Genomic DNA, 56,797 nt, shown 5'->3' on the forward strand with positions numbered 1-56,797 from the left:
GCTGATCGCGCACGTCTGCGTCCAGACCTTCCCACCAGTCGACATTGGTCACGACCAGATAGTCGATGATGCCGTGGTTGGTTTCGGTGATGCCGTCCTGAACTTCGAAGAACTTCTTGCCGAAGATGTTGGACCAGGTGTTTTCCTGACCGTCAACAACGCCGGTCTGCAGAGCGCCATACACTTCCGAGAAGGCCATTGGCTGCGGGCTGCCACCCAGAGCGGCCATCTGCGCCTTGAGCACTTCGGAGTTCTGAACGCGGAACTTCAGGCCGTTTGCGTCTGCCGGGCTTTCCAGCGGAACGTTTGCAGACATCTGCTTCATGCCATTGTGCCAGAACGCCAGGCCCAGCAGACCGCGACGCACCATGGATTCCTTCATCGCCTGACCTGTTTCAGAGGCCTGGAATGCATCAACAGCGTTGATGTCCTTGAACATGAACGGAAGGTCAAAGATGCGGAACTGCTTGGTGAACTGCTCGAACTTGGACAGCGAAGGTGCCGCCATCTGCACGTCGCCCTGCAGCATCGCTTCGAGCACCTGGTCATCGTTGTAGAGCGTGGAGTTCGGGAAAACTTCCATGCAGGCTTTGCCGTTCATTTCTTCGTTCACGCGCTCCATCAACAGCGTGGCCGCGATACCCTTGGGGTGGCGGTCAGTGTTGGTCACGTGGCTGAACTTGATAACGATCTCGCCGTCATCACATGCGGCGTCGGCGGCAGTTGCGCCGGTCATCAGGGCGGCAGCTGCAACTGCGCTCATCAGAATCTTTTTCATGGTTTCCTCCCAAGATTCGGTTTCAGGAACGGGCTGCACCGGGCAAACCCGCCTGCCCGATACAAAAGAGCCTGATTCGGTATGGATCAAGAAAATGGCGGTGTTCGAATGGAATCGATGAAATATTGCGCGTTTTCAGAATTTTAGCAGCATGACCGTAGATATATCTTGAGTTCGCCAGAACAAACTGTGCGGATTTCCGCACAACTGTTAGCGCCTATAGTGCGAATTTCCGCACAAAACCGCCTGGGCGATTCTCTGACAGATCGCGATCAGCGATAATCTTCCGGTTTAAGCCCGAACTTGGTCAGCTTGTCATAGAAGGTCTTGCGCGGCAGCTTCAGCGCCTCAGCGGCTGAGCGGGCGTTGCCCTCTGCGCGGCGCAACGCAGACTCGAGCAAAGACCGCTCCACCTGCGCCATGCGTTCAGCCAATCCCAACTCCGTGTCGCGCGGCCCACCCGCACCAACGCCCAGAACAAATCGCATGGCCTCGGACATCAGCGCACGGGCATTGCCCGGCCAATCACGCGAAACCAGCTCGGCCAGCATGTCCTCTTCAAGTTCCGGCGCTTCCAGCCCGGCCTGCTCAGCGGCCTGCGCGACGTAGTGGCGAAAGAGCACCGGAATGTCCTCAGGCCGTTCCGACAGCGTCGGGATACGCAGGCTCAGCGCGTCCAGCCGGTAATACAACTCAGCGGAAAACCCGCCTTGCTCGACAGCCTGAGACAAATCGCGGCTGCTGCCGGCAATCAGCCGCGGACCGCCACGTTCGAGGGCGTCGAGCAAGGCAACCTGCGTGTCGTCCGGCAATGCACCGATTTCGTCCAGAAAAAGAGTGCCTCCGGCGCAATCGGCCCAAAGCTTAGCAAGCGCTTCTCGGCTCAGACCTGCCGCTGCGCGCTTTTCAAACGGCGCAGACGGGGCGTTACCAGACAGGTGGATGACCTCGGCCACCTTCGGGATGCCCGCACCGGGCGCTCCGACAACCAGAACTTCGGCGCCAACACGGGCCGCGGCCCTCACCTGCCCGCGCAGCGCTTCGGCCTGCCGGGAGACGCCGAAAATCAACCGCGCCGCCGGATCCCCGGCCTCGAGTTGCGCCTTCAACGCGCGATTTTCCAGAACCAGAGCACGGGTCTTGAGCCCGCGCTCGATCACACGCAGCAACTCATCCCGGCCACAGGGCTTTTCGAGAAAATCAAACGCGCCTTGCGACATGGCCCGGACGGCCATGGGGATGTCCCCCTCACCGGTCAGCAAAATGACCGGCAGCGCATCGTCAATGTCCTGCACATAGGACAACAAATGGAACCCGTCCCGGCCGGGCATGCGGATGTCCGAAACGATCACCCCGTCGAAATCCGGTTTGATGCGGTCTTTTGCTTCGACAAAGGAGCCCGCCGTGACCGCGTCTAAATCCGCAAGCGCCAGCGTTTGCCCTAACGCTTCGCGCACGGCTGCATCATCGTCCACCAACAAAACCTGACCGTTCATCCCTGCGCCTCATTCCTGTGTTCAATACCGTCAAACAATGGCGCAACACGCCACGCCGCCGCGCCTGCGGGACGGCGGGCGGGGCGATGGGCGCTCGCCCGAGCGCCGAATGACGGACCGGCGCTCATGCCGCAGCCTCGGCGCGCCAGGCTTCCAGCATTACGGTGAAAATCGCGCCTCCATCGGGCGCATTGGCACCTCGGATCTGACCACCAAAACTCTGAACCAGACCATAGGAAATCGACAGTCCCAATCCCATACCCTCGCTTTCCCCAACTTCCTTGGTCGAATAAAACGGCTCGAATATCCTTTCAGGATCGGCAATGCCCGGGCCGGTGTCCCGTACCTCGACGCGGGGCGAAGCCCCGCCGGTCGCGATAATCTCGATGCGGCCCTGCCCGGCGCCGCCTTTCTGGCCCGACATTGCATCGGCGGCGTTGTTGATCAGGTTGACGAAAACCTGCGCGAGGCGCACTTCACCGCCCAGCACATGGATGGCCTGCCCCGGTCTTTGCCATTCAAGGGCAATGCCGTCTGCTGCCAGTCGCGCATGGGTCAGCTCTACCGCCTGATCCACCACATCCCCAAGGTTCACCTTGCCCATTGGCTCGCTTTCGTTGCGCGCAAAGGCTCTGAGGTTCTTGATGATCCGGGCCGCGCGGGCGGCCATCTGCGACACCCGTGTCAGGTTTTCTCCGGCCACCTCGGGCTGGCCCCGATCCAAAAAGGCCAGACCGTTGTCGGCAAATTGGCGGATCGCCATCAGCGGCTGATTCAGTTCGTGGCTGATCCCGGCGGACATCTGTCCAAGAGCCGACAGTTTCCCTGCCTGAACCAAATCCGACTGCGCCCGCTTCAACGCGGCCTCTGCCTCTTCGCGTTCGGTCACTTCGCGGCGCAGGGCAGTGTTGGCGTCTTCAAGATCCCGCGTTCTGTCTCGCACGCGGCTTTCCAGCACCACATTGGCGCTGGCCAGTGCCCGGCGACGTGCCATGACCACCAACAGCACCGAGCCAAAGAACATGCACAGCGCACCTACGGCCGCCGCCTGCAATCCCGCCAAGCGCAAGGCGGGTCCTACATCAACCAGCGACTCGCCCACCAGTCCGATCACCGGCAGTGGCTGCACCAGGCGCAAAGCGCGATCCGGGATATAGGGGCTTAGATCCTGCCGCCATATTTCGAGCCCGCCAGCCTTCACCGCATCAATGCTGGCCAAACCCGCAACGCCGCGATCCATGCCACCGGGAATTTGCTGCCAGCCCAGCATCTCGGATCGGTTGGTGATAAAGACCCGGCCATCTGGGTCATTGAAATAGACCGTCGGCCAGGCACCGCGCCAGTCCTGCTCAAGGTTTTCGATGTCGACGACGACAATCAGAACCCCCTGCACGCGGCCGCTGTGATCGAAGCTTGGCGCTGCAAAGGAATAAGCGCGCTGCCCGGTTGCAGCCGAACTGCCATGCGTCGCGCCCAGAGCGCCGTTCAGGGCACGGCGAAAGTAGGCGGCCTGTTGCAGATCGGCTCCGGCCTCGCCCCCGGCCGCGGCCAACACCCGGCCTGTTCGATCTGCATAGTGCACCATCAAGGCAGACGTCTTGTCGCGCACCTCCAGCAACAGCGCATCCGCCGCGACCCGATCGCCATCGGCATTGTGCAAGGCCGCAAGAACCGGGTGATCCGCCATCAGAACGGCGGTTTCACGATATCGGCTAAGCTGTGTCACCAAACGGTCTGATGCCAAGGCAAGGTCGGCCTTGCCCCGCGCGGCCACCTGCTCCAGCGCTTGTACGTACCCATACCGCCAGATACCGGCCGCCAGCGTGCTCGCCGCCAGCAAACCGACGAGAACCAACCCGAATGTAAAACCACTTGCCGTTTTCATAGGGTCCTCTTAGCAAGCTCACTCTTGCCAGCAAAGCATACAGCAGCCACGGTGCGCAGATGCAACGATTTGACCAGTCTCCAACAGATCCTGCCTTTGTGCAGAACCCCTACCCGTTCTACGACGAAATGCGATCCGCTGGCGATCTCGTTTGGTGGACAGACTATGACATGCCCTGCGCCGTCAGCCACAAGGCCGTGCATACCCTGCTGCGTGACAGACGTTTTGGCCGCGAAGTCCCGGCCGAACAGGCCCGTCCGGTGCCCGACCACCTGCGTGATTTCTATGCCGTTGAAGCCCACAGCATGCTGGAACTGGAGCCGCCGCGCCACACGCGCCTGCGCGGGCTGGTTCTTCGCGCTTTCACCTCACGCAGGATCAAGGCGCTGGGACCGGAAATCGAAAATCTTTCCAATGACTTGATCGATGCGTTCCCGAGTGGTGATTTTGATCTTCTGCCTGCCTTCTGTCAGCCGATCCCGGTGATCGTGATCTGCCGTTTGCTGGGGGTTCCAGAGACCATGGCCACACAGTTGTTGCAGTGGTCTGCCGACATGGTGTCCATGTATCAGGCGCGTCGGGATCGGGCCATCGAAGACCGGGCCGCCGGTGCGGCACGCGCGTTTTCCGATTTTCTGCGCGGATACATCGACGAGCGACGCAGCAAACCGGCTGACGATCTCATTACGCATCTTATTGCCGCCGAAGAGGATGGCAGCAAGCTCAGCACTGATGAGCTGATCACAACCTGCATTTTACTGCTGAACGCCGGGCACGAAGCAACCGTTCACACCATGGGAAACGGCATCAAGGCGATGCTCGAGGCGCAGCACCATATCCACGCCGACAACGCAGAGGCCACCGTCGAGGAAATCCTGCGCTTTGACGCGCCGCTGCATATGTTCACGCGCTATGCCTATGAAGATATCGATGTTTTTGGCCACAGATTCCGGCGCGGTGATCAGGTTGCTTTGATGTTGGGCGCGGCCAATCGTGACCCGACCTCATGGCCCAACCCACATGTCTTTGACACGACCCGTCCGCATGTCGCCTCGACCAGTTTCGGCGGCGGTTTGCATTTCTGTGTCGGTGCGCCCCTTGCGCGGCTTGAAATGCAGGTCGCCCTGCCGATCCTGTTCGAACGTTGCCCCAGCCTAAGACTGGCCCAGCCCCCGCGTTATGCGAACCTGTACCATTTTCACGGGCTTGGCGCGCTTCAGGTCGGGATCTGACCCGGCTCTGCGCGCCCCCCGCGCCCTCAAAGAGGCAATGCCGTGGTCATTTTGATTTCTTCCATCGACAGCAGCGCCGTGACGTTATGCACTTTCACTTCTGAAATGAGCGCTTGGTAGAATTCATCGTAGGCCCGCGCGTTCCGGACCCGAACCTTTAGGATGTAATCGACGTCCCCCGCCAACCGGTGCGCTTCTTGCACTTCGGGCCGATCTCTGAGCGCCTTGAGGAACTTGCGCTGCCAGTCCGCTTCGTGTTCCGAGGTGCGGATCAGCACGAAAAAACACGCCTCAAACCCAAGTGCTTCGGCATTCAGTACGGCCACCTGAGGCCCAATCACCCCAGCTTCACGCATTTTGCGAATCCGGTTCCAGACCGGTGTCTTGGACGAGCCAACCGACTTGGCGATGTCATCAAGAGACTGTGAGGCATCGGTTTGAAGCTGGGACAGGATTTTCAGGTCTGTGTCATCGATCTTCATGGTTTTTCCTTTTTCGCCGGCTACGCAGAACACCACATCCCACTCACCGTCAATTTGGAACATATGTTCTTATATTTTCTGAGCTATGGCAACATATCAGAACAAATTTCTATATTGGGCGCAGAAAAAGGAGCTGCGCGATGCAACATTTTCCTATCTTCCTCGCTCTGGCCGGTCGGCGCATTGTCGTTTCCGGCGGTGGCGAAGCTGCGCTGGCCAAACTTCGGCTTTTGCTGAAAACCGAGGCGCATATCACGGTGCATGCGCCGCAGCCCGACCCTCAAATCCAACAATGGGCTACTGAAGGAAAGTTGCGGCTGGTCCAGCGCAGATTGGAGCCGGGCGATACCACCTGCGCCGTTCTTTTCTACGCGGCCGACGAAGATGAAACCGAAGATGCTCGCACTTCTGCACTGGCACGCGCGGATGGTGCTTTGACCAACATCGTCGACAATCTGCAAGCCAGCCAATTCATCACCCCGGCCATCGTGGATCGTGATCCGGTGACTGTTGCGATTGGCACAGAAGGCGCAGCGCCCGTGCTGGCCCGCAAGATCAAGGCTGATCTGGAAGAACGCCTGCCCACGACGCTTGGCCCTCTGGCGCGGATCGGCAAAGCCTTTCGAAAAATGGCAGAGGCCCTGCCGATGGGCCGGGCGCGCCGTGATTTCTGGGCTGACTACTATTTCAAGCAAGGCCCCCGCGCGATTGTTGAGGGCAAAGAGGCGGCAGAAACAACGCTCGAGACGCTCTTGCAGGATCATCTTTCACGTCAGGCCAAACTGGGCCATGTGGCTTTTGTCGGTGCTGGGCCCGGCGATCCCGAACTTTTGACCCTCAAGGCCAGGCGCGCCCTAGACGAAGCAGACGTGGTGATCCACGACCGGCTGGTTTCACCGGCAATCCTTGAACTTGCGCGCCGCGAGGCGATTTTGGTGAACGCAGGCAAAGAGGGGTTCGGCCCTTCCATGCGCCAGGAGCAGATCAATGATCTGATCGTTGAGCATGCCCAAACGGGCGCACAGGTGGTCCGCCTGAAGGGCGGTGATCCCGCTGTCTTTGGCAGGCTTGATGAAGAAGTCGAAGCAGTGCGCAACGCCGGTATCGGCTGGCATGTCGTGCCCGGCATCACCGCCGCCTCGGCCAGTGCTGCGGCGATCGGACAAAGCCTGACGTCGCGGGGTCGAAACGATGACGTCCGATTTCTGACCGGTCATGACATGGCTGGCTTTGCCGATCATGATTGGCGCGCCCTTGCACGGCCCGGCGAAGTGGCCGCGATCTACATGGGTAAAAAGGCGGCGCGGTATATTCAGGGCCGTCTGACCATGCATGGCGCCGCGCCGGACACACCGGTCACCGTCGTTGCCAACGCATCTCTGCCCACCCAGCACGTCATTGCCACCACTCTGGCCCGCCTGCCTGCCGATCTGCGCGCAGCCGCGCCCACCGGCCCTGCCCTGACACTGCTTGGCCTAGAGCCACGCGCCAAAGATGCGCTGCCCGCAGACACCGTGACGGCCCTTTCTCAGCAAGAGGTATCCCTATGACCATCCAGTTCAAACCGCATGTGATCACCGCAAATGCGTTGGTCGAAGGTGACGTGATCTATTTGACGGATACGGATGGCTGGACGCGGGCCTTGTCCGAAGCCGAAGTGCTGACGGACGAAGCGCACGCCCAGCTGCGACTGCTCGAAGCGCAGGCGCGCAGCGGCGAAGCTGTCGGTGTCTATCTGGCCCAGGTCGCGTTGCGCGACGGTGCTCCGGAACCTGTGCACTTTCGCGAAGATTTCCGGCGCACGGGCCCGTCCAACTATCCCCATGGCAAACAAGCAGAGGCGCTGTGATGTATCGCTATTCCGAATTTGACACCGCCTTTGTGGCAGAACGCAATCGCCAGTTCCGCGCACAGGTAGAACGCCGTCTGTCAGGCGCACTGACCGAGGATGAATTCAAACCGCTACGCCTGATGAACGGGCTGTACCTGCAGCTGCACGCTTATATGCTGCGCGTTGCCATTCCCTACGGGACACTCAGCAGCCGCCAAATGCGCAAGCTGGCCGAGATCGCCGAGCGGTGGGACAAGGGATATGGGCATTTCACAACCCGGCAGAATATTCAGTTCAATTGGCCCAAACTGAACGATGTCCCCGACATGCTGGACGCTTTGGCCGATGTGGGCATGCACGCGATCCAGACTTCGGGCAATACCATTCGAAACGTCACGGCTGACCATTTCGCCGGCGCCGCCGCAGATGAGGTTGCCGATCCGCGCCCTGTGGCTGAACTGATCCGCCAATGGTCGACAGACCATCCGGAATTTCAGTTTCTGCCGCGCAAATTCAAAATCGCTGTTTCCGGCAGTGAGGAAGACCGCGCTGTTTTGCGCGCGCATGATCTGGCCGTACAAATTGTCGAACAGGGCGGCGAGATCGGGTATCGCATCTTTGTGGGCGGTGGTCTGGGCCGCACGCCCATGATCGGCAAAGTGCTGCGTGATTTCCTGCCTGCAGATGATCTGCTGCCCTATATCGAAGCCACCGTTTCTGTCTGGAACCTTCTGGGCCGCCGGGACAACAAATATAAGGCGCGGATCAAGATAACCGTGCATGAACACGGGATCGATACTATTCGCCAACTGGTCGAAGACCGGTTTGGTGACCTTCAGCCCGCCTTTACCGGTGTCGATCGGACGTGGCTGAGCGGGATCGAAGCCGACTTCAGACCGCCAGCGTTTTCGCAGCGTGACACCGGGTCTTTTGATGCGGCCTACGCCAATGATCCCGTATTCCGGGCTTGGGCGGACAGCAATTTGTCCGAGCATAAACAGGAAGGCTATGCGATCGCCCAGATCAGCCTGAAAGCGCATGGCGCAACGCCCGGCGACGCCACAGCCGATCAAATGCGGATCATGGCGGACATTGCCGAAACCTTTGGCCATGACGAATTGCGCATCAGCCATGAACAGAACATCGTGCTGCCGCATGTTCACAAAAGCGATCTGCCGCATATCCACGCACGGCTGAAGAGTCATGGGCTTGCGACGGCGAATATCGGCAAGGTTTCTGACATCATCGCCTGCCCCGGCATGGACTACTGCGCTTTGGCCACGGCCCGGTCGATCCCGATCGCTCAGCAGATCGCCACACGCTTTGACGAGCTGAAGCTGGAACATGAGATCGGCGATCTCAAGATCAAGATTTCCGGCTGCATCAATGCCTGTGGACATCACCACGTCGGCCATATCGGCATTCTTGGGCTGGATCGCGCTGGCGTGGAAAACTACCAGATCACGCTGGGCGGCGATCACACGCAGGATGCGGCCATTGGCCAACGGACCGGCCCCGGCTTTTCCGCCGAGGAAATCATCCCCGCCATCGAACGGCTCGTCTATGCCTATCTGCAACACCGCAGCAGCGCCGAAGAACGGTTCATCGATGCGTTCCGCAGGCTGGGTATGGCCCCGTTCAAAGAGGCGCTCTACGGCGCAGGCAAAACCCAAGGGCGCAGACATGCTGCCTGATGCATTGCTGCTTAGTGATGGCGCAGAAGTAACCCCTGACGTTCTGGATGGGGCGTTGCAGGCAAAGGCCGATGCGCTGAATGCGCGCTTTGCCCATCACAGCGCGTCGGCTGTGCTGGACGCCACACTCGCCCAGGCGGTCGTGGGCCAAACGGCGCTTGTGTCTTCGTTTGGTGCGGAATCGGTTGCCCTGTTGCACATGGTTGCCCTGATCAATCGCGCGACGCCGGTGCTGTTTATCGACTCGCAGATGCTGTTCGCCGAAACGCTCGTGTACCAACAAGAGATTGCCGAGCGGCTGCGGTTGGAAAACGTGCGGATCATCCGCGCGCCCTCCGCCGATCTGCGACAGGGCGATCCCAACAATGACCTGCACCAAAGCGATCCTGATCAATGCTGCGCGTTGCGCAAAACAGTGCCGCTGAACACCGCGTTGGGTGGTTTCGACAGTTGGATCACCGGTCGCAAACGGTTCCAATCGGGCACGCGGGCACAGATCGAGTTCTTCGAAGTCGAAACGGGAACCCGGCGGATCAAGGTCAACCCGCTGGCGCATTGGCGCAGCGAAGACCTGCTCGAATACATTCAGGAAAACCGCCTGCCCCGTCACCCGCTGGTGTCGCGCGGCTATCCCTCGATCGGCTGCCAGCCCTGCACAACCGCGGTGGCGCCCGGTGAAGACCCACGTTCGGGGCGATGGCGCGGCCAGGAAAAAACCGAGTGCGGGATCCATTTTGTCAACGGCAAGCCCGTCCGCTCGGGCCCTTAAATCAAACGTCAGGCCAAATGCCGCCCGATTACGAAGGAAAAACCATGAACACGATCGTCACCGACACCGGCCTTGCCCCGGACACCGGGATTATAGCATTTACAGAGCTGCCCGCCGACACTGACCCGGCGCAGCTGGATGCGTTTCTGCCAAAGGCGGCGCTGCGCATTCCGTTTGACAGTTTTGCAGATGGGCGCGGCTTTACGCTGGCGCGCCTGCTGCGGCTGCGTGGATACCGGGGCCACTTGCGTGCATCCGGGCATGTGATTGCGGATCAGTATGCCATGGCGCGTCGTTCGGGGTTCGATGACGTGGAAATCACGCCTGACATGGCCGAACGCCAACCTCAGGATCAATGGCTCGCCCGCGCGAATTGGCACCAGCACGACTATCAGGCCCGTATGCGCGGCACGGCCTGACCAGAACTCACCACGCCACAGGGTCAAATGGATCAAGCCCCGCGCGCGACGCCGGGGCCTAGAACCTTTCCCCTGATCCAAATCAAAGCTAAGTGTAAGGCATCGGTTTACACGAACCGGTAGTAGAAACATGACAGAGATGACACCCGTGACAGACGCTGCAGCAACCAAAGCGCCGGAAACACCCAAGAAAATGGCTGTGCCCGACGCCCAGACCGTCACAGCCGTTCAGCATTGGACTGACCGCCTTTTTTCATTCCGTGTGACACGACCGGCCAGTTTGCGTTTCCGGTCTGGCGAATTCGTCATGATTGGCCTGATGCAGACCGACGCCAAGACCGGGCGGGAAAAACCGCTTCTGCGCGCCTACTCCATTGCTTCGCCCTCTTGGGATGAAGAGCTGGAGTTCTATTCGATCAAAGTGCCTGACGGCCCGCTGACATCGCGTTTGCAACACATCCAGCCGGGTGATGAGATCATCCTGCGGCCCAAGCCTGTTGGCACTCTGGTGCATGATGCCCTGCTGCCAGGCAAACGGATCTGGTTTTTCGCCACCGGCACCGGGATAGCGCCCTTTGCCTCGCTGTTGCGCGATCCTCAGACATACGAAGATTACGATGAAGTCATTCTGACCCATACCTGCCGCGAAGTGGGCGAGCTTGAGTATGGCAAACAGTTGATCGAGGAAATTCGCAGCGACGAGATGCTGGCCGAATTGATCGGCGAGGGTTTTCACGAAAAGCTGCGCTACTATCCGACCACCACGCGCGAAGAGAGCCCGAAGATGGGCCGCATCACCGATCTGATGCGCTCGGGGCAGGCCTTTGAGGATCTGGGCGTATCGCCCCTCGATCCCGCCGTTGACCGGGCCATGATTTGCGGCAACCTCGCATTCAACCTCGAACTCAAAGAGATGTTTGAAGAGTACGGGCTTGAGGAAGGCGCGAACTCTGACCCCAAACACTATGTGGTGGAAAAAGCCTTTCTGGACTGATGCAACAGCGACATAGCACATGAAAAAGCGCCGCATGGGTTTCCATGCGGCGCTTTTTGTTTTGCAGAAATAGCAGGGCCGCAGGCGCGGCCACTGCCAGATCGGCGATTACAAGCCCAGAGCTTCTTTGAGCTGGTCCAGTACACCGGACAGCGCGTCCGGGTTGTCCTTGACCTGCTCAAGCAGCTTGTTTGCCACGGTTTTCTTGACCGGACCCAGGTCCGCGCCATCGATATACTCGGCGACCTTGTCGTAGTCGAAACCATCAACGGTCAGCAAATCCGTGATCGCTGGCTTTTCAGCAGCATCAGCGGCCGTATCAGCTGCTGCGTCAGCGGCATCAGCCGTGGCATCGGCAGCAGCGTCAGCAGCTGTATCGGCCGCGGCATCAGCGGCGTCAGCCGCGGTATCAGCGGCGGCGTCAGCGGCGGCGTCAGTCGCATCGGCAGCCGTATCAGCAACTGCGTCAGCAGCGTCAGCAGCCGTATCGGCGGCAGCGTCGGCGGCATCGGCAGCCGTATCTGCAGCGGCGTCGACGGCGTCAGCGGCCGTATCGGCAACAGCGTCAGCAGCATCGGCAGCGGTCTCGGTGGCTGCGTCAGCAACATCAGCGGCGGCGTCTGCGGCACCTTCGACTGCGTCACCAGCAGCATCAACCGCTGCATCTGCGGCATCCGCGGCTGTGTCGGCCGCAGCATCTACGGCGTCACCGGCTGCCTCAACGGCGTCTCCGGCAGCGTCTGCAGCAGCGTCGGCTGCGCCTTCGGCCATATCTGCGGCACCTTCAACAACATCAGCGGCTGCATCAGCGGCGGCATCTGCTGCGCCTTCGGCAACATCACTTGCCGCTTCCACAGCGCCCTCGGCTGCATCGGCTGCACCTTCGGCAACGTCCGCAACGGTATCAGCAGCAGCATCCGCAGCACCTTCGGCAGCTTCTGTGACGGCTTCGACTGCGTCCCCGGCTGCATCCGCTGCGCCTTCGGCAACATCGGTCGCCGCTTCGACGGCACCTTCAGCTGCATCGGCCGCGCCTTCTGCAACGTCTGCTGCAGCATCAGCAGCTGCGTCCGCAGCATCACCGACGGCTTCGACAGCGCCCTCTGCGGCATCCTTGGCCGTATCGACAGCATCGCCAACGGCGGCAGCAGCACTATCCAGCGCTTCTGGTGCACCGATCGCTTCGCCAGCGTCATTCATGGCCTGTTCGGGCGACTTACCCGTAAAAAACAGATAACCGCCAACGGCAACAACAGCCGCGACCACAATCAGGATCACATTCCTCATCACATCACTCCTAGTTCTAATCCCCACCGCCGCGACTCAACGGTCGGCGGCATTGGGGGCAGATGTGACGCTGCCGTGCAGCATTCGCAAGGGGAAAGCCCGGCAACATGGCGCAAACATGCCGATTCATCGCCTAATCTTTGCTGGTATTTGCCGCTTGAAACACAGGGCAGGCAAGTTTACCTTGCGATCCTGACCAGAAACGGAAAATTCGGAGCAAACCCATAGCCCGCAGACCACACAACGCGCCACCAACGCGCGACACCGGCCCTCGTATCAACGACCGGATCAAAGCCACAGAAATCCGCCTGATCGGCGCAGAAGGTGAAAACGTAGGCGTTGTAACGCCGTCTCGTGCGCTTGAAATGGCCGAAGAAGCCGGGCTCGACCTGGTAGAGATTTCGCCAAATGCCAATCCGCCCGTCTGCAAGATCATGGATTACGGCAAGTTCAAGTACGAACAGCAAAAGCGCGAATCCGAGGCCCGCAAAAAGCAAAAGACCATCGAAGTCAAAGAAGTGAAGTTCCGCCCGGGAACCGATACGCACGACTACGAGGTCAAGATGCGCAATGTATTCAAGTTCCTTGAAAACGGCGACAAGGTGAAGATCACCCTGCGTTTCCGGGGCCGCGAAATGGCTCACCAGAACCTTGGGCGTGAGCTGCTGGAACGGGTCGCCGAGGACACAAAGGAAATCGGCAAGGTCGAGAACTTCCCCAAGATGGAAGGTCGCCAGATGGTGATGATGATCGGACCGGTCGCCAAGTAATCGGGTTCTTTTTGACCCATCACGAAACCCGCCACTTTTGGCGGGTTTTTTGTTGCCGGCTTGGAAAAGCGATCAGGCGGGTCGCACCTAGCCTTCGCGCAAACGGCCCCGTTGCGGAATTTCCTTGAGCAAGCCACCTACGCCCATGCTGGCAATATCACCCGGCCCGACAGGAACGCCGCAAATCAGCCGCTCAAGTACCCAATCTGCGCCGTTGAGCGCAGGGGCCCGCGCGCATCCGGGCAAGCCGATCACCGGACGGCCGTTCAGGTTTCCAAAGAACAGCAGGTTGCCCGGATCGACAGGCATGCCAAAGTGAACCACCCGCCCGCCTGCCTGCCGCAAAGCCTCGGGCGCGGTGTCAAAGGCATCAGAGGTGGCCGATCCTGTCAGGATCAGCACGATATCCGCAGTGCTGGCCGCAATGGCCTGCGACAGCGCCTCGATCTGGTGCGGCACCACGCAAATCGGCCCCAGTGCGACTCCTAGCCGGTCCAGCCGTTGCTGTGTGACTTTCTGCCCCTTGGCACCGGTTTCGGTGTCCTCAACGCTGGTCTGGATCAAATCAGCTGTGCTGCAAACAGGGCTGCGCAGCCGCAAAGCGCCCTGCCCGGCAAGGCAAGCCGCCTCCAGCGATGCGTCTGGGACTGCATAGGAAATGATCTTGACGGTGGCGACCATGCCTCCGGCCCCGAGCCTCTGCCAAGGTGGAACCGTGGCCACAGTGATCATCGGATGCAGCGCATTGAGCGCATGAATGCGTTCTGCCAACACTTCGATGACGCCCGGACCTTCTGTATAGACATTCACACGCCCGGTCGCGGCACGGCCAAGCCGCAGGCCGGCGCGCTTGGGGTCAGGCACCAGTGCGGCCGCCAGACGTTCCGCCGCCGCGTCTTCGGCGATGTCACCGTCCTCGAGACGCGCAACCGTGACTTCTGCAATGCCTGCCGCTTCGAGTGGAGCGAGGTCGCTTGTTTCGATCACGCGCCCTTTGCGCAGGCGGCCATCCGGCAGCGCGATGGAATGCGCCAAGACCGCTCCGACCGCCTCACCAAGGGGGACAGGCCCGAACTTCATGCGCCCTTCCGAAGAACTTTGGTCATTTCCGCCATGATGGACACCGCGATTTCCGACGGGCCCGCCGCACCAATGTCCAGCCCGATAGGGCCATGGATCTGTGCGATCTCATCTGCATCAAACCCGGCTTCTGTCAGCCGGTCGACGCGTTTTGCATGGGTCCGCGTCGATCCCAGCGCACCGACATAAAAGCACCCTGATCTCAACGCCTTTTCCAGCGCCGGATCATCCAGCTTGGGGTCATGGGTCAGCAAAACCAGCGCCGTGCGGGCATCAAGGCCCAGACTTTCGACCGCATCATCCGGCCAATCGTGCAAGATCGTCTCGCCCGGGAACCGGGTCTCGGAACCAAAGGTTTCGCGCGGATCAATGATGACCGGATCATAGCCCGCGATGCGTGCCATTGGGATCAGCGCCTGCGTGATATGGACCGCTCCCACAACAATGAGACGCAAAGGCGGGTTGTGGATGGCAACGAATGTTTCCCCATCCGGCTCAAAGCCAGATCGGTCCATGCGAAACCGATCTTGATGTCCTTCGCTGTCCAGATGACGTGCCCCGCTTGCCACGTTCACCACATAGGCCAGCGCTTTTCGGGCCGCGCGGGCGTGAACCAGATCACGCAACAGGGTTTCCGGCATGACACTGCCGACCGGCTCAATGAGAATTCGGATGGTGCCGCCACAGGCCAGGCCCACAGCAAATGCATCCCCGTCGGAAACCCCAAATTCGAGATTGCGCGCCTCTCCGGCCTCCAACGCTTCGAGCGCCTCGACGATCACGGCCCCTTCGACACATCCGCCAGAAACCGAGCCTTCGATTTCGCCTTCTCCAGAAATGGCAAGCTGACTGCCGACCCGGCGCGGCGCGGACCCCCATGTTTCGGTCACGGTGGCCAGAACAGCCCCTTTGCCGGCGTCATGCCACGCAAGAGCCTGCTCGGGTATGCCGTCAAATCTGTCCATGTCGGTGATCTCCCTCCGGGTCATAGATAACGCTGCAAAGCGGGCCTGTCTTCCCCTTCTAAAGTGGTGCTGGTCATGGCACGGGTAAATGGCCCCTACACAAAAAAAGGGCGCCTGATCCCGGCGCCCTTCCTCTAAGTTTTTGTCTGGCTCGCGTTATTCGGTGACAGTTACCTTGACCATGCGGTCGGGTTCACCAAACACTTCGCCGTTCCGGCCTTCGCCGAGCTTGATCGCATCAACGACGTCCTGACCTTCGCTCACGCGTCCCACGACGGTGTATTGACCGTCAAGGAACGGACCCGGTTCGAACATGATGAAGAACTGCGAATTTGCGCTATCCGGGTTCTGGCTGCGGGCCATGCCAACCACGCCTTTGTCAAAGGTGATATCGGAGAATTCGGCCTCAATATTGTCGAGGCTCGAGCCGCCGCGTCCGGCCATGCGCATGTCAAAGCCTTCTGCTTCGGCATCGCCGAACATCACGTCACCGGTTTGGGCCATGAACCCATCGATCACGCGGTGGAAGACCACGTTGTCGTATTCGCCTGCCGCAGCCAGTGTCGTGATTTGTGCCACGTGCTTGGGCGCGACCTCTTCCAGCAAATCGATTTTGATGATGCCATTGGCGCCCTCGCCCGCGACCTCGATCTGAAGACCGGTGGCCAAGGCTGGTGACGCCAGCATCGTCAATGCAAGAGCAAGCTTACGCATCGGCGGCAACCTTCACGGAAATCATCTTGTCCGGATTCGCTGGCGGCTCGCCGCGGGTGATGGCGTCCACATGCTCCATTCCCGAAATTACCCGGCCGTAGACAGTGTACTGGCCGTTCAGGAAATGGTTGTCCTTGAAGTTGATGAAGAACTGCGAGTTGGCAGAATTCGGGTTCTGGCTGCGCGCCGCGCCCAATGTGCCGCGATCATGCGGCAGTTTGGAAAATTCGGCTGGCAGATCAGGCATGCTGGATCCGCCCGTGCCGGCGCGACCCATGTTAAAGCTGTCGCCATCGGCGTTGCCATGAGCAACGTCACCGGTCTGCGCCATGAAGCCTTCGATCACGCGGTGGAAAACCACCCCGTCATACTGACCGCTGCGGGCCAGTTCCTTCATGCGCGCGGCGTGCTGAGGCGCAACGTCGGCAAGCAGTTCGATAGTGACAGTGCCGTCTTTCAGCTCCATCAGGATGGTGTTTTCAGGATCTTTGATCTCGGCCATTGGTTTCTCCGTTAATCTTTGCGCAACACTTAGACCGCAGCGCGCAAGATGCCAAGCTTGCGTTGACCTTGGGGCGTTTGCGATGCAAACAGCCCCGCAATAGAGAGAGCCCCAACGAACCTCGTAAGCAACGGAGAGCGGCATGGCCTGGAAAACCCTCGATGATATGGATCTGCGCGGAAAACGGGTGCTGACCCGGGTGGACATCAATGTGCCGGTCCAGGACGGCGCGGTCACCGATGCCACGCGCATTGAGCGTATCACCGCAACCGTCCAGGATATTCTCGAACGCGGTGGCAAGCCGGTTCTGCTGGCCCATTTTGGTCGCCCCAAAGGACAGCGGGTTCCCGAGATGAGCCTGCAGGCGCTGATCCCGACCATCGAAACCGTTCTTGGTGTGCAGGTCGTTTTCGCCGCCGATTGTGTGGGCGACGCCGCCAAGACAGCGATCGAGGCCCTTGGCGACAACCAGATCGCTCTTTTGGAAAACACACGCTTTCATCCCGGCGAAGAAAAGAACGACGCCGCGCTGGCCGCCCAAATGGCCGAACTGGGCGATATCTATTGCAACGATGCCTTTTCCGCCGCGCACCGTGCCCATGCATCGACCGAGGGTCTGGCCCGCTTGCTTCCGTCCTGCGCAGGACGGCTGATGCAGGCCGAGTTGTCGGCGCTGGAAGCCGCGCTTGGGCAACCTGAACGCCCTGTTCTGGCGGTTGTCGGCGGCGCAAAGGTGTCAACCAAGCTAGATCTGCTGGGCAACCTTGTGGGCAAGGTCGATATTCTGGTGATCGGTGGCGGCATGGCCAATACGTTTCTGGCAGCTCAGGGCGTTGATGTGGGCAAATCGCTGTGTGAACACGAAATGGCCGACACAGCGCGCGAAATCATGGCCAAGGCTGTCACTGCCGGGTGCCGCATTCTGCTGCCGAGCGATGTTGTCGTGGCACGTGAATTCGCGGCCGGCGCGGACAATGAAACCGTTGCAGCAGACGCCTGTCCCGCAGATGCAATGATCCTCGATGCCGGGCCACAGAGTGTCGAGGCGATCACTGAAGCCCTGAAAGAGGCAAAGACCCTGATCTGGAACGGCCCCCTTGGCGCGTTCGAAATTGCGCCATTTGATGCTGCGACCAATGCAGCGGCGGCCTATGCGGCGAAACGCTCTGCCGCGGGCAAGCTGATCTCGGTCGCGGGCGGCGGCGACACGGTCGCGGCCCTGAACCAAGCTGACGCTGCTTCAGATTTTTCCTACATCTCGACAGCCGGTGGCGCCTTCCTCGAATGGATGGAAGGCAAAACTCTGCCCGGCGTGGCCGCGCTGGGATAATCAAGTCACGAACGCGGGCCGGATCCGTTTTGGCCCGCGGACCAGCGCCTAGCGCGCGGTGCGATCGAGGTTGCGCAACAGTTTGATCGCTGCTGGCGCAGTAAAGGCCGTGGAATGGCCTGTCCGGTCGCCGCCTTCGATGTTCGACAAGTCCACGATGTCGATCGGCAATCCATCCAGCGCATCAAGATCGCGGATCGAGCCGAGCCGCGTTGGCTTGCCGGTCAGGAATGCCGAAAAGTCGAGAATGCGGTCCTTGGCAGAGACCAAAAGCATGAATGGCTGCGGAAACGGGGTGATCCGTTCGGCCTGCTGAAGAAACACGTCATCATCAATATCCGGACTGATGAGCGCCACACCAGACAACCGATCCAGCGCTGCCCCTTTGCCCGAGATCGACATCTGGCGCAGGGTTTCCATAACCAGTTGGCTGCCCATGGAATGCGCGATCACCAGAACCTTTTTCCGGGCGGTCAGGGTCAAAAGCAGTTCTTCCAGCCCATCGCGCGAGAAAATCACGCTGTCCCGGTCATAAACATACCCCCGGGGGCTGCCGGCCGACGGCCAGGAATAGGCGATCACCGGCAGAGAGGATTCAAAGTCATGGGCAATCTGCGCCAGACGATAGGCTGCCTCTGCGTTGTTGACGTTAAAGCCGTGCACAAAGAGCACCACTTCATCGCGGCCATTTGCATCGGCCAAGGCCTGCACGAATTGATCCATACCGGGATATTTATGTTCCTGCCGCACGACAAAATGCTTTGCCGGATCAGGGCGTTCGGACCCCGGCCATTCGATCTGCCCCGGCTGATGAACCGGCGGGATTGAGATATCCAGCTTGGCAAAGCGCAAAGCGGGATCGCGCCGCTCGCCAAAGCCCTGCTGGAACAATCGCGGCTGGCCCTCAGCGGCGGGCAAACGATTGGTCGCGATGAACACGTCCTGCTGGGCGGCTCCTGCTACGACGGCGCTGGGAACAAGGCTGATCACACCGCGCGCGGCGCAGGCCGGCAAGACCACAATGATCATAAACAAAAGCGCGACTCGTTTCATGCGATCTAGTTACTACAGGCAGCGCAGACCCAACCAGACACCGCCACCAATAACCCCGGACGACGCAAGTAAATCGGCAGGAATGCAACGCTTTGCAGCTGATTCGCATGGTTGCGAATCACCCTCTTTCACGACCCATTGGGCCGTGTCATCTTGGGCACCGTGCGTCCACCAAGAGACGCCGAAACGTAGGCAGCAGACAAACACCCATGACCTCCCGCAAAGCCAGACCGGCCCTGGGCATTATTATCTTCTTTTCCGTGTGCCTGACGCTCACGGCCTATTTCACCTTTGCCGCAGTGCAAGGTGACTACGGGCTGTTTCGCAGGGCAGAAATCGCGGTTGAAGGAAAGAACCTGTCCCGCGAGCTGGCACAATTGCATCGGGACGTGGCGGACATGGAAAATCTGACACGCCGCCTGTCGGACGAGTTTCTGGATCTGGACCTGCTAGACCAACAGGCACGTGATGTGTTGGGACTGGTGCGCGCCGACGAAATCGTCGTTAACTGACGGGCTACCCCCCCGTCCAAGCCATTGAAAACCCCTGCTCCCTGCCCATTCGTTAACAAAAGGTTAACGTACAGGTCAGCCTATGCTTTAGTATGTGCATATAACGCCGAAATGGCGAGCGGATACGAAGGACATTATTATGGCGACTTTGGTTTGGGACATCGTTCCCAATGATTTTAGTATTACGACTGGAAACGGTTCTTGGAACAGTTACACGGCAAACTGGACGAATGATTTTGGAATAACACAAACCACCTTTCTACCGGGCGACCGGGTCCAATTTGACAACATTTTCAACACCGGAAATTTCACAATTCTGGTGGAGGAACCGGTCGCGCCCGGCCGCATTGACTTTTTGTGGGACGGAATAAACGTCTTTAACTATACGTTCGACGGTGCGCCCATAACGATCTCGGAAAATATCACGGCACTTGGCACTGGCCGTGTCACGATCAACAATCCGATTGTGGGCAGCACGAGCTTTCAGGTTCAGGACATCTCCGACTTCCTGTTAGGCGGCATAAGCACCCACACTGGCACCATGGACTTAATCACCACTGTCACACCTGTTCGCGTAACAGTGATGAGCACTGCTAGCTGGGCAGGCACAATTGAAGTCAATCCCAACACGACACTGGACAACGATGGTACGGTCGGCACGGTTGTCATGGACGGCGGAACCGTAAGGAATTTCGGGACCATCTCTGAACTAACATATTTGGGCGGGACCGTCGAAAACAATCCAGTGCTTGGAACGATCAACCACCTGTCACTGGGGCTGAACAATCCCTTTGCTTCGGGTCCACCAACGCCGTTTACCATCGATTTATTTGAACGCATCGGCAATGGTTCGGGCCGGGCTGTGACCGGTGACTATAGTGCAAATACCCTGACCGTAAATGGAGAGCTGCGCGGCGATGCGCATATGAGAGGCGGCACGGATTCAATGACCGTCAGTGCGGGTGCAACGGTGTCTGGCGACATCAGAGGCGGAAGCGGCAACGATACCATCTCGGCCAGCGGGACCGTGACGGGCGATATCCATGGCGCGCGAGATGCCGACACGATTAACATCTTCGGGACTGTGAATGGCCGCATTGGCGGCGGCGGCGGCAATGACACGATCACAGTGGGCGGTTTTGTTTCTGGACGGATCGCGGGGCATTCCGGCGATGATACAATAGATGGAACGGGCGCAGGAACGGCCCTTTTCGAAAACGGTGGTTCGGGAAATGACAGTCTCGTTGGCGGCGGCTTTAGCGACACGATCATTGGTGGTTCTGAAAATGACACTCTGATTGGCAATGGCGGAAACGACCGACTGCGCGGCGACGCAGGAAACGACTCTATTTCCGCTGACGCCGGTGATGACACGCTTTTTGGCGGGGCGGGCAGCGACACATTAACGGGCGGTACTGGTTCTGACCGGTACTTTTACTCGGACACCAGCCAATCTGCGGCGGGTTCGTCCGTGGACACGATTGTGGATTTCGAGGTCGGCACAGACACAATCGTTCTGGCCGGTATCGATGCAGACACGACAGCCGGCGGCAATCAGCGGTTTGACTTTATCGGCACGGCCGCGTTTTCCGGAACCGCGGGTGAGCTGCGCATAGAAGCCGGGGTCGGAACGACGACGATTCTGGGCGATACGAACGGGGATTCTGTTGCAGATCTTCAGATCAACCTTTTCGGAAGTCTGTCCGTGACCGCTGGAGATTTCATCTTATAACGCACTTTACGCGCGTGCGGCCCTCGGCTACCCTCCCCGGATAGTTTAATGCTAAACATATCCTGGGGAGGAGACGCCCATGGCGGCGCGAAAGACCACAGCCAAACCCAATGTTTCGGCCGATGAGCTCAAGGCATATTACCGCGATATGCTTCTGATCCGGCGTTTCGAAGAAAAAGCCGGCCAGCTCTATGGAATGGGATTGATTGGCGGGTTCTGCCATCTCTACATCGGGCAAGAAGCCGTGGTTGTGGGGCTCGAAGCCGCCGCAGAAGAAGGCGACAAACGGATCACCTCCTATCGCGATCATGGGCATATGCTGGCTTGCGGCATGGATCCTGATGGCGTCATGGCCGAATTGACCGGCCGCGAAGGCGGTTATTCCAAGGGCAAAGGCGGCTCGATGCACATGTTCTCGAAAGAGAAGCATTTCTATGGTGGCCATGGCATCGTTGCAGCGCAGGTACCATTGGGTGCGGGTCTGGCATTTGCCGACAAGTACAAAGGCAACGGCCGGGTCACCTTTACCTACTTTGGCGATGGTGCGGCGAACCAGGGTCAGGTCTATGAGACGTTCAACATGGCTGCTCTTTGGGATTTGCCGGTCATTTTCGTCATAGAAAACAATCAGTACGCCATGGGGACCGCACAAAAGCGATCCACGTCCACCCCGGATCTCTACACCCGCGGCGAAGCCTTTGGCATCAAAGGCGAAGTGGTCGATGGCATGGATGTGCTGGCAGTCAAGGCGGCTGGCGAAAAGGCCGTGGCGCACTGCCGGTCCGGCAAGGGTCCGTATATTCTGGAGATCAAGACCTACCGCTATCGCGGGCATTCCATGTCCGATCCGGCCAAGTACCGGACACGCGAGGAAGTGCAGAAAATGCGCTCGGAGCGGGACCCGATCGATCATGTGCGTGACCTGCTGCTGCAAGGCAAACATGCAACCGAAGACGATCTCAAGGCGATCGACAAAGAGATCAAGAAAATCGTGTCCGACAGCGCCGAATTCGCGCGCACCAGCCCCGAGCCCGCGCTCGATGAGCTTTGGACTGACATTTACGCTGACGCCTGAGGAGAAGAGCAGACAATGGCTACCGAAATACTCATGCCCGCCCTCTCTCCGACCATGGAAGAAGGCACCTTGGCCAAATGGCTGGTCAAAGAAGGCGATACCGTTTCGTCCGGCGATGTGATTGCCGAGATTGAAACCGACAAGGCCACCATGGAATTCGAAGCGGTGGACGAAGGGATCATGGGCAAGATTCTGATCCCCGAGGGTTCTGCAGACGTCAAGGTGAACACCCCCATCGCTGTGCTGATCGAAGAAGGCGAGAGCCTTGCCGACGCCAGCGCCGCCCCTGCCCCAAGCGCGGTTGAAGAAACGGCTCCGGCTCCTGCCGCTGCAGCCGCGCCAAGCGCACCGGCCACCCCGGCCCCCGCTGCTGTGGTGGCAGAACCGGACTGGCCCGAAGGTACAAAGGTCAAACAGCAAACCGTGCGCGAAGCCTTGCGCGATGCCATGGCCGAAGAAATGCGTGCCAACGATAACGTATTTCTGATGGGCGAAGAGGTTGGCGAATATCAGGGCGCATACAAGATCAGCCAAGGCCTGCTGGACGAGTTTGGTGCAAAGCGTGTCATCGACACGCCGATCACCGAACATGGTTTTGCCGGGATCGGTGTCGGGGCAGCCTTTGGCGGGTTGAAACCGATCGTTGAGTTCATGACGTTCAACTTTGCGATGCAAGCCATTGATCAGATTATCAATTCGGCAGCCAAGACGCTTTATATGTCCGGTGGCCAGATGGGTGCACCCATGGTTTTTCGTGGCCCCAATGGCGCGGCCGCCCGCGTTGGCGCCCAGCACAGTCAGGACTATGCCGCATGGTATGCTCATATCCCCGGCTTGAAAGTTGCGATGCCCTATTCGGCCTCTGACGCCAAAGGGCTGCTCAAATCCGCGATCCGTGACCCGAACCCGGTGATCTTTCTGGAAAACGAAATTCTTTATGGCCGCAGTTTCGATGTGCCAGAGCTGGAGGATTTCACGGTGCCTTTCGGCAAAGCCCGCATTTGGCGCGAAGGCACGGATGTCACACTGGTGAGTTTCGGGATCGGCATGACCTACGCGCTCGAGGCGGCGGACAAGCTGGCCGAGGACGGTATCAGCGCCGAAGTGATCGATCTGCGTACCCTGCGCCCGATGGATACTGCAACGGTGATCGCATCCGTTCAGAAGACCAACCGCTGCGTGACGATCGAAGAAGGCTTTCCCGTGGGAGCCATCGGCAATCATATTTCCGCGGTGTTGATGGAACAGGCCTTTGATTATCTGGATGCGCCGGTCATCAACTGCACAGGCAAAGACGTGCCCATGCCCTATGCAGCAAACCTCGAGAAACATGCACTGGTCACCACGGCTGAGGTTGTCGAAGCCGCAAAATCGGTCTGCTACAGATGAAGTCGAGCCCGCTTTGCAGCCGCGATGAGGGTCGGGAAATCTTCTTTACTGCCACCGATGGGCAGCGGAAGTTTCGCCTGACTGTGTCGCGGGCAATGCTGGACGCCATTCTTGGCAACCACGCGAGCGAGCCAGACCGCAAAGCATGGGTGAAGACCCGAAAGACTGAAATACTCGCGCTGATCGAAGGCCACGCCGAGGCGGATACTGGCCTTTCCAGCGTCGCAGTAGAGGAGATTTCCTAATGCCCACCGAAATCCTGATGCCCGCGCTGTCGCCAACCATGGAGGAAGGCACGCTCGCCAAATGGCTGGTCAAGGAGGGGGACACTGTTGAGTCCGGCGATGTGATCGCCGAGATCGAAACCGACAAGGCCACAATGGAGTTCGAAGCTGTCGATGAAGGGACGATTGGAAAAATCCTGATTGCGGAAGGCACGGCAGACGTCAAAGTGAACACCCCTATCGCGGTTCTGCTAGAAGAAGGTGAAAGCGCGGCGGATATCACCGCCTCAGAGGCCACAGCGCCAGTGGCGCAGGCCTCTGCGGACGCCGAGGCGGCCCCGGCCGGGGCCCCCGAGAAGTCCGCCCCGCCCCCGATTGCAGTATCCAGCGACGCAAGCCGGGTTTTCGCGTCGCCACTGGCGCGCCGCATCGCCGCCGACAAAGGCATTGACCTGAGCCAGATAACCGGCAGCGGCCCGAGAGGACGTATCGTCAAGGCCGATGTCGAAGGCGCCAGCGCCTCACCTGCTCAGGCTGCTGCCGGAGCGACCGCCGCAGCAGGATCTGCACCCGCCCCCGGCGGGCCTGCCGTTGCACCGCCGCAGGTCAGCGCCGACGCCGTCGCGCGCATGTACGAAGGCCGCGCGTATTCCGAGTTTCCGCTTGATGGCATGCGGCGCACAATTGCGGCTCGGCTCACGGAGGCGAAGCAGAGCATCCCGCATTTCTATTTGCGGCGTGACATCCGGCTGGACGCTCTGCTGCAATTCCGCAGCCAAATCAACAAGCAGCTGGCTGCGCGCGAGATCAAGCTTTCTGTCAATGACTTCATCATCAAGGCCTGCGCCAATGCCCTGCAACAGGTACCAGAGGCCAATGCCGTCTGGGCTGGCGATCGTATCCTGAGACTGGAGCCATCCGACGTTGCCGTTGCAGTTGCCATTGATGGCGGTCTGTTCACACCGGTCCTGAAAGACGCCCATCAGAAATCGCTTTCTGCCTTGTCGTCAGAAATGAAAGATCTCGCGTCACGGGCGCGTGACCGCAAACTCGCCCCACACGAATATCAGGGGGGCAGCTTTGCGATCTCGAACCTTGGCATGATGGGGATCGAGAATTTCGATGCGGTCATCAATCCTCCCCACGGGGCAATCCTTGCCGTGGGCGCTGGTGTCAAAAAGCCTGTTGTGAACGAAGACGGCGCGTTGGGCGTAGCGACCGTGATGTCTGTCACTCTGTCCGTGGATCACCGGGTCATCGACGGCGCACTGGGGGCCGAGTTGCTCGCCGCGATCGTGGATAATCTGGAAAATCCTATGGCTATGCTCGCCTAAGCCGGCCTGTCATGGCCAAACAGGTTTTCCGAGCCTCAAAATCGCAAAAGCCCCCGACCAAACATCGGGGGCTTTTTGAATTTTTGGCTCGGCAGATGGCCGATCAGGCACCACCGCCCAGAAGCTGGTCCATCGAGATCGAAGGCTGCGAGCATCCGGCTTCGCCGACGATCTTGGCTGGCACGCCCGCAACGGTTTTACATGGCGGCACAGCATTCAGCACCACCGATCCGGCAGCAATGCGCGAGCAATATCCGACTTCGATATTTCCGAGCACCTTCGCACCTGCACCGATCAGAACGCCGTCGCCGATTTTGGGATGCCGGTCTTCTTCTTCCTTGCCAGTCCCGCCCAGCGTTACCGAGTGAAGCATCGACACATTGTCCCCGACAACTGCGGTCTCACCAATCACAATGGAATGCGCGTGGTCGATCATGATGCCTTTGCCGATCCGGGCGGCAGGGTGAATATCAACACCAAACACCTCGGAACAGCGCATCTGGAAGAAATAGGCCAGATCCTTGCGCCCTTTGCGCCACAGCCAGTTGGCAATGCGATAGGCCTGAACTGCCTGAAAACCCTTGAAGAACAGCAGCGGCTGCATGAAGCGATGACAGGCGGGATCGCGTTCATAAATGGCCATGATATCGGCCCGCGATGCCTGCGCAAGTTCCGGATCGTCGCTGAAGGCTTCGTCGCAGATTTCCCGCAAGATCTGGCCACTCATCTCACCGTTCGACAGCTTTTGCGCGATACGATGCGCCAGTGCGAGATCGAGCGTTGCATAGTGCAGGATAGAATAGTGCACCATTCCGCCCAAGAGAGGCTCGGTCTTGACCGCGTCTTCGGCCTCTTGCTTGATACGCGTCCAGACCGGGTCAACTTCGGCCAATTCAGGGCGTTTTTCTGCCATGGGTCCACTCCTTTGACGTGGGCTTTATAGCAGATAGGCTTTGGCAGGCGAAACGCAAATCCGTGATGGAGGGGATTTCGAAAATGGATGAAAGGGTTTTGCACCGGTTTCGCGATCTGATCCATCAGCGTATGCGCGCCCTTGATGAAGAAGATGCGCTTGGCCAAGAGGGTCAGAACACCGTGACATTGGACCAACAGGCCATTGGCCGCCTGTCCCGGCAGGATGCCTTGCTGAGTCAATCCATGGCCAAAGCAACGCAGGCCCGCCGTGATGCAACGCGCCGCGCGCTTCATGCGGGACTAGTGCGTCTAGACGAAGGTGAATTTGGTTATTGCGACGATTGCGGTGAAGAGATTGCCATCAAACGCCTGGAACTGGATCCCACCGCCTCGCGCTGTATTTCCTGTGCATCAGGTTGATCGAGACAACGCAGCGCCCTTAGGACATCAATCAGGCATTCGCGGAAATCGGCGTTATCAACCCGTGCCTCGCTAACTTGTTCATGGGCTAACGCGGCAGCCATAAGCGTTCCGCCACCGAAAACTGGGTGCAGCCGATTGTTGCGCTGCCTGTATGCATCGGCAACCATAGCAGCGCCGACCAGGGATTGCGCATGTGCAAACCTGACATGCGGCGGCACAGCCAAACAGGCACGGGCCGCCGCAAACAAATCATCTGGCAAAACGGGTCTCATCCAATGGTGACACGGGCAAATGGCCCGGGGCCATAACGGGCCGAAATTTGCGCAACCGCAATCTCAAACCCCGCGCTTGCGCCATCTTCCCCTTGCTGCGCGGCGCTGTATTCCCAAGTCGGAGAACTCACTTCGGCCTCGCGCAGGACGGTATCATTTTGCGAAACGCGCACCAGATATCGTTCGGCCTCTTCGCCTAGTGGAACCTCGGTAAGATCCCAGGAGTCCCCCTCAACGCGCGTTCGTCTGATCCACTGGACTGCCAGATCGTCCACGCCGGTCACCTTCAGGTGGGCGGGTCGATAGGGTCGCAGCCCATTGCCATCAAATGCTTCAATCCGCTCAATATAGGTATCATCATCCAACGGTCGGCGCGCTGGACCAATGCGATAGTATCGGGCGATACGGCGCTGCGCTGCTGCCAGGGTGATCTGAGCCGGCGCTCCATTCATTAAAACCACATAAGACCCCGCAGGCCATTCGCTCGGCATCGCGCCATCAGTCCCGGCCTGCCCTCTCAATCTGTGCGCCAGCAGCCATTGCCCGTCTTCCAGCAAAGTCACGTCGCGAAACTGAAACAACTCCCAGTTACCGGCACTGCCATCCCCAATAGCCATCAGGTTCTGGCCCGCCAGCAGCTGTGCATCATCAATCGATTGCAAGGAGCCCGACGCCAAACGAACTTGCAGCGCTGCCCCGCGATCGATTACCCCGGCTTGCGCCGCAAAGAGCGGCGTTTCCGTAATTCCAATAATGCTGCGCTCTGCAATAATGTCATTGAGCGCGTAGTCTGAGTCCGTGGGCGCATCATAAATGGCCACCGTTCCTGGCCATGGATCAGCTGTCAAAGCCAGATGGGGCGCGTGGGCCACCTCGTCGCCTGACATCAGTGGCAGATCCATGAAGAATGGAGTAACCGGCACAGCGGGTGTAAAACCGCGCAATTCTGCGCCATCGTCTATGTATTCTGACGGCTCAAACAGGTCCGGCTCGATCCGCACTGCGTCGATGATTTGTCGATCAAGGACCTCCACACGGTCAATCCGCGCCAGCACCGGCCCAGATTTGGCAGGCAATTCGACAATGTCGCCAGCCCCCAGCGCCAGTTGAGACGGCGGCAACGCAAAGCGAAGAGTATCGCGGGCAAGGCGCGACTCAGCCAGCCAGCGTTCCGTTGTCTGGCGCCCCTCGCCCCGCGTCATGACCAAGGCCAGGTCTGTTTCCGCAACCGCGTGGGTGCGCTCGTCCGGTAAAACCGTCTCTTCGGTAGCCACCTGATGGTCGGCGTCAGCCAATACAAAACCGACGCGAACACGTCCGGCCATTTCGGCTTCGCCTGCGCGGCTTTCCGACAAATCACCGTCAACCTCGTCTGAAATCGCCAAGGCTTCTGAAGGCAGCGCATGCGCACGCAGCCCGTCACGCATTCTGAAAACGAGACACCCATCCCGTTCAATGGCGTCAAATCCATAGGCCAGCATAAGCGGTTGCAATGCTCTGCGTGCATCCGAAACATCCGGTACGGCATATCCCCGAACGTAGCCATGCAACGCACTGGTATCTATATCGGAAACGCCAACGCGGTGGCAGATTTCCCGCACAACCGAAGCCAGCGTTCGGCCCGACGTACGGCCGGTAATCCAGTGCCCACGCCGATAATTCGGTCCATCCGACCACAGTTCGTCATTCCCGGGAAACCAGGGGTAAGGACGCGCATCCCATGCCCAGACGAAAGCATGGGCCGTGTCGACCATCGCAGCGCCATAGGTTTCCGAAACCGGATTGTTGGCCTCATCACTCCAATAATCGTACATCGCACGCAAATATTGGTGTTGGATCAACTCATCCCGAAGCCCGTTGGAGTAATAGGGCAATGCGGATTCCGACGATTTTGGATCCAGGAACTTGTTTGGCTGGTTGGTGCCTTTGTCGATTGCGGCACAGCCAAGTTCAGTGAACCAGATCGGCTTTGAGCCGGGCACCCATTCTGTTGGGTCATTGGCGCGCACGCCTCCGGTGCGAGGATAGTGCAAATTTGACCACCAGTTCCGGATATCCTTGTAGCGCCAGACCCAGTCTTCGCCGTAGGCGCCGTCCACAATTTCAGTCCTGCGTTGTGCGTCTCGCGCCTCCGGACTGTCGTAGTACCAATCAAAGCCCTCGCCCCCGGCGACATTGGACTTTAGATACTCCGGATCATACAGCGACGCCCAAGCGGCATCCGCGTGGTCCTCTCCGTCACGCCAATCCGACAGCGGCATGTAATTGTCGATCCCAATGAAATCGATGTTGGCGTCTGCCCAAAGCGGATCAAGATGGAAATAGAGGTCCTCGCTTCCGTCCTGAGGATGGTAGCCAAAGTACTCCGACCAGTCCGCTGCGTAGCCAATCTTTACATCAGGGCCCAAAAGCACCCGGCATTCAGCCGCAAGATCCCGCAATGCCTGAACGGCCGGAAAGCCCGCCAGACCGCGAATTTGCGTAAGGCCTCGCATTTCCGAGCCGATGCAAAAGGCTTCTACCTGCCCAGCCGCACTGCAAAGGGCCGCCTGATGCAAAATGAACCGCCGGTAACCCCATTCATCCGGCCCTGAATAGCTGACGCTCTCGCCCTCGACGGCAAAGTCGTTCGCCGTGGCGGTTCCCATAAAGCTTGCAACTTCGCTTTCGGCTGCAGCGGTGCCATCCGGCGACCCATCCCTGCCGGGTGCAATGCTGGTCGTAATGCGTCCTCTCCAAGGCAGCTTTGGCTGATCAACTGCTTCGCTCCATGGATCGGCCAAACCGTTGCCTGGCATCTGATCCATCAAGATGAATGGGTAGTACATCACACTGAGCCCCTGCTCGGTCATGCGATGAATCGATTGAATAACGGACTGGTCGGTTGGCGTGCCGCCGTAAACTGGGCGGCCGTCTTCCTGCGGAACCGGCAACGCATCCCCGCGATGAATACCGCCCGCAGTCCAAGGCATCTTGCCAGCGTCTCGTTCAGTCTGTTCGACTTTGGGCCGGATCTCACAAGTGTTGCAGCGCAAATCACTCCCGAACCAGCTGACAATCAGCGAGACCGACCTGCAATTGGGAAGCTCGTCGGTTAGCTGTTCAAGCGAGGCGTTGAAGTCCGGCTCTTCCGTCGGGGAATTCACGTTGGCAACGGTCTTGCCGCCACTGGCACCTGCATTCAACAGGATATCAGGACCAGGAACCTCTGCTTCGTCTGCTGTTTTCTTGTTCAGATACACAGGCTTGGTCGCAAGCGTGTATTCACCCGATCCGGGCATCATGGCCACGGCCTGCACAGCCAGCGGAACGTCGGCCGTGTCAGTCATCTCTGGCCGGGTAACCTCAAAACTGAACTGAGGCACACGATTGCCAAACTGATTCAGGTCTAGATCCTCGATCACAACATAAGCAATTCCACGGTACGCCGGAACCAGACCAGTCCCCTCCACGGCTTCCATCTTGGCGTCTGGCAATTGATCAGCAGTGCCGCGATAGACCCGCATTGTCAGGTCTTTCAACGGCACCTCAGCACCATCCGCCCAAACACGGTTCACACCAGTGATTTCGCCCTCACACAACGCCAAGGCCAGCGACACGCGGTACCGATACGTCTTGACCTTTGGTTGTGGAGGGGCCCCTTTTCCACCGCCACCGCCACTGGTTTTCGACCGTTCCTCGAATTCCGTCGACCAGATGACGTGTCCACCCACCCGCATGCGTCCATAGACCTGAGCAATCGGCGCACCTTCCCCGGCACCGGATATGCGGAACCGGTCGATCCTGCCGGTTTCCACCGTTTCCGACCCCTGCCCCATGAGACGTTGATCCAGCGCCCGTCCGAGCGATGCGCCAATGAACCGGCCAACAGCCGTCATCGACAACCCCAGCACAGATCCACCCAACGAAGAGCCAATGGCAGCACCCGCCGCCGAAAGTAAAATGGTTGCCATCGGTCAACCCTCCAAAGGAATTTCGAAACGGGCCACAATGCGCCGCGCCCAAGAAGCGCCCAGGGCGCTTTCGATCACGCCGTGGCCACTGTAGGCATGCACAAAACTTGCATCGGCTCCGACTTTCGCCTGAATGCCAAGGTGCTTGGCGACCGATCCGTCACGCATTCGGAACAACAGAACATCACCGGGCATCACAGCCTCCAGCGGTTTCACAGTCATGTAACGAATGCCCGCACGCCAAAGGCGTTCATCGCCCTGCGGCTCGGACCAGTCCATACTGTAGGCTGGCACCTGTGTAGGCTCGGGCCCCACAACTTCACGCCAGACCCCGCGCAACAGCCCAAGACAATCGCAGCCGGCGCCCCGGACCGAAGCCTGATGAACATAAGGCGTCCCGATCCAGCCTCTGGCCGCTTGAACGATCGGGTTCATCGGCGGCTCCCGCCGGTTTTGTTCTTGGCCTGCGTGGCATGCACAAACATCCAGTCTTCTTCGGGAATGTCCGGAAAGCCCTGAAAATTGATGCCATTGTTGAATTTCAAACGGCAGGTCTCGAACCGCTTGTCGCAACCCGCCTCCAGCCGAACCAAAACGCCGGGGTTCATCGACGCGCGGATCGGCTCCCACAATTCAACTACCCGATCCGCCCCTTCAATCCGATCGCGTTTGATTGCGCCACTCAATCCAGCGGCTTCGCCGTCAAGGATCTCAAGGCGGCCTCTTTGAAACCAACCCGGCTCAAAGCTGCCAATACCCGCAAAAATGAACCGGCGCTGATCTTCAACTTGCGCGGCCCCGCCCTCATAGACGTATCCGGGTGTGTCCAAATCGAACCGGCAGGTGGCATCGGCCAAAACAGCACTGCATGGCTTTTGAAAAACACGCCCCACAGGACGATTGAGCGCTTCTGTCAATCCGCGCAACTCGGCGTGAAATGCCCCAGCGCCGCGCCGCAGCTCGCCGATCTGGCCGCGAAACATGATACGGCGCGCGGATACGTCAGCCCAATGCACCAACCATGCGGTCACTTCGGCTTCGTCATAACGCCCGGCGGCGATATCCTCTTCCCGAATAGCAGCATCAGACAGGGCCCCCATCGCTTCGGTATTGTCCACCGAAAGCCCCGTTGCCTGCTGCAACGCTCGTGCACTCAGCCCCGTATCGGCCCGAAATGTGATGCCTGCAAAAGTCAGGTTCCGATCGTGATCGGTAAACCCCATTTGCACACCGTCTTTGCGCCGGACGGCCCAGCAACGTGCCACCTGGCCAATACCACCAGCCAAGTGTTCGTGCAGTGCCTCGGCACCTTCGTTCATACGCCCCATCAGACCCGCACCTCCACAATAGGCACATCCGGCACCTGGCCCGCTTTGAAGCTCGAAACGGACACGTTGATCCGGTCGGTGTCGAAACGCACCGGCACATCAAACTCGAACCCTGCCGTCACATCCGCATCTTGCAGCGGAGCCTCTTCGAACGTGATTACGCCCGTAGCCAGATCAATCTCAAAGTGCACACCTTCACGGCGCTCAACGCTCTGAACAGCCGCCAAAACGGTTCCCTTTACCGGCTTGCAGATCGGGCGCGCGTATTCTGCCGAACCGGATCGATAAGTCTTGATCAATTCAAAACTCTTGGTCGCGCCATCGCCCTTGGCAATCACCTGATCGTTCGGCGACGGTGATTTTGACGGAGCGCAGGACTTGTAGTCGGACCAGTCTTTCCAGCGAAAACCGAACAACTGACCACGTCGGGCTTCGAAAAAGGCGATCAACTGTTCGAGATCGTCCAGCGACCGCAATCCCAATCCAGCATCAAAGCGCCGCCTCGAATGCGCCCAAGGGGTCGCACGCTCTTCGAAACCACTGGTCAGCTCGACGATATCCGTCCGCCGTTCTGGCCCGCCCATGGCACCAAAGCTCAGGTCCGCAGGAAATCGTATTTCATGAAAAGACATTGTTTAGGCCTCCTTAGCGATTGCGCGCGCCACGGCTAAGTGCCCGGCTCATCTGGGCAGCGATTTGCGATTGACTGCGTTGAAAGCTTTGGGCGTCGGGCGTTTGAATATTCATCACCACATGCACGGATTGCCCCCCGCCGGCTGCGCGGACACCCAATTTGCCGTCTGTACCTCGGGTCAGCGGCATGATCGCCTCGGGACCAGCCTCTCCCATCAGGCCCAGCCCTCCGCGCATCGGGAACGTGACCGGGCCATTGACCACACCGCCATTGGCAAATGGCATCACGCGCCCCTGCGCAAAGCTTCCACCCTCTGCAAACCCGAGCAAACCACCGAAAACAGATTGCAATCCACCTGAAAGCAGCCCGCCAAAGTGGTCCGCGACCGGTTTGACCGCTGCACGGTAGGCCGCGTTGATCATGGAGTTTGCGACAACTTGCAAAGCGTCGGACAGCTTCATGCCATCCAGCACAACCCCGTCGATGGCGCGGCTCAGTCCCGCGCTCAGCGTACTCTCCAGCTTGGCCGCGCCCTGGCCTGTCGCCGAAAACGTCTGGTGAATGCGTTTCAGTTCAGCATCAAATTGCGAGGCCATTCCAATGGCACCACCCAAGGATACCTCGAGCGCTTCCACCTGATCGCCAAGATCTTCGACTATGTCCAAATCGCTCATTGTCCCATTTCCTTTCGAAAGTCCGGAAAAGACGTCATCAATTCATGCAGACGGCTTCGACCCATCGGGGCCGCGCCTGCGTTCTCGCCCAGCAACAAACGGAATTCCGCCGGCGTCAGCCCCCAAAACTGGTCGGACGAAAGGCCAAGCCCCTGCATTCCGGCCCGCATCAGAACCGGCCAGTCAAACCCCGCCATTTCTCTGTCCTGCCGCTGCATCCGGAAGCATGAAGGCACGCGCCAAAAGCTCTGCCGCTGCGCGGGCCGCCTGCATCGGTCCACCTTCAATCTCTGCCGTCATCAATTGCGACGCCTGCAGGTCTCGCCCGCCGCCTCGAAGGCCCGCAACGATCAGCGCCAACACATCCCGCGTTGTGAACTTGCCGCTCTCAAACCGCTCCACCAGATCAACAAGCGATCCGCTCTTCAGCCCGGCTTCCAGCTCCGCCAGTGCGCCCAGGCTCAGCCGCATGGCGTGAGGCTCGCCATCGATGGTCAACGCCACTTCTCCTCTCCACGGATTAGCCATTACGCCACCGGCACGGCAGTGAATTGAAGCGCTCCCGCCGAGGCCATGGACACTTCATAGGTCGCCTCACCATTGTGGCTCCCGGCATATTCGATCGAGGTCACCTGAAAGGCGCCTTCCACGGTGCCAAAGTCAGGGATGATTACCTGAAAATCCGGGGTTTCGCCGTCGAAGAAGATCTGACGCGCCCGTTCATCGGTGCCTTCGTCCTTGAACACGCCCGATCCGCTGATATTGGCCGACTTCACGCCAGCGCCCGACAACAGCTCTCGCCATCCACCCTGACTTTCCAGCGTCGTGACATCCACTTGTTCGGCATTGAAACTCACGCGTGTCGCCCGCAAACCAGCCATGGTCTCGAACTGACCATCGCCTGTCAGATCCACCTTGATCAAAAGATCCTTACCGTTCTGTGCACCCATGTCTTCAGCTCCTTGGGTTGAATTTTCGTCCAGACGGGATCAGCCCGCCGCGTTCATTGGTCTTCCACGCGCGCGCGGAAAGTCAGGTCGATCCGCCGCAACCCGCCGCTTTCGCGGACCGCTTTGGCCTTGCGAAACCACAGACCGATGAGACGGCCTCGGGACAAAGGCAGATCACCGCCATCCAACGCATCGCTGACAGCACCAGCCACCGCCTTGGCGCTTTGAAATCCCGCGACTTCGCTGACGACCGAGATGACAAAGTCGTGCCAGGCTCCGGCGCCCGACCCATCCGACGCCTCTTTCACGCTCTCAGGCCCAAGCGCCACGTAGACAGACGGCAGCGTTCCGGCGGGCACGGCGTCATAGATGTCACCCCCGACCAGACCGGCCAGTTGGGTGTCGGCCAAAAGCTGCGAGTAGACCGCAGCTTGTAGCGGGCCAGACAGTGCATAGCTCATGCCGCCGTCTCCTCTTCGCAGCTGCAATGCAAATACATCGCGTTGTCGGGATCTTCGTTCACAGCCTCGATCCGAAAGAGCCGTGAGCCCATTGCAAACCTTTGTCCCGCCTGCGGCCGATTGCTGGCTCCTGTGGGGGCTGCACGCACGGTGATCCTGACTGCCGTGACCGAATGAGAGCCGGTCGCCCCGCGCGCCAATCGGCCGCTGCGTGAACGAAGCGCGCCCCAAAGGACGCCAACCGGCTGCCAAGTCTCGGCATAGCCGCCCGCCCCATCCTGCACGCGCTGCGCAGCCTCGAGCACCAGCTTGCGGTTCAAATTGAACCCGCTCATCGGCCAAGCCCCACGCGCACCGGGCGATAGCGGGCAATCAGACTGGTGACGCCAAAAGGCATGCAGCCCTGACCCAGCGATGTGTCATCCCGAAATTCATAGTAATGCGCAGCAAGCAACAAAACTGCTTGCGCGATATCTGCGGGCAGCGCGTCAAAGGCATCGGCATGCCCGGCGTCAAACCGGATTTCCACTGATCCACCTTCCGCAATCTGCGGCAGGGTTCCGCCCGCAGCGCTCAGCTTCGGTTTGAAGGCATCTTTGATCAGGCGATAGCGCTCCGGCTCCACGGTCTGAGCCCCGCCAAATCCGTCAATCACAGTCACTTCAGAGATCGATTGCACCGGCGATACCGGAAAGGTCTGCTCGCTGGCATGACGCCACCGATCAAGCGTCAATAGAAAACCGCGTGTGATCAGCGCTTTGGATGTCCGCGCCTCGATCGCAGCCATTGCGGCACGCAAAAAGGATGCCAGAACCGGATCCTGTACGTCATCTTCGGCAAATCCGGTGCCCAGACGCAGGTGCCGCTTCAGGGCGTCCAGCGGCAGCGCCGCCTCGGGCACCTGTGTTTCTTCCACAAGGATCATATCATCTCTCCGAAATTCCGCCCGGCACCGCGCCGATGCGAATGGGCGCGCGCCAGTCACGTTGCTCGTGCGGAGGGGAGCTGCTGGCCAACATGACCGTTGCCGCGCGCGCCCCCGAAGAACGGGCCACAACGTGGCCCGCCCCTCGTCTCATACGGCTCAGGCAGCGCAGCGCATAAACTTGATCGCTGCAAAATCGCTGACGTCACCGCCGACACGCTTGGTTGCATAGAACAGCACATGCGGCTTGGCGCTGAACGGGTCACGCAGCACGCGCAGATCGGGACGTTCGGCGATTGTGTAGCCGTGTGAAAAATCACCAAACGCGATCGGGAAGGCATCCGCGCCGATATCCGGCATAGCCTCTGCAATCAGCACCGGGTATCCCAGCAAACGGGCGGGCTCACCGGCCGCGAAACCATCGCTCCACAGGTGACGGCCGTCGCCATCTTTCAGCTTTCGCAACGCGCCCGCGGTCTTGGAGTTCATCACAAAGGTTGCGCCAGCGCGATACTGCGCGCCCAGCGCATAGACCAAGGTGATCAGCGCATCACCGTCACCCAGATCAGTCGCAGAGCCACTGTTCACATAGCCGATGTTGCCCCAGCTCCAGCTGTCATCCGCAACGGTAGCGTGATCAAGAAAACCGCGCGGCTTATCGACACCATCACCGTTGACAAATGCATCCGCTTCGGCGCGCGCAAACTTGTCTGCGATACGGCCCGCCAGCCAGCCTTCCACGTCAAAAGCGCTATCGTCCAGCAGGCGCTGAGACACCTTTGGCAGCGCGTTCAACTCGTACAGAGGGATCGAAATGCGGTCGATGGTCGGCGTGCCGGACTCGGCGGATGCGCTGGTCTCATCGGCCCAGCCTGCCCCGGTGTCGTTCTGATCGATCAATACATCAAAAGAAGACGCCTCGACGTTCACGACATTGGCAATCGCCCGGATCGATGCGGTGGATGCCAGTACCGACTTGATCGTGTCCGAAGTCTGTGGATCAACAAGGTATCCGCCATCAGAATTGACAGCCGTAGACATTGCCTTGCCTTCCAGCTCAAGGCCGCGCAGGCCATCGTCATCGCCGGAACGCAGATAGGCATCAAAGGCCTTTTGATGGGGCGCGTCGATCTCGGCTGAGGTCGACAAGGCCGGACGCCCAGCCAGGGCAGTTTTGTGATCAAGCATGGTCAGTCGCTCTTCCTGTTTTTGAAGCTTCGTCGAAAGGTCGGCCTGCAAGGCCTTGAAATCCCCAATAAGTCCCGCCATCGCGGCACTCACCCGGTTGACCGGAGACAGATCTTCCCCGGTCCGAGACTTGGTCCCGGTTTCATTCATGAGGTATCCCCCGTTACTAGAGAGTGGCGCGCGTCAGAGGCCCGCCAGGTTCAGGCGCGCGTCCTCAAGGGCCCGCGCCAACTCATGCAGTTCGGCGTCTTGGGGGCCTTCCCCCTTCGACGCGACCCGCGCACTGGGCAACATCGGGAAAGTGACCAAGGACACCTCCCAAAGCTCCAGATCCTGCAAGAGCCGCTGGCCCTTTTCATTCTTAGTCGATTTCACCGTGCGGTAGCCGATCGACAAACCATCAATCGCACCGGCCGCAATCAGCGCCGCGGCTTCTCGACCCTTTTCCACCATGTCCAGCAAGCGCCCCTTCACATAAAGGCCGCGTTCATCTTCACGCACCTCATCCCAAATACCGATTGGCTGCGCCGGATCATGTTGCCAAAGCATCTTCACAGCACGCCCATCATCTGAGAGCGCCTTGAGACTGCGCGTGTAGGCCCCGCGCGCCACAACGTCTCCGCCCTGATCGCAGGCGCCAAACAGGCTCGCATAGCCTTCGACAACATTGTCTCCGGTCACGGTTACATCGGTACCAATGCGGCAAAACTTGTGTTCCAGGTCCATATCTGACCCCTTCTGCATTTTCATGCGTACGCCCTCATGGTGTCGCAATCATCAATCCTTGAAACGCCTGCGCGAGGATCACACCGGCAACGCCATAGACCGCCAGCCACAGACGCCGTTCCAAGCGTTCCATCAAATCCTCAAGCCGCGTCAGCTTTTCATTCAGCGCCTCGGTCTGCAGTTTGGCGACCCTCTCGTGGGCCTCCAGGCGCAGTGCAGGCGCGCAGGCAAACGGCTCTGATGTTCGGCGCACGTCATTCACCACCCGCCTGCTCCACAGGCGGCAATCCCAACATCGTTCGTTTCTCAGCCGCCGTCAGGAAATCCGCACCGGCAACCCGGTTCCATTGGGCATCCCGCTCAGCCGCCAAGGCCGGGATCTGATCCAGATCGGGCAGCAGAGTGACCGCTTCTCCTGTGAATTGCGCCAGCCAGCGACCAACTGCGGCTGAAACCCGCGACGCCAATGGCAAAACCGTCAGGCGATAGAATGCCCGATGCGCTTCGGCGTAGTTTGCATAGGTCGCTTCACCCGAAATACCCAGCAACATCGGCGGCACTCCAAAGGCCAGCGCCACTTCTCGCGCGGCAGCCTCCTTGGTTTTCTGAAACTCCATATCCGACGGCGAAAAGCCCATCGGTTTCCAGTCCAAACCGCCTTCCAGCAACATGGGGCGACCAGCATTCATCGCGCCTTGATGGTTGGCCTCGACTTCACTGACCAGACGATCATATTGCTCGGCACTCAAGGTGCCCTGACCGTCGGCACCGCGCCAAACAATGGCGCCAGATGGCCGGGCTGCGTTATCCAGCAACCCCTTGGTCCATCGACTTGCACTGTTATGCACATCCACTGCCTGGGCCGCCGCCTGCAAAGGCGACAATCCATAGTGATCGTCTTGCGGATGAAAGTTCTTGATATGGCAGATCGCCGGAACACCACCGCCACTGCAATCAAAGCGATGCTTGCGCCCACCAACACTGTATTCATAGGCAACCGGCCAGCCATCCGCTCCGGGAACAACCCGCATCCGGTCGCTGCGCAACACATGCAGCTCAAACGGTGCGCCACTTTCCCCCGCTACGGCTTCGACATAGCCGTCACCCGACAACAGCAGCTGGCCGTAAAGAGACTCGAACAATTCAGCACGGCCCTGACCCGGGTTTGGCGCCGTGATCAACGACACCAGCGGGTGATCTGCATAGCGGGTGCTGTCATCCTGCAAGACCAGCGGCAATGCGGCAGCCGCCTCGGCGACCAGTTTGACCGCTCGGAACCCTACTGGGTTTCCGGTAAAGGCTTGCTTGGTCAAGGAAACAGTGTCCCGCGGCGACCAGGCCACACGGCCCGCGCTCATATGCGCAACGACTCGTCCTGTCGCCGAAGCTTTGGCTTCGGGCGGCACTGTCACCTGCGCTTTGTTGGTCCGCAGAAAATCAAACACCATTGCGCCTTGCTCCTATGTCTCATTGGCCCGGGACGGACCACATCCACTTGCAGGGGCAGCCCTGCGTCTTGTGAGAGGTTTTAAGCATCAGGCATTAACAGCCCCTGCCACCACCGTGCGCAGCCCGGGCAACACCGCAGACGCATCCCAAAGCGCCTAGCCCAGCAACCTCAGCTTTGGTTGCCCCCAGCCCTGCGCATCGATCATCAAATCGGTCAAAGCCCAAACCAGAGCATCGACACGGTCCGGGCTTCCAGACGCCGCATACCCACCCGTGGTCATCAAACACATCTGAGCTTCCAATTCCTTCAATCCGGCGCAATGCAGCACACGCCCCTGTTCATAGAGTGCCGAAACCGGCTCGGCTCGGACGGCCTTGCCGCGGGTCGCATGCACCTTGCGCACCGCGAGCATCGGATCAACCTGCCGCAACACCTCTTCAACCATGGCGCCACCTTGATTGACTTCGGCAACCACCCGATCTGCCTTCCAGCGTTTCGCCGCCTGAACAGTCGCCTCAGCCCAACCTTTGGGGGATGCGCCCTGCACAGTGGCATCCTCCAGCACAAATGCACGCCAATCCCTTGGCGGGCCGTCTTGGACGACACCAGCCACGATAATCCCGCATTCATCTGCGCCGCGCCCGGTACCCGCCGGAGGGTCGACCGCAACCACAATTCGGCTCATGTCCGGCAACCGGCCCGCCTTGGCCTGCTCGATGCCAGCCATAGTCCACAAGGCGCCATCAACATCTTCGACCAAGGTGCCATCAAGCTCCTGTAGCCCCAGACGTGTGCCTTCGTATCGCGCCCGGACTTCCTCCAGAAAACTGGCCGCCAGATAGGCTCGGTTCGCCTCGGTCGGCGCCCGCGTCACGACAGTGGACGGCAGTTTCAGCAAGTCTTTCAGAACGTCCACATTTCTGGGCGTGGTTGTGACGCATACCCGCGGCTGATCGCCAAGCCGCAGACCAAACTGCAACATGTCCCAAGTGTCTTGCCCCTTGGGCCACTTGGCCAACTCATCTGTCCATGCTCCGTCAAACTGCGGCCCGCGCAGACTTTCGGGGTCATAAGCCGAATATGCGAAGGCCTCGGCTCCATTGGGCCAGATCAGGCAACGGCGGGTGGCATTCCAGCGCGGCTTTCGGTCGGGTGGCGAACAGGCCATGATCCCGCTGTCTCCAAAAATCATGACTTCCCGTACCTGATCGAACGTCTCGCCGATCAGTGCCAATCTCTTGCAGCGCCCCGGGTCCATAGGCCGGGCACCTTCTACCTGGGCACGCACCCATTCAGCCCCGGCACGCGTCTTACCCGCACCACGCCCACCCAGGATCACCCAAGAGCGCCAGTCACCATCCGGGGGAAGCTGGTGTTCATGCGCCCAGAATTCAAACAGGAAAGGGAGCGCAAGGCGCTCCCCCGGAGTCATGTCTTCAAGAAACCTCTCCCGCGCCACAGCAGGCGCGGACGCGAGCAAGACGGCACCCGATCTCAGAGACCGCCGCATCGAGGTCAAGTCCGTAGACATCTGCAATCCCGGCATCCCTTCGTCTGATTTCATCAATTTCTTTCTCCGTTTCCCGACCAGCCTTGAGCCAGTAGCGCAGCTCGGCCAGCAGCTTCTTGTCCTCTCCTTCCGTTTTGATGGTCCCGGCCTCCAACTGATCCTGCAGAGCCTCGATCTGCTGTCTCAGTCCTGTCAGTTGCCGTGCGATGCTATCGCGTTCTTTTTCCAGTCTTTCCGCCTCGGTCTTTGCCGTGATCAGAACCTGGTCCTTGCCGGTTTGGGCAGTATTGGTCATTGCTCGATACCTTTTTTGCCTGTGGGTCCCCCTCCAGGCGAGTGAACGAATAACCAGAGTGCTGTGGACACACTGGTTTGCCCGTGTCGTCCAGCCCTTGAACGCTAGGCCGGAAAGCCTGTTTCTGTCAAAGCCACGAACGCACGCAACCCTCTGAAACAGTTCACAAAAGTTAAGCCGTCATTAACCATGCTTGCCCGCCGGTCGCGGGTCTGGCATCAAGTTCCCAACCAATGAAAAGGAACGCGCCAATGCCCCGTCTGTCTGATCGCATTTGCACTTTGAATGATGCCGGCTCGGACGGATGGGAGGTCTTCTATCGCGCGCGGGAAATGGTGGCCGCCGGGGAACGCGTGATTGAACTGACAATCGGCGAACATGATATCCGGACCGACGCCTCGATCCTCGAAGCCATGCATACCTCGGCCATGTCCGGCCATACAGGCTATGCCATGGTCCCCGGGGTCCGCGATCTGCGCAAGGCGGTCGCGCAACGCGTCGAACAGCGCACAGGCGTTCCGACCAAAGCTGAAAACGTGCTGATCACCCCCGGTGGCCAGGCCGCGCTCTTCGCAACCCATATGGCGGCCTGCCAACCTGGCGACACAGCGCTCTACATAGACCCTTACTATGCAACCTACCCCGGCTCGATCCGTGGCACTTCGGCTGTTCCACACGCGATCCGAACCCGCGCCGACAATGCTTTTCTGCCCGATCGTACAGAGCTCGCGACGGCAGCCCGGACAACACAGGCGAAATCGCTCCTGATCAACTCGCCCAACAATCCAACGGGCACCGTGTATCCGCGCGAAACGCTCATGGATATCGCTGATGTCTGCAAGCAAGAGGATCTCTGGCTTATCTCGGACGAAGTCTACGACACGCAAATCTGGGAAGGCGAACATCTTTCACCTCGTGCACTGCCCGACATGGCCGAACGCACAATGGTGATCGGATCCATGTCCAAAAGCCACGCGATGACCGGCTCGCGCGTGGGGTGGATCGTGGCCCCCAAAGAAGCCATCACCCGCCTGATCGATCTTGCCACCGCCACCACCTATGGCGTGCCCGGTTACATTCAGGACGCCGCGCTTTTCGCACTGAACGCGGGTCCGGAACTTGAGGCAAAGGTGGCCGAGCCCTTTGCGCGTCGCCGTGATCTGGTACTCGGCATTCTGGCAGACCAAAACACCGTCACCGCCATACCCTCAGCCGGCGCAATGTACCTGATGCTGGATATTCGCGCCTCAAGGCTGTCAGGCCGCGACTTTGCAGAGCGCCTGCTTGACCAACACCGAATCGCCGTCATGCCGGGCGAAAGCTTTGGAACCTCGGCTGCGGGCCACATTCGACTGGCACTCACCACCGACGACGCCAAACTCGCCCAAGCCGTGCGCGAACTATGCGCCTTTGCAAAAGACCTCAGCCAATGACCCTGCCATCCTTTCGCAACCTGCACCGCAAGGGCGATCCATTTATCCTTGCCAATGCCTGGGATGCAGGATCGGCCAAGATGCTGCAGGCTCTGGGCGCACAAGCCATCGGCACATCCTCTGCGGCCCATGCCTTCACGCTGGGCAGGCCCGATATGGGCAGCGTCACCCGCGACGAAGCACTGGCCCACGCACAAGACCTGCGCGCCGCCGTGTCTTTGCCCATTTCGGGCGATTTCGAAAACGGTTTTGGGGATGCGCCAGAAACCTGCGCCGAAACCGTTCGTCTGTCGCACGAGGCCGGTTTGTCCGGCATCTCGATCGAAGACACAGCCCTTCCCGGCACGGCGCCCTATGACTCGGCGCTGGCCGTTGAACGCATCCGCGCCGCTGCCTGCGCCGCCCGCTCCCTGCCCGATGATTTTGTCCTCGTGGCCCGCGCAGACGGTGTGATGAACGGGCACTACGACACCCAAGAGGCGATTACCCGCATCCAAGCCTTCGAGGCGGCCGGCGCCGATTGTGTCTACGTGCCGCTTCCTCCTGACATGGAGGCGCTGACACGCATCTGCGCGTCCGTTTCGGTCCCCGTCAACGCTCTGGTCGCAGGTCCCTATACCACGCAATCGCGCGCAGCTTTTGCCGCCGCGGGCGTTGCACGGCTGTCTCTGGGCTCGGCGCTTGCCCGCGCCACGCACCGCGTGATCCGCGATGCCGCGCGCGAAATGTTTGGCGAAGGCACCTTTGGCCCGCTGCGCCAAAGCGTGAGCGGAGACGAGATCGACACACTGCTGAACACATGAACGACCCGGTTTCCTCGATCCGCAACCTTGGCCCCGCGATGGAAGAGGCCTGCGCACAGGCTGGCATTCATTCCGCGCAGGAATTGCGCGACCTTGGGGCAGATGAAGCCTACGCACGGCTGCTGGCGGCAGGCACCAGACCGCATTTCATCGGGTACTACGTGCTTGTCATGGCTTTGCAGGGGCGGCCCTGGAACGATTGCAAGGGCGACGAGAAAAAAGCGCTCAGAGAACGCTTTGACGCCATCAAGGTCAAAGCGAAATCCACTCCTCCGGCGGACGGTCTACCGGCTGAGCTTGCGCAGTTCCTGAACACACATGGTTTGGCGAAACCACGCTAGGCCACAGCAGCGCCCCGACGCGCCCTAACTGGGGCGCCGCTTTGGCGCAGCGTTGCCACCTTTGGCACCCTTGGCTGCAAGCGTGCGCGCCCGGTTTTTCTTGCTGCTTGGCTTACCCTTTGGCGGAGGCGGCCCCTTGCCTGCCCCTTTGCTCTTGCTGCGCTGAGCATCCTTGGGCTTGCCCGGTTTAGACGCTTTGCCGAAATCCTTGCCTGCCTCTTTCGATCCGCGTGGCTTGGGTTTGTCATCTGTTCTGGCTTTGGCCGGCTTGGACTTTTCGACCGGCCCATGCGCCGCGGAATCCTTGGCCTCGTATTTGGGCTTGGGTTTTGACGGTTTGCGATCTTGGGGCTTGGGCTTGCGCTGCCGTGGCTCCGGCGCGTCATTCCAATCAACCGGCGGGGTGCCACCCTTGCGGTGCTTTGGCCCGCTCTTTGAGCCGCGCTCAGGCTTGGGCCGCCGGAAATCGGGCACGTCAGGCGCTTTGTCCAACCGCACGATCGTTTTGCTGCCTTCGATTTTCATTTCCGGGCCAATAGCCGCCAGAAAACCGTCCACGGCTTCTTGGCGGATTTCCACATAGGACTGATCATCGACGATCCGAATGGCGCCAATATCGTCCTTTGTTATGTCGCCTGCCTTACAAACCATAGGCAGCAAATGCTTGGGCGAGGCATTGTCGTTCCGCCCTTCAGACAGCGAAAACCAAACGCTTGGCCCAAAGGCGGCGCGCTTTTTGGGTTTGTCCACATGCATTGCACCCAGCTCCTCGGGGGCGGTGTGGCGCAGCTTGTATTGCCGCAGATAGGCAGCAGCGATCTGTTCGGGCGTAAAGGCCGCCATCAACTGATCAACGGCGTCCCGTTCCGCTTCGGTGACGTCCATCTGCCAGTCATCGGCAGCCAACATGCGCTCGCTGTCCTTTGCATCAACCGCAGATGCCGAGGGCGCCTCACCCCAATCCGCATCCAATTTGGCAAATTTCAGAATGCGTTCGGCCTTTTTGCGCGAGGACGGCACGACAATCAACGCGCTGACGCCCTTGCGCCCGGCCCTGCCCGTTCGGCCCGAACGGTGCAGCAAGGTTTCGTGGCTGCCCGGCAATTCCGCATGCACAACCAGATCCAGCTTGGGAAGATCAATCCCCCGCGCCGCAACATCAGTTGCCACGCAAACCCGCGCACGTCCGTCGCGCATGGCCTGAAGCGCATTGGAACGCTCGCTCTGCGTCAGTTCCCCGGACAATGCCACCACGGGAAACCCGCGGTTCGACAGACGTGTTGTCAGTCGCGCAACCATGGCCCGTGTATTGCAAAAGACGATGGCATTCGGCGCCTCATAATAGCGCAATACGTTGATCACCGCGTTCTCGCCATCACGCGAAGACACCATCATCGCGCGATATTCGATGTCAGCGTGCTGCTGCTTTTCTTCAACCGTCGAAATACGCTCTGCATCGCGCTGATAACTGCGGGCGAGCTTGGCAATCGCGGCCGGAACCGTCGCCGAAAACAACAGTGTTTGCCGCTCGGCCGGTGTCTGCTCCAGAATGAACTCCAGATCTTCGCGAAAACCGAGATCCAGCATTTCATCGGCTTCATCCAGAACCACCGCCCTGACGTTTGTCAGATCAATGGTACCGCGCATGATGTGATCGCGCAGACGTCCGGGCGTTGCCACGACGATATGGCACCCACGCGCCAAAGCACGCCGCTCGTCACGCATGTCCATGCCGCCAACGCAAGACGCCAGAAACGCACCGGCATCGGCGTAAAGCCAGCCCAGTTCCCGCTTCACCTGCAGCGCAAGCTCGCGCGTCGGTGCGATCACCAAGGCAAGCGGCGCGCCGGATGCGTCGAACCGTTCATTGTCATCCAGCAAGGTCGGCGCAATCGCCAAACCGAACCCGATGGTTTTGCCCGAGCCGGTCTGCGCCGAAACCAGCAGGTCGCGCCCCTTGAGGTCAGCGCGGGTTACGGCCTGCTGCACAGGGGTCAAGGAGTCATAGCCCTTGCGGGCAAGAGCATCGGAAAGCGTTTTTATCACGGTGATGGATCTTTGCGTCTGGATCATGAGCCATGCCAAGCAACGCGGCTGCGCGCTACTCAAGGCTAAAGCACGTGCCCTATAGGCTCTGACGGGATTTGTATAGCCACGGTTTCACTCTCGGCCCGAGCATCGCAAGAGCCCTGTCAAAAATGGCAACAGATCGCGACAGAATTTCGCTTTGGATCAGTCTTTACCGCTACGGAAACCGGCGCTAACTTTTAAAGTATTAACGGCGATAAAAATTAGGGAAGACCTATGGCTGAGTTATTCTTGCTCAACGACGGCCGCATCGTGGCGCTTGGCACTGCTTACAACAACAGCGTAAATTCTCAGGCTATCCGCATATTCAACGCTGACGGCTCTGAAATCACATCGGGGCCTGTGTTTTTTGCAACGGGTACTGACTACAACGACGGGTTCGCAGACTTTAATGATCCCATTGTTTTGGTCAGTGAAAACGGCGGCATTCGGATTGTACTGCGCGACTATGGCACCCTCGAAGGCATCGAGTTCGAGTTGGACGCCTCCGGCAACACCACTTCATCCTCGACCTTTACGATCAACAACTCGGATGTTGCGACACCCTATATCGCTGTGACCTCGGCTTATGTTCAAGGATCAGACGGCGATCTCTATTCCGCATCGCTGCAAAATCTGCTGCGCAGCGACGGCGACGGCACATTCATTGACCAAACCCAGCGCCCCGGCGCTTTCGAAAGCGTCGACGACAGCGTTGTCCTTCAGGTCGGCAACCGCATTTTGCGCATCACTCAGGTTGATTCCAGTGACGGTGATGTCGAAATCCGCGGGCAATACTACAACCGAGATGGCACAACGTCTGGCAATGAATTCATTGTCGCAGATGATCTCGAAGCCATTCCGGGCCTCTGGGGCGTAGAAGCCGCCGTTTTGTCAGATGGCCGCATCGCCGTTGCCTATACCAGCGGCCGCACAGGTGATGATGACGACAGCGGATCAACTGTCTTTGTCACGGTTCTCAACGCCAACGGCACCATTGCGGTGGCCGAACAGATCGTCAACACGGGCGACACGACCAGCGACCAGACCTTGGGCGGCGTCTATGCGCTCACCGAAGGTGGCTTTGCCGTCGCCTATGGCAGCCGCGGTTCTGGGTTTGGTACTTCGGACGACTCGGTCAACGTGCGGTTCTACACATCCGAGGGCACCGAATACGAAGACTACAGCCTCGTCGGCAATAATCTGGGCCGATTGGGCACAATCCATGTCTCCACAAGTGCCATTGTCACCGACATGCAACTGGACAGTCCGGTGCGTCTGTTCGAAGCCGGCGGCCCGGACGATCCCGGCCTGACCGGCGATGAGCAGTTCCTCAGCCAGGGCTTTCTTGGCGAACTGGCCGAGGACCCGGACGCCGCTGTTCTGTCAGACGGACGCGTGGTTGTCGTCTACGATCACACGAACCTTAACGGCTACATCCGGATACATGACCCCGAAGACGGAACCACCATCGACGTCGGTGCGCCGATTTCGGACGCAAGTGAAATGCATGTGACGGCACTGGCGGATGGCGGGTTCGCGGTGGCTTACATCACCAGCGTGAACCGGGGCGATCTGTTCATCTCGGTCTACGAGGCGGATGGAACCGTGCGCAGCGGCCCCTCCAGAATCCTCGACGGCGAAGCGGAGCACATCAACATCCAAGCCACCGCGACAGGCTTTGCCGTACACTGGATCGACGACACCGGGACGCTTGACGATGATGGCTACCTGCAATTCTACGATGCGCAGGGCACTGCACTGGCCAACCCGATCGAATATCACGCAGGCTTTGATCAGGACACGCCGGTGGCGATGACAACGCTGAGCGATGGCCGAATGGTGATGCTCTGGACCAACACGAGCGGCGTCGCGCACTACCGCATCTACAATGCCGACGGCACGCCCTCTTCTGCGGTCCGCGATCTGCCATCCTACAGTGGTACGATTGTCGATCCTGTATTGATCGCTACGGATGATGGCGGATTCATTGCTGTCTATGCTTTGGGCACCGACGCAATCACCGGCACCGAAGTGCGCATGACGACCTTCGATGCGTCAGGCAACAGCACCATCTCCGACAGAAACGTGCTGGTGGATGACAGTGTGCCGAACGGCTACCAAAATCTGACGGCAACCATCAACGGCGACGGCCAGCTGCTCATTGCCTACGACTCCTATACTGACGCCGCATCGGAAAGCGATGTGCGCTTCTCGATTTTCGAATTGTCTGGCGAAGAAGTGCTCGTGAACCAGATCGGGTCTGAAAATCTCGAAGATGACCAGATCGAACCGGTGCTGGTTGCACTCAACAATGGCGACAGCTTTCTTGTGTTTGAAGACGACACCAATATCCTGTTCTCCTCACAAAATGCGATCGTTGGCGCGACGATACAGGGCGGCACCTTCCCCATTGCCATGCCCACACCCGGACCAGATATCCTCAGTGGTACAGATGCCGTCGACGACATCGATTTGCTCGCGGGCAACGACACCTATTCGGGCGGTGATGGCGACGACATCATCTTTGGCAACGATGGGATGGACTCTCTGTCGGGCGACGACGGAAACGACCATATACTTGGTGGCAACGATGCGGACACCCTGCGCGGTGGCTTGGGCGATGACACGCTCGACGGTGGAGGCAGCGGTGATGTGCTGGATGGCGGCGATGGCTATGACATTGCCAGCTATGCCAGCGCGGATCGCTCTGTCCGTGTCGATCTTCAGAACCCGGCGATCAGTTTCAACGACGCGGCGGGCGATACGTTTATCAGCATCGAAGAATTCCAGACCGGCGACGGCATCGATCAGCTGCGCGGCGATGCGGGTGACAATATCTTCCGCACCGGCGGCGTTTCAGACCGTCTCTATGGCCGCGCGGGCGACGATATGCTCTTTGGCGAGGCCGGGGCAGACGCCTTCTACGGCGGGCTCGGCGCGGACATCATGACCGGCGGCGACGATGCCGGACGGCGCGATCGCTATATCTATTTCAACGCGGCTGAATCGGGCGTGGGCGATGGCAATCGCGACGTGATCACTGACTTCGTCGCGGGCGAAGACCGGATCGAGCTGAGCCGCATCGACGCCGACATAACGCAGGGTTTCAAGCAGGGCTTCGACTTCATCGGCGACGCGGCGTTTAGCGGAACCGGGGGCGAGCTGCGCTACGAGCAGGTGGGCGGGAATACCATCGTGCAAGCCGACCGCGACGGCGACGGCGCGGCAGATTTCGAGATCGAACTGACCGGAACGATGGACCTGACAGAAAGCGATTTTCTGATTTGATTCCATGAAAACAGCGGCGTGTTGACACCACTGCCCGCCGCTGCAATCCTCAGCTCCAATTATTTTTGACCAAGAAATTTCGAGTTGAGGGGTGATCTGTATGGCAGCATCACAACTGTTCGCGCCATTCGTCGCGACTACGCAAACCGGTGGACCCCAGCGGCATCCAGACATTTCCACCGCGCCGGACGGCAGCGTTGCGATGGTTTGGGAATGGGAAAACAATGACCGAGGCCGGGTTTTACTGCGGATATTCGAACCGGACGGCTCTGCGCGCACAGGCGAAATCCGCGTAGACATTCCGACAGACCACTCAGCCGGCAACCCGGCTGTTCTGGTTCTCACTTCGGGCGTTATCGCGGTTGCCTGGCTGGATCAGGCGACAGACGGCGGGCCGATCAACTACATGCTTCGGCTTTATGACGCAGAAGGCAATCCCCTCAGCGATCCGATCACCGTTATGCCCGCCCAACAAACCCGCTTTTTGAATGATGCGCTCGATCTTGCGCAGCTATCCGACGGTACGATCATCTATGTCGGCGAAGGCATATCCGACGGGCAAAGCCAGAATGCCGGGATCGTCTTTCGCCAACTCGATCAGAATGGCGCGGCCTTGGGCGACATCCAATTGGCCTTTGATCGGGATTTCGTATCGGAATACCACCCCCATGTCGCTGCGCTTGAAAACGGTGGTTTCGTCATCACAGCGTCCGGGGATATTGTTGAAAGCAATTTTGCGGTCAACACCTATGACTTTCAGGTCTTTGGGCCGGACTTGCAGCCCGTTGACGTGACGCTGCCCTCCTTTGAAATACCTTCAGATTACTTCGGCGGCGCGCACGCTCCCCAAGCCGCGGGATTGGTTGGCGGAGGGCTGGCTTTTGCCGTGAACCTCTATGATGATTTCGGAGAACCGGATGGTGTTTCCATCGTGACACTGGATGCATCCGGCAATCCCGGCAATCACGGACTGTTCCAGACCTTTGGGGACTCGGGCGCACAACTGCGCGGCATCGTCGGCACGCCAGACGGAGGGTATGCGGCACTGCTGGTCGTGACAGATGCAGGATTTGACGACAGTCTTCGCTATCTGCGTGTGGATGCCGCAGGTGATGTGGTGATCGACACGCCAATCGACGTTCCCACCAATGACATCGATGTTGGATCGATCGCGCTGGCCCCGGATGGACGGATCTATGTCGCTCAATCCGTGCGGGCGAACACATCGGGAATAGACAACGATGTCTATCTGACGGGCTTCGGGCCTGATTTGTTTGGAATTGATCTGGGCGACGACATGCTCGTGCCGCAACGCGGACCCGGTGAAATCAATGGTCAGGGCGGCACAGACACGGCAGATTATTCAAATGCTGGCGGACGCGTTTTGGTTGATCTCGATCGCGATGTCAGCGGAGAAACCTTTGTGCGTTTCTTTGAGTATGGCGCTGCCAGCGGCAACCGTTTCGTGTCCATTGAGAACATCATAGGCGGGGATCACGCCGACAACCTGCGTGGCGATAGTGGTGCAAATCACATTGCCGGTGGCGGCGTATCTGACCGGCTGTACGGCCGCGAAGGCAATGATACGCTTGACGGTGGTTCAGGTTTTGATGCGATCTTTGGCAACAATGGCGCAGACACGATGATTGGCGGCAGCGGTGCGGACCGTTTCATTTTTTTTCGCGCCTCTGACTCAGGTGTCGGGGATGGCAACCGCGACGTGATCACTGACTTTGTTTCAGGCGAAGACCGGATCGAGATTTCGCGCATTGATGCAGATCTGACCACAGGTGGCAAACAAGGCTTCGACTTCATCGGCGACGCAGCCTTTACCGGAACGGGCGGCGAACTGCGCTATGAGCAGGTCGGCGGCAACACCATCGTGCAAGCCGACCGCGATGGCGACGGTGCTGCGGATTTCGAGATTGAGCTGACCGGGATCACGGACCTGACAGAAAGCGATTTTCTGATTTGATCGGACGTCGCCAGTGGTTTTAAATGGCTGTGGGAATTTCACCCAAATGCGCAGATTAAGTGGAGTAAGTTTTGCTTTCTAACGATCTTTTGTCGCTCGTCGGAGACGCACCTCATTGGCGCTGGAACATAACAGCCCCGACCGGAACCCCGGTCGTTGTGACTTATAGTTTTCCGCAGGAACCTTCTTCATATGATCAGGCCCAGACCGCAAGCAGCTTCATGGCCTTCTCTTCTGCGCACCAAGTCCACATCAGGGCGGCGCTGAACGTTTGGGGCAATGCCTCGGGCCTTGTTTTTGTCGAAGTACCACCGGGCGAAGGCGCGATCCGCTTTTCAATGTTCGACATGTCCGGGCTTCTAAACTCCAGTGGGAACCAGCTGTCGGGCTATGCCTATTTTCCCTCAATGTACTGGTTCACGGACGCCAACGGCGACCCGACCGATTACTACATTCGCCATGATGCGATCGGGGGCGATGTCTTCCTGAACTCCAACTTGTTCGGCTCCAGCGGATCGCTTGTCGCTCCGGGCGTGCGGGGCTTTTCGCTACTGCTGCACGAGATCGGCCATGCACTGGGTTTCGAGCACCCATTCGAGGGCACCTACACAATCAACCCGAACCGCGACAGCGGGATATTCACCGTAATGTCCTACAACCGTTCACGCTCGACGGTAGAGCTTGGATCGTTGGACGAGGAAGCCATCGAGTACATCTACGGTCCCGATTCCGCCGATTTGGATGCTGAATTTGATGCTGCCTTGAATGCCATCATCATCAACGCCCCGAGTACCGACACTTGGCTGCTGCCAGCTTGGCATGGGGCACATCTGTTGACCGGCGGTGCTGGCGACGACTCGCTCTTGGGTGACAACGGCGATGACACCTTGATTGGCGGCGATGGTGACGACTGGCTGCGCGGTGGCGAAGGCGACGATATGCTCTACGACGGTCCCGGCAATGACACCATCGAAGGGGATTTTGGAAATGACACACTGATCGTTCCAGCGGACGTTACCGGGATCGAGATCGCGCTCACTTGGGGTGGCGGCCAGATCACACGTCAGAACGGCGAAGTAGACGAATTGGTCTGGATCGAAACCGTTCAGGTGGTCGGCAATGAAGGCGTGCGGATCACCGGCAGCGCGGCGACCGAAACGCTGATTGGCGGAGACGGTGATGACACCATTCAGAGCATGGGCGGCCTTGACAGCATCAACGGCGGCGCAGGCAATGATGAACTCTATGCCTCTGAATTTGCTTTGACTTATGTAGAAGGTGGCGCCGGCGATGACACTTTGATCGGCGGTTTTGGCAACGACACGCTCGACGGTGGCGGCGGTGCCGATGTGATCGATGGTGGTGACGGCTATGACATTGCCAGTTACGCCAGCGCTGACCGGTCCGTGCGGGTCGATCTTCAGAACCCGGCGATCAGCTTCAACGACGCGGCGGGCGATATGTTTATCAGCATCGAAGAGTTCCAGACCGGAGACGGCATCGACCAGCTACGCGGTGACGCGGGCGACAATATCTTCCGAACGGGTGGCGTTTCAGACCGCCTTTATGGCCGCGCGGGCGACGACATGCTGTTCGGTGAAGCGGGCGCGGATGCCTTCTATGGCGGGCTTGGCGCGGACATCATGACCGGCGGAGACGATGCCGGACGGCGCGACCGCTATATCTACTTCAACGCGGCGGAATCGGGCGTGGGCGACGGCAACCGAGACGTGATCACTGACTTTGTCGCGGGTGAGGATCGCATTGAGCTGAGCCGTATCGACGCCGACATCACGCAGGGCTTCAAGCAAGGCTTCGAGTTCATCGGCGACGCGGCCTTCACCGGCACGGGCGGCGAGTTGCGCTATGAGCAGGCGGGCGGCAACACCATTGTACAGGCCGACCGCGATGGCGACGGCGCTGCGGATTTCGAGATTGAGCTGACCGGAACGATGGATCTGACGGAAAGTGATTTCCTGATTTGATCTCAAAGTCGCGCCGGGCCGCACACCAACGCAGGCCCGGCGCGTACAAGAAATCATTGACGCAGGTCGTTTCCTTGTTTCAAATCCGGCGTCATCACGACTTTAAAGACAAGCATTTGAACGGGGACAAGATATGACCATTTCATTTGACGGTGCGCCGGTTTCCATTGGGCTGTCCAGTGTATCAACAACCACCGGCAGCGGCGGCACGTATCGGGTTGATGACGCGGCCGTATATGTTTCTGGCAATATGGTTGCAGCAATCAACGACGACGGTGTTGTGTTTTCGGCAACGGAATATGCAGACGCCAGCGGCCTTGGGCTGGGTGATCTGCGTCCCTATCATGTGCACGACAATGGCGACGGAACGTTCAACATCTACTATCAGGTGCGCGACGCCGATCCCCTGCCCACGACGATCACCAACTACATCGTAACCATCGATCTTGCCACCGGGACCGCGACAGGCGCCCCGACCGAAGTGACGTCCGGCGCGTTCAGCGTGACCGACAACTCAATGATCTACACCGCCCATTCTCTGCCGGACGGAAACATATTTGTCGTGCCTTTCAGTTTCGAAGGCGACGAGGTTCTGATCACCGATGCTGACGGAACAGTTCTTCACACAGGTGATACCGTCGGTGGCCGTGGATTTTCAGCAGTCCAACAGCACGGATCAGACGTAACGGTTTCGAATGGCCATATCTTCTATGCTTATGTCGACAGTCAGGCAGGCGAAGCGGGCTCAACCTACCTGCAGATTTTTGACCTTCAGGGCAATCAGGTGGTCGCCCCGTTCGAAGTCAGCGACGCCGAAGGCACGGGCTTTGGCGTGCCGCCCTCTGTTCAGGTCGAAACCCTGTCAGACGGCCGGGTCGTCGTTGTCTGGACCGATGCAGGAACGCAGCCAGAAGACGATGATGGTACATCGGTCTGGTTCAAGATCTACAATTCTGACGGAACGCTCAGCGTGGATTCCACGCTGGTGAATACGATCACCGGCGGCAATCAGGATACGCCTTTGCTGATTGCCACGCAAAGCGGCTTTATCATTGGCTACACAGTGTTTTCGTTCTCACCCAGTTTCGTCAACGAAGGCCGACTGCGGGAATATGACAATGACGGCAACCTGATTGACGAAATGGACGCGGCCTTTGGCGCTGGCGCCAGTCAGGCCATCCGGATCGACAACAACTCAGCCATTTTGCTGTCCGGCAACGCCTATGAACTGATCCTGCCCGGTGCCGAAGGCTCGCTGGATGACCCACCGGTTTCCTCGACCCCCACCCCGGGCAACGACAGCCTCGTGGGCACCTCTGCAGACGAACTGGTCGACGCGCTGGCAGGCGACGATACCATCGTGAACAATGGCGGCTCGGATACCTTTATTGGCGGTCCAGGCACGGATTTGCTCATCACCGATGTGACAGGACTAGCAGATGATGTGCTCAGGTTTGACGCCGTCGCTGGTTTCCATGGGCGTTTGGATGGGACAGTCGGTGCTGACGAAGTTTCAGAGATCGAGAACTTTACGATGATCGGGTCTTGGGATGCTACCGTGACCGGGGACGATGCAGACAATGTGTTCATCACCGACAGTGGCATGGACACGCTGGATGGCGGCGCTGGGGATGATTTGTTGCAGGCGGGTGGCTCGGATGACTACTTGCTGGGCGGCGACGGCGTCGACACGCTTGAAGGCGGCGATGGCGATGACACGCTCGACGGCGGTGGCAGCGGTGATGTGATCGACGGGGGCGATGGCTATGACATCGCGAGTTATGCCTCGGCTGACCGGTCCGTGCGGGTCGATCTTCAGAACCCCGCGATCAGCTTTAACGACGCGGCGGGCGACACCTTCATCAGTATCGAGGAATTCCAGACCGGCGATGGCATCGATCAGCTGCGCGGCGATGCGGGCGACAATATCTTCCGAACGGGTGGCGTTTCAGACCGCCTCTATGGCCGCGCGGGCGATGATATGCTCTTTGGCGAGGCGGGCGCGGATGCCTTCTATGGCGGTCTGGGTGCAGACATCATGACCGGCGGAGATGATGCCGGACGGCGCGACCGCTATATCTACTTCAACGCCGCTGAATCGGGCGTGGGCGACGGCAACCGCGACGTGATCACTGACTTCGTCGCGGGCGAAGACCGGATCGAGCTGAGCCGCATCGACGCCGACCTGACGCAGGGCTTCAAGCAGGGCTTCGACTTCATCGGCGACGCGGCCTTCACCGGCACGGGTGGCGAACTGCGCTATGAGCAGGTCGGCGGCAACACCATCGTGCAAGCCGACCGCGATGGCGATGGCGCTGCCGATTTCGAGATTGAGCTGACGGGTCTGATGGACCTGACGGAAAGCGATTTCCTGATCTAAGCAGGCCCGCCACCGTTCAACAGAAAAAGCCGCAACCCTTGGGTCGCGGCTTTTTTGACTTGTTAGACCGTTCGGCGATTAGCCGACCAGTTCGAGACCGGAGAAGAAGTACGCGATCTCTTCTTTGGCTGTCTCAGGCGCGTCCGAGCCGTGAACCGAGTTTTCGCCAACGGACTCAGCGAATTCTGCGCGGATGGTGCCAGCCGCGGCATCTGCCGGGTTTGTGGCGCCCATGACTTCACGGTTCTTGGTGATGGCGTTTTCGCCTTCGAGAACCTGCGCAACGATCGGCGCGGAGGCCATGAATTCACACAGTTCGTCGTAGAACGGGCGCTCTGCGTGGACTTTGTAGAATTCACCAGCCTGCGCCTTGCTCAGGTGGATGCGCTTTTGTGCGACAATGCGCAGACCTGCCTCTTCGAACTTGGCATTGATCTTGCCGGTCAGGTTACGGCGGGTTGCATCGGGCTTGATGATCGAGAACGTGCGCTCAAGGGCCATTGGTCTCACTCCTGTGGATAGGCCGGAAAGCTCCGGCAGGTCAAAATTCGGCGCACGCGTATCACGGGTCTTTGTCCTTGGAAAGACCTATGCGCCCTGCCCCTGTCCTCGATCAAGCCTGTGGCCAAGAATGGCCGAAAACAGCGACGCCCCGACCACGCCCATCAAAAGCAGCAGCAGGCGCGTTGCGCTGGCCTCGTCCGCCAAAGTGATCGTCGTTACCATGGACATGGCCGCAATCACCAGATTGCCCAAAGCCCCGCAGATGCCCGATGCCGTTCCGGCCAGCCGGGGTCGAACCGCCAGCGCCAGCGCATTGGCATTCGCCAGCGTCAGGCCATTGCCGACACCCACCCAGATCGTGACTGCGTAGAAAACCCAAACCGGCGGCGTGGTGATTGAAAAGACCACAAATCCCGCGCCCAGCCCAAGCAAGGAGGCAAGGCGCCCCACAACAATCAGGCGAAACGGCCCAAACCGGTGAACCGTACGCGCTGACAAGGCCGAGGCCGCCATGAAGCCCATGGTTACTGAGCCTAGCCCAATCCCGATTTGCCCGGAATCAAGCCCATAGAGCGCCGCGGCTACAAAGGGCGAGCCAACAAGGAACACGTAAAACCCACCGGCCCCCAGCGCCTGACAAAATGCAAATGCCCAGAACCGCGCCTCGCGCAGCAGCATCCGGCGCCGTTCGGGTGTCTCGGCTGTGCGGTCCGGTCGGGTTTCAGCCAGATCACGCAGCACCCAGATCAAAAGCCCGGCGCCGGTCA

55 protein-coding genes (2 of these 55 only partly in view) are annotated in these 56,797 nt (G+C 59.4%); 23 read left to right on the forward strand and 32 right to left on the reverse strand.

Annotated elements, in window-relative coordinates; all coding sequences use genetic code 11:
• The 3 genes from PFY00_RS07865 to PFY00_RS07875 all read right to left on the reverse strand — a co-directional run.
• Positions 1 to 778, reverse strand: partial view of a DctP family TRAP transporter solute-binding subunit gene (locus PFY00_RS07865; protein WP_408648448.1) — the 5' portion only. The gene continues 227 nt to the left of window position 1, outside the view; the window shows 778 of its 1,005 coding nt (coding positions 1-778); its start codon is at positions 776 to 778; the stop codon falls past the left edge of the window.
• A gap of 272 nt (positions 779 to 1,050) precedes the next feature.
• On the reverse strand, positions 1,051 to 2,274 hold the full coding sequence (locus PFY00_RS07870; protein WP_271431987.1) for a sigma-54-dependent transcriptional regulator: 1,224 nt from the start codon (positions 2,272 to 2,274) through the stop codon (positions 1,051 to 1,053).
• A gap of 124 nt (positions 2,275 to 2,398) precedes the next feature.
• Positions 2,399 to 4,159, reverse strand: a complete 1,761-nt coding sequence (locus PFY00_RS07875; RefSeq protein WP_271431988.1) for a sensor histidine kinase — start codon at positions 4,157 to 4,159, stop codon at positions 2,399 to 2,401.
• Between the two features lie 59 nt (positions 4,160 to 4,218).
• On the opposite strand from PFY00_RS07875, the gene PFY00_RS07880 reads away from it, so the two are divergent.
• A complete protein-coding gene (locus tag PFY00_RS07880; protein ID WP_271431989.1) occupies positions 4,219 to 5,391 on the forward strand; it encodes a cytochrome P450 in 1,173 nt (390 codons plus the stop codon).
• Between the two features lie 26 nt (positions 5,392 to 5,417).
• Here the strand turns inward: PFY00_RS07880 and PFY00_RS07885 are convergent, their stop codons facing one another.
• On the reverse strand, positions 5,418 to 5,873 hold the full coding sequence (locus PFY00_RS07885) for an Lrp/AsnC family transcriptional regulator (RefSeq protein ID WP_271432218.1): 456 nt from the start codon (positions 5,871 to 5,873) through the stop codon (positions 5,418 to 5,420).
• Positions 5,874 to 6,013: 140 nt separating this feature from the next.
• On the opposite strand from PFY00_RS07885, the gene cysG reads away from it, so the two are divergent.
• The 6 genes from cysG to PFY00_RS07915 all read left to right on the forward strand — a co-directional run bounded on the left by cysG (position 6,014) and on the right by PFY00_RS07915 (position 11,580).
• Positions 6,014 to 7,423 carry a siroheme synthase CysG gene (gene cysG / locus PFY00_RS07890; RefSeq protein ID WP_271431990.1) on the forward strand — a complete coding sequence of 470 codons (1,410 nt, stop codon included), beginning with the start codon at positions 6,014 to 6,016 and terminating at the stop codon, positions 7,421 to 7,423.
• Positions 7,420 to 7,722 carry a DUF2849 domain-containing protein gene (locus tag PFY00_RS07895; RefSeq protein WP_271431991.1) on the forward strand — a complete coding sequence of 101 codons (303 nt, stop codon included), beginning with the start codon at positions 7,420 to 7,422 and terminating at the stop codon, positions 7,720 to 7,722. The genes cysG and PFY00_RS07895 overlap by 4 nt, the downstream gene beginning before the upstream one ends.
• Entirely contained in the window at positions 7,722 to 9,398 is a 1,677-nt protein-coding gene (locus PFY00_RS07900) for a nitrite/sulfite reductase (protein ID WP_271431992.1), read from the forward strand. Before PFY00_RS07895 ends, PFY00_RS07900 begins: the two co-directional genes overlap by 1 nt.
• Positions 9,388 to 10,167 (forward strand): phosphoadenylyl-sulfate reductase, encoded by a 780-nt coding sequence (locus tag PFY00_RS07905; RefSeq protein ID WP_271431993.1) that lies wholly within the window; start codon positions 9,388 to 9,390, stop codon positions 10,165 to 10,167. Before PFY00_RS07900 ends, PFY00_RS07905 begins: the two co-directional genes overlap by 11 nt.
• A 44-nt stretch (positions 10,168 to 10,211) precedes the next feature.
• Positions 10,212 to 10,586, forward strand: a complete 375-nt coding sequence (locus tag PFY00_RS07910; RefSeq protein WP_271431994.1) for a DUF934 domain-containing protein — start codon at positions 10,212 to 10,214, stop codon at positions 10,584 to 10,586.
• A 130-nt stretch (positions 10,587 to 10,716) separates the two neighbouring features.
• Entirely contained in the window at positions 10,717 to 11,580 is an 864-nt protein-coding gene (locus PFY00_RS07915) for a ferredoxin--NADP reductase (RefSeq protein ID WP_271431995.1), read from the forward strand.
• Positions 11,581 to 11,688: 108 nt separating this feature from the next.
• On the opposite strand, the gene PFY00_RS07920 is transcribed toward PFY00_RS07915, so the two are convergent.
• Positions 11,689 to 12,867 (reverse strand): hypothetical protein, encoded by a 1,179-nt coding sequence (locus PFY00_RS07920; protein ID WP_271431996.1) that lies wholly within the window; start codon positions 12,865 to 12,867, stop codon positions 11,689 to 11,691.
• 275 nt (positions 12,868 to 13,142) lie between these two features.
• Here PFY00_RS07920 and infC point away from each other — a divergent pair, with 275 nt between their 5' ends.
• Positions 13,143 to 13,637, forward strand: coding sequence for a translation initiation factor IF-3 (gene infC / locus PFY00_RS07925; protein ID WP_456300436.1), 495 nt, complete (start codon positions 13,143 to 13,145; stop codon positions 13,635 to 13,637).
• An 87-nt stretch (positions 13,638 to 13,724) separates the two neighbouring features.
• Here the strand turns inward: infC and PFY00_RS07930 are convergent, their stop codons facing one another.
• From PFY00_RS07930 to PFY00_RS07945, 4 genes are all read right to left on the reverse strand, one after another.
• Entirely contained in the window at positions 13,725 to 14,717 is a 993-nt protein-coding gene (locus PFY00_RS07930; RefSeq protein ID WP_271431997.1) for a molybdopterin-binding protein, read from the reverse strand.
• Positions 14,714 to 15,682 carry an XdhC family protein gene (locus PFY00_RS07935; protein ID WP_271431998.1) on the reverse strand — a complete coding sequence of 323 codons (969 nt, stop codon included), beginning with the start codon at positions 15,680 to 15,682 and terminating at the stop codon, positions 14,714 to 14,716. Before PFY00_RS07935 ends, PFY00_RS07930 begins: the two co-directional genes overlap by 4 nt.
• 156 nt (positions 15,683 to 15,838) lie before the next feature.
• Positions 15,839 to 16,396, reverse strand: a complete 558-nt coding sequence (locus PFY00_RS07940; protein ID WP_271431999.1) for a peptidylprolyl isomerase — start codon at positions 16,394 to 16,396, stop codon at positions 15,839 to 15,841.
• On the reverse strand, positions 16,389 to 16,898 hold the full coding sequence (locus PFY00_RS07945) for a peptidylprolyl isomerase (RefSeq protein ID WP_271432000.1): 510 nt from the start codon (positions 16,896 to 16,898) through the stop codon (positions 16,389 to 16,391). The genes PFY00_RS07940 and PFY00_RS07945 overlap by 8 nt, the downstream gene beginning before the upstream one ends.
• 142 nt (positions 16,899 to 17,040) lie before the next feature.
• On the opposite strand from PFY00_RS07945, the gene PFY00_RS07950 reads away from it, so the two are divergent.
• Positions 17,041 to 18,228, forward strand: a complete 1,188-nt coding sequence (locus PFY00_RS07950) for a phosphoglycerate kinase (protein WP_271432001.1) — start codon at positions 17,041 to 17,043, stop codon at positions 18,226 to 18,228.
• A 48-nt stretch (positions 18,229 to 18,276) separates the two neighbouring features.
• Here the strand turns inward: PFY00_RS07950 and PFY00_RS07955 are convergent, their stop codons facing one another.
• Positions 18,277 to 19,281: an alpha/beta hydrolase gene (locus tag PFY00_RS07955; RefSeq protein ID WP_271432002.1), complete on the reverse strand. Its 1,005-nt coding sequence runs from the start codon at positions 19,279 to 19,281 to the stop codon at positions 18,277 to 18,279.
• A 209-nt stretch (positions 19,282 to 19,490) separates the two neighbouring features.
• Here PFY00_RS07955 and PFY00_RS07960 point away from each other — a divergent pair, with 209 nt between their 5' ends.
• From PFY00_RS07960 to PFY00_RS07985, 6 genes are all read left to right on the forward strand, one after another.
• On the forward strand, positions 19,491 to 19,793 hold the full coding sequence (locus PFY00_RS07960) for an FtsB family cell division protein (protein WP_271432003.1): 303 nt from the start codon (positions 19,491 to 19,493) through the stop codon (positions 19,791 to 19,793).
• 139 nt (positions 19,794 to 19,932) lie between these two features.
• On the forward strand, positions 19,933 to 21,525 hold the full coding sequence (locus PFY00_RS07965) for a calcium-binding protein (protein WP_271432004.1): 1,593 nt from the start codon (positions 19,933 to 19,935) through the stop codon (positions 21,523 to 21,525).
• Between the two features lie 79 nt (positions 21,526 to 21,604).
• Positions 21,605 to 22,600 carry a pyruvate dehydrogenase (acetyl-transferring) E1 component subunit alpha gene (pdhA, locus tag PFY00_RS07970; RefSeq protein ID WP_271432005.1) on the forward strand — a complete coding sequence of 332 codons (996 nt, stop codon included), beginning with the start codon at positions 21,605 to 21,607 and terminating at the stop codon, positions 22,598 to 22,600.
• A 15-nt stretch (positions 22,601 to 22,615) separates the two neighbouring features.
• The gene (locus PFY00_RS07975; RefSeq protein WP_271432006.1) at positions 22,616 to 23,989 is read left to right on the forward strand and encodes a pyruvate dehydrogenase complex E1 component subunit beta; all 1,374 of its coding nucleotides are present in this window, start codon (positions 22,616 to 22,618) and stop codon (positions 23,987 to 23,989) included.
• Positions 23,986 to 24,234, forward strand: coding sequence for a hypothetical protein (locus PFY00_RS07980; protein ID WP_271432007.1), 249 nt, complete (start codon positions 23,986 to 23,988; stop codon positions 24,232 to 24,234). Before PFY00_RS07975 ends, PFY00_RS07980 begins: the two co-directional genes overlap by 4 nt.
• Positions 24,234 to 25,547, forward strand: coding sequence for a pyruvate dehydrogenase complex dihydrolipoamide acetyltransferase (locus PFY00_RS07985; RefSeq protein WP_271432008.1), 1,314 nt, complete (start codon positions 24,234 to 24,236; stop codon positions 25,545 to 25,547). The genes PFY00_RS07980 and PFY00_RS07985 overlap by 1 nt, the downstream gene beginning before the upstream one ends.
• Before the next feature lie 103 nt (positions 25,548 to 25,650).
• Here PFY00_RS07985 and cysE read toward each other — a convergent pair whose 3' ends face one another.
• Positions 25,651 to 26,460: a serine O-acetyltransferase gene (cysE, locus tag PFY00_RS07990; RefSeq protein ID WP_271432009.1), complete on the reverse strand. Its 810-nt coding sequence runs from the start codon at positions 26,458 to 26,460 to the stop codon at positions 25,651 to 25,653.
• 83 nt (positions 26,461 to 26,543) lie between these two features.
• Here cysE and PFY00_RS07995 point away from each other — a divergent pair, with 83 nt between their 5' ends.
• Positions 26,544 to 26,882 carry a TraR/DksA family transcriptional regulator gene (locus PFY00_RS07995; RefSeq protein ID WP_271432010.1) on the forward strand — a complete coding sequence of 113 codons (339 nt, stop codon included), beginning with the start codon at positions 26,544 to 26,546 and terminating at the stop codon, positions 26,880 to 26,882.
• On the opposite strand, the gene PFY00_RS18990 is transcribed toward PFY00_RS07995, so the two are convergent.
• From PFY00_RS18990 to PFY00_RS08080, 18 genes are all read right to left on the reverse strand, one after another.
• Entirely contained in the window at positions 26,792 to 27,157 is a 366-nt protein-coding gene (locus tag PFY00_RS18990; protein WP_456300435.1) for a DUF7742 family protein, read from the reverse strand. The two genes, PFY00_RS07995 and PFY00_RS18990, sit on opposite strands and share 91 nt — an antisense overlap.
• Complete coding sequence (locus tag PFY00_RS08000; RefSeq protein WP_271432011.1) at positions 27,154 to 31,110, reverse strand: baseplate multidomain protein megatron; 3,957 nt, start codon at positions 31,108 to 31,110, stop codon at positions 27,154 to 27,156. The genes PFY00_RS18990 and PFY00_RS08000 overlap by 4 nt, the downstream gene beginning before the upstream one ends.
• 3 nt (positions 31,111 to 31,113) lie before the next feature.
• A complete protein-coding gene (locus PFY00_RS08005) occupies positions 31,114 to 31,545 on the reverse strand; it encodes an NlpC/P60 family protein (protein ID WP_271432012.1) in 432 nt (143 codons plus the stop codon).
• Complete coding sequence (locus tag PFY00_RS08010; protein WP_271432220.1) at positions 31,542 to 32,429, reverse strand: DUF2163 domain-containing protein; 888 nt, start codon at positions 32,427 to 32,429, stop codon at positions 31,542 to 31,544. Before PFY00_RS08010 ends, PFY00_RS08005 begins: the two co-directional genes overlap by 4 nt.
• An 8-nt stretch (positions 32,430 to 32,437) precedes the next feature.
• Positions 32,438 to 33,070 (reverse strand): DUF2460 domain-containing protein, encoded by a 633-nt coding sequence (locus PFY00_RS08015; RefSeq protein WP_271432013.1) that lies wholly within the window; start codon positions 33,068 to 33,070, stop codon positions 32,438 to 32,440.
• Between the two features lie 13 nt (positions 33,071 to 33,083).
• A complete protein-coding gene (locus tag PFY00_RS08020) occupies positions 33,084 to 33,746 on the reverse strand; it encodes a phage tail tape measure protein (protein WP_271432014.1) in 663 nt (220 codons plus the stop codon).
• Positions 33,743 to 33,943 carry a rcc01693 family protein gene (locus PFY00_RS08025; protein WP_271432015.1) on the reverse strand — a complete coding sequence of 67 codons (201 nt, stop codon included), beginning with the start codon at positions 33,941 to 33,943 and terminating at the stop codon, positions 33,743 to 33,745. Before PFY00_RS08025 ends, PFY00_RS08020 begins: the two co-directional genes overlap by 4 nt.
• A complete protein-coding gene (locus PFY00_RS08030) occupies positions 33,930 to 34,274 on the reverse strand; it encodes a gene transfer agent family protein (RefSeq protein ID WP_271432016.1) in 345 nt (114 codons plus the stop codon). Before PFY00_RS08030 ends, PFY00_RS08025 begins: the two co-directional genes overlap by 14 nt.
• Positions 34,274 to 34,696: a phage major tail protein, TP901-1 family gene (locus tag PFY00_RS08035; RefSeq protein ID WP_271432017.1), complete on the reverse strand. Its 423-nt coding sequence runs from the start codon at positions 34,694 to 34,696 to the stop codon at positions 34,274 to 34,276. Before PFY00_RS08035 ends, PFY00_RS08030 begins: the two co-directional genes overlap by 1 nt.
• 53 nt (positions 34,697 to 34,749) lie before the next feature.
• Positions 34,750 to 35,157, reverse strand: coding sequence for a DUF3168 domain-containing protein (locus PFY00_RS08040; RefSeq protein WP_271432018.1), 408 nt, complete (start codon positions 35,155 to 35,157; stop codon positions 34,750 to 34,752).
• Positions 35,154 to 35,492, reverse strand: coding sequence for a head-tail adaptor protein (locus PFY00_RS08045; protein WP_271432019.1), 339 nt, complete (start codon positions 35,490 to 35,492; stop codon positions 35,154 to 35,156). The genes PFY00_RS08040 and PFY00_RS08045 overlap by 4 nt, the downstream gene beginning before the upstream one ends.
• Positions 35,489 to 36,082: a head-tail connector protein gene (locus tag PFY00_RS08050; RefSeq protein WP_271432020.1), complete on the reverse strand. Its 594-nt coding sequence runs from the start codon at positions 36,080 to 36,082 to the stop codon at positions 35,489 to 35,491. The genes PFY00_RS08045 and PFY00_RS08050 overlap by 4 nt, the downstream gene beginning before the upstream one ends.
• Positions 36,083 to 36,241: 159 nt before the next feature.
• Positions 36,242 to 37,420, reverse strand: a complete 1,179-nt coding sequence (locus PFY00_RS08055) for a phage major capsid protein (protein ID WP_271432021.1) — start codon at positions 37,418 to 37,420, stop codon at positions 36,242 to 36,244.
• A gap of 33 nt (positions 37,421 to 37,453) precedes the next feature.
• A complete protein-coding gene (locus PFY00_RS08060) occupies positions 37,454 to 37,996 on the reverse strand; it encodes an HK97 family phage prohead protease (protein WP_271432022.1) in 543 nt (180 codons plus the stop codon).
• 34 nt (positions 37,997 to 38,030) lie between these two features.
• A complete protein-coding gene (locus PFY00_RS08065; RefSeq protein WP_271432023.1) occupies positions 38,031 to 38,258 on the reverse strand; it encodes a GTA head formation protein, RCAP_rcc01685 family in 228 nt (75 codons plus the stop codon).
• Entirely contained in the window at positions 38,251 to 39,444 is a 1,194-nt protein-coding gene (locus PFY00_RS08070; protein WP_271432024.1) for a phage portal protein, read from the reverse strand. The genes PFY00_RS08065 and PFY00_RS08070 overlap by 8 nt, the downstream gene beginning before the upstream one ends.
• 156 nt (positions 39,445 to 39,600) lie before the next feature.
• A complete protein-coding gene (locus PFY00_RS08075) occupies positions 39,601 to 40,956 on the reverse strand; it encodes a DNA-packaging protein (RefSeq protein WP_456300437.1) in 1,356 nt (451 codons plus the stop codon).
• Positions 40,883 to 41,251, reverse strand: a complete 369-nt coding sequence (locus PFY00_RS08080; RefSeq protein ID WP_271432026.1) for a hypothetical protein — start codon at positions 41,249 to 41,251, stop codon at positions 40,883 to 40,885. Before PFY00_RS08080 ends, PFY00_RS08075 begins: the two co-directional genes overlap by 74 nt.
• Positions 41,252 to 41,502: 251 nt before the next feature.
• Here PFY00_RS08080 and PFY00_RS08085 point away from each other — a divergent pair, with 251 nt between their 5' ends.
• Genes PFY00_RS08085 through PFY00_RS08095 form a run of 3 tightly spaced genes read left to right on the forward strand, consistent with a single transcriptional unit; the run spans position 41,503 to position 43,828 of the window.
• Positions 41,503 to 42,684, forward strand: a complete 1,182-nt coding sequence (locus tag PFY00_RS08085) for a pyridoxal phosphate-dependent aminotransferase (protein ID WP_271432027.1) — start codon at positions 41,503 to 41,505, stop codon at positions 42,682 to 42,684.
• Positions 42,681 to 43,487, forward strand: a complete 807-nt coding sequence (locus PFY00_RS08090) for an isocitrate lyase/PEP mutase family protein (protein ID WP_271432028.1) — start codon at positions 42,681 to 42,683, stop codon at positions 43,485 to 43,487. The genes PFY00_RS08085 and PFY00_RS08090 overlap by 4 nt, the downstream gene beginning before the upstream one ends.
• On the forward strand, positions 43,484 to 43,828 hold the full coding sequence (locus PFY00_RS08095; protein WP_271432029.1) for a TfoX/Sxy family protein: 345 nt from the start codon (positions 43,484 to 43,486) through the stop codon (positions 43,826 to 43,828). Before PFY00_RS08090 ends, PFY00_RS08095 begins: the two co-directional genes overlap by 4 nt.
• A gap of 24 nt (positions 43,829 to 43,852) precedes the next feature.
• Here PFY00_RS08095 and PFY00_RS08100 read toward each other — a convergent pair whose 3' ends face one another.
• Entirely contained in the window at positions 43,853 to 45,901 is a 2,049-nt protein-coding gene (locus tag PFY00_RS08100; protein ID WP_271432030.1) for a DEAD/DEAH box helicase, read from the reverse strand.
• 231 nt (positions 45,902 to 46,132) lie between these two features.
• Between PFY00_RS08100 and PFY00_RS08105 the strand changes: the two genes are divergently transcribed.
• The 4 genes from PFY00_RS08105 (at position 46,133) to PFY00_RS08120 (ending at position 55,526) form a co-directional block, all read left to right on the forward strand.
• Positions 46,133 to 49,186, forward strand: coding sequence for a calcium-binding protein (locus tag PFY00_RS08105; protein WP_271432031.1), 3,054 nt, complete (start codon positions 46,133 to 46,135; stop codon positions 49,184 to 49,186).
• 100 nt (positions 49,187 to 49,286) lie between these two features.
• Positions 49,287 to 51,161, forward strand: coding sequence for a calcium-binding protein (locus PFY00_RS08110; protein WP_271432032.1), 1,875 nt, complete (start codon positions 49,287 to 49,289; stop codon positions 51,159 to 51,161).
• 221 nt (positions 51,162 to 51,382) lie between these two features.
• Positions 51,383 to 53,146, forward strand: coding sequence for a M10 family metallopeptidase C-terminal domain-containing protein (locus tag PFY00_RS08115; RefSeq protein ID WP_271432033.1), 1,764 nt, complete (start codon positions 51,383 to 51,385; stop codon positions 53,144 to 53,146).
• A gap of 133 nt (positions 53,147 to 53,279) precedes the next feature.
• Positions 53,280 to 55,526 carry a calcium-binding protein gene (locus PFY00_RS08120; protein ID WP_271432034.1) on the forward strand — a complete coding sequence of 749 codons (2,247 nt, stop codon included), beginning with the start codon at positions 53,280 to 53,282 and terminating at the stop codon, positions 55,524 to 55,526.
• 78 nt (positions 55,527 to 55,604) lie between these two features.
• Here PFY00_RS08120 and ndk read toward each other — a convergent pair whose 3' ends face one another.
• Both ndk and PFY00_RS08130 read right to left on the reverse strand, forming a co-directional pair.
• Positions 55,605 to 56,027: a nucleoside-diphosphate kinase gene (ndk, locus tag PFY00_RS08125; protein WP_271432035.1), complete on the reverse strand. Its 423-nt coding sequence runs from the start codon at positions 56,025 to 56,027 to the stop codon at positions 55,605 to 55,607.
• An 87-nt stretch (positions 56,028 to 56,114) separates the two neighbouring features.
• Positions 56,115 to 56,797, reverse strand: partial view of a multidrug effflux MFS transporter gene (locus PFY00_RS08130; RefSeq protein ID WP_271432036.1) — the 3' portion only. It continues 499 nt past the right edge of the window; 683 of the gene's 1,182 nt are visible here — the last part of the coding sequence; its start codon lies beyond the right edge, outside the window; its stop codon occupies positions 56,115 to 56,117.

Origin of the sequence: Thalassococcus lentus (genome assembly GCF_028023555.1) — a bacterium.
Classification (GTDB): Bacteria; Pseudomonadota; Alphaproteobacteria; order Rhodobacterales; family Rhodobacteraceae; genus Thalassococcus_A; species Thalassococcus_A lentus.

Bases quoted from the DNA above. Each gene is read 5' to 3' on its own strand.
- PFY00_RS07950 (WP_271432001.1), top strand. From the start codon at position 17,041: ATGGCCTGGAAAACCCTCGATGATATGGATCTGCGCGGAAAACGGGTG.
- PFY00_RS08090 (WP_271432028.1), top strand. From the start codon at position 42,681: ATGACCCTGCCATCCTTTCGCAACCTGCACCGCAAGGGCGATCCATTT.
- cysE (WP_271432009.1), bottom strand. From the start codon at position 26,460: ATGGCAGAAAAACGCCCTGAATTGGCCGAAGTTGACCCGGTCTGGACG.
- PFY00_RS07920 (WP_271431996.1), bottom strand. From the start codon at position 12,867: ATGAGGAATGTGATCCTGATTGTGGTCGCGGCTGTTGTTGCCGTTGGC.
- PFY00_RS08040 (WP_271432018.1), bottom strand. From the start codon at position 35,157: ATGAGCTATGCACTGTCTGGCCCGCTACAAGCTGCGGTCTACTCGCAG.
- PFY00_RS18990 (WP_456300435.1), bottom strand. From the start codon at position 27,157: ATGAGACCCGTTTTGCCAGATGATTTGTTTGCGGCGGCCCGTGCCTGT.
- PFY00_RS08075 (WP_456300437.1), bottom strand. From the start codon at position 40,956: ATGCGGCGGTCTCTGAGATCGGGTGCCGTCTTGCTCGCGTCCGCGCCT.
- PFY00_RS07940 (WP_271431999.1), bottom strand. From the start codon at position 16,396: ATGCGTAAGCTTGCTCTTGCATTGACGATGCTGGCGTCACCAGCCTTG.
- PFY00_RS07965 (WP_271432004.1), top strand. From the start codon at position 19,933: ATGGCGACTTTGGTTTGGGACATCGTTCCCAATGATTTTAGTATTACG.
- PFY00_RS08000 (WP_271432011.1), bottom strand. From the start codon at position 31,110: ATGGCAACCATTTTACTTTCGGCGGCGGGTGCTGCCATTGGCTCTTCG.
- PFY00_RS08120 (WP_271432034.1), top strand. From the start codon at position 53,280: ATGACCATTTCATTTGACGGTGCGCCGGTTTCCATTGGGCTGTCCAGT.
- pdhA (WP_271432005.1), top strand. From the start codon at position 21,605: ATGGCGGCGCGAAAGACCACAGCCAAACCCAATGTTTCGGCCGATGAG.
- PFY00_RS08085 (WP_271432027.1), top strand. From the start codon at position 41,503: ATGCCCCGTCTGTCTGATCGCATTTGCACTTTGAATGATGCCGGCTCG.
- PFY00_RS07885 (WP_271432218.1), bottom strand. From the start codon at position 5,873: ATGAAGATCGATGACACAGACCTGAAAATCCTGTCCCAGCTTCAAACC.
- PFY00_RS08035 (WP_271432017.1), bottom strand. From the start codon at position 34,696: ATGGGTGCACAGAACGGTAAGGATCTTTTGATCAAGGTGGATCTGACA.
- PFY00_RS07930 (WP_271431997.1), bottom strand. From the start codon at position 14,717: ATGAAGTTCGGGCCTGTCCCCCTTGGTGAGGCGGTCGGAGCGGTCTTG.
- PFY00_RS08020 (WP_271432014.1), bottom strand. From the start codon at position 33,746: ATGAGCGATTTGGACATAGTCGAAGATCTTGGCGATCAGGTGGAAGCG.
- PFY00_RS07900 (WP_271431992.1), top strand. From the start codon at position 7,722: ATGTATCGCTATTCCGAATTTGACACCGCCTTTGTGGCAGAACGCAAT.
- PFY00_RS07960 (WP_271432003.1), top strand. From the start codon at position 19,491: ATGACCTCCCGCAAAGCCAGACCGGCCCTGGGCATTATTATCTTCTTT.
- PFY00_RS07905 (WP_271431993.1), top strand. From the start codon at position 9,388: ATGCTGCCTGATGCATTGCTGCTTAGTGATGGCGCAGAAGTAACCCCT.
- PFY00_RS08050 (WP_271432020.1), bottom strand. From the start codon at position 36,082: ATGATCCTTGTGGAAGAAACACAGGTGCCCGAGGCGGCGCTGCCGCTG.
- PFY00_RS08015 (WP_271432013.1), bottom strand. From the start codon at position 33,070: ATGTCTTTTCATGAAATACGATTTCCTGCGGACCTGAGCTTTGGTGCC.
- PFY00_RS07880 (WP_271431989.1), top strand. From the start codon at position 4,219: ATGCAACGATTTGACCAGTCTCCAACAGATCCTGCCTTTGTGCAGAAC.
- PFY00_RS08110 (WP_271432032.1), top strand. From the start codon at position 49,287: ATGGCAGCATCACAACTGTTCGCGCCATTCGTCGCGACTACGCAAACC.
- PFY00_RS08030 (WP_271432016.1), bottom strand. From the start codon at position 34,274: ATGGCTAATCCGTGGAGAGGAGAAGTGGCGTTGACCATCGATGGCGAG.
- PFY00_RS07910 (WP_271431994.1), top strand. From the start codon at position 10,212: ATGAACACGATCGTCACCGACACCGGCCTTGCCCCGGACACCGGGATT.
- PFY00_RS08105 (WP_271432031.1), top strand. From the start codon at position 46,133: ATGGCTGAGTTATTCTTGCTCAACGACGGCCGCATCGTGGCGCTTGGC.
- PFY00_RS07870 (WP_271431987.1), bottom strand. From the start codon at position 2,274: ATGAACGGTCAGGTTTTGTTGGTGGACGATGATGCAGCCGTGCGCGAA.
- PFY00_RS08060 (WP_271432022.1), bottom strand. From the start codon at position 37,996: ATGGACCTGGAACACAAGTTTTGCCGCATTGGTACCGATGTAACCGTG.
- PFY00_RS07985 (WP_271432008.1), top strand. From the start codon at position 24,234: ATGCCCACCGAAATCCTGATGCCCGCGCTGTCGCCAACCATGGAGGAA.
- PFY00_RS07935 (WP_271431998.1), bottom strand. From the start codon at position 15,682: ATGGACAGATTTGACGGCATACCCGAGCAGGCTCTTGCGTGGCATGAC.
- PFY00_RS07955 (WP_271432002.1), bottom strand. From the start codon at position 19,281: ATGAAACGAGTCGCGCTTTTGTTTATGATCATTGTGGTCTTGCCGGCC.
- PFY00_RS08045 (WP_271432019.1), bottom strand. From the start codon at position 35,492: ATGAGCGGGTTCAATTTGAACCGCAAGCTGGTGCTCGAGGCTGCGCAG.
- PFY00_RS07945 (WP_271432000.1), bottom strand. From the start codon at position 16,898: ATGGCCGAGATCAAAGATCCTGAAAACACCATCCTGATGGAGCTGAAA.
- PFY00_RS08080 (WP_271432026.1), bottom strand. From the start codon at position 41,251: ATGACCAATACTGCCCAAACCGGCAAGGACCAGGTTCTGATCACGGCA.
- PFY00_RS08115 (WP_271432033.1), top strand. From the start codon at position 51,383: ATGGCCTTCTCTTCTGCGCACCAAGTCCACATCAGGGCGGCGCTGAAC.
- PFY00_RS08070 (WP_271432024.1), bottom strand. From the start codon at position 39,444: ATGGTGTTTGATTTTCTGCGGACCAACAAAGCGCAGGTGACAGTGCCG.
- PFY00_RS07875 (WP_271431988.1), bottom strand. From the start codon at position 4,159: ATGAAAACGGCAAGTGGTTTTACATTCGGGTTGGTTCTCGTCGGTTTG.
- ndk (WP_271432035.1), bottom strand. From the start codon at position 56,027: ATGGCCCTTGAGCGCACGTTCTCGATCATCAAGCCCGATGCAACCCGC.
- PFY00_RS08095 (WP_271432029.1), top strand. From the start codon at position 43,484: ATGAACGACCCGGTTTCCTCGATCCGCAACCTTGGCCCCGCGATGGAA.
- PFY00_RS08055 (WP_271432021.1), bottom strand. From the start codon at position 37,420: ATGAATGAAACCGGGACCAAGTCTCGGACCGGGGAAGATCTGTCTCCG.
- PFY00_RS07975 (WP_271432006.1), top strand. From the start codon at position 22,616: ATGGCTACCGAAATACTCATGCCCGCCCTCTCTCCGACCATGGAAGAA.
- PFY00_RS08025 (WP_271432015.1), bottom strand. From the start codon at position 33,943: ATGGCGGGGTTTGACTGGCCGGTTCTGATGCGGGCCGGAATGCAGGGG.
- PFY00_RS08010 (WP_271432220.1), bottom strand. From the start codon at position 32,429: ATGAACGAAGGTGCCGAGGCACTGCACGAACACTTGGCTGGTGGTATT.
- PFY00_RS08005 (WP_271432012.1), bottom strand. From the start codon at position 31,545: ATGAACCCGATCGTTCAAGCGGCCAGAGGCTGGATCGGGACGCCTTAT.
- PFY00_RS07995 (WP_271432010.1), top strand. From the start codon at position 26,544: ATGGATGAAAGGGTTTTGCACCGGTTTCGCGATCTGATCCATCAGCGT.
- PFY00_RS08100 (WP_271432030.1), bottom strand. From the start codon at position 45,901: ATGATCCAGACGCAAAGATCCATCACCGTGATAAAAACGCTTTCCGAT.
- PFY00_RS07915 (WP_271431995.1), top strand. From the start codon at position 10,717: ATGACAGAGATGACACCCGTGACAGACGCTGCAGCAACCAAAGCGCCG.
- PFY00_RS07895 (WP_271431991.1), top strand. From the start codon at position 7,420: ATGACCATCCAGTTCAAACCGCATGTGATCACCGCAAATGCGTTGGTC.
- PFY00_RS07980 (WP_271432007.1), top strand. From the start codon at position 23,986: ATGAAGTCGAGCCCGCTTTGCAGCCGCGATGAGGGTCGGGAAATCTTC.
- cysG (WP_271431990.1), top strand. From the start codon at position 6,014: ATGCAACATTTTCCTATCTTCCTCGCTCTGGCCGGTCGGCGCATTGTC.